Annotated in this window: 53 protein-coding genes (1 of these 53 cut by a window edge); 16 read left to right on the forward strand and 37 right to left on the reverse strand. The window is 69.9% G+C overall.

Annotated features, from left to right (window positions below; genetic code table 11):
* Positions 1–328: 328 nt before the first annotated feature.
* From tyrS to infC, 15 genes are all read right to left on the reverse strand, one after another.
* Complete coding sequence (tyrS, locus tag JOB34_RS14815) at positions 329–1,588, reverse strand: tyrosine--tRNA ligase (RefSeq protein ID WP_208053419.1); 1,260 nt, start codon at positions 1,586–1,588, stop codon at positions 329–331.
* Positions 1,589–1,657: 69 nt separating this feature from the next.
* Positions 1,658–2,302: a DNA-3-methyladenine glycosylase gene (locus JOB34_RS14820; protein WP_208053420.1), complete on the reverse strand. Its 645-nt coding sequence runs from the start codon at positions 2,300–2,302 to the stop codon at positions 1,658–1,660.
* Positions 2,299–3,765, reverse strand: a complete 1,467-nt coding sequence (gene argH / locus JOB34_RS14825) for an argininosuccinate lyase (protein WP_208053421.1) — start codon at positions 3,763–3,765, stop codon at positions 2,299–2,301. The genes JOB34_RS14820 and argH overlap by 4 nt, the downstream gene beginning before the upstream one ends.
* Positions 3,762–4,289: an arginine repressor gene (locus tag JOB34_RS14830; protein WP_208053422.1), complete on the reverse strand. Its 528-nt coding sequence runs from the start codon at positions 4,287–4,289 to the stop codon at positions 3,762–3,764. The genes argH and JOB34_RS14830 overlap by 4 nt, the downstream gene beginning before the upstream one ends.
* Positions 4,286–5,218 (reverse strand): ornithine carbamoyltransferase, encoded by a 933-nt coding sequence (gene argF / locus JOB34_RS14835; RefSeq protein ID WP_208053423.1) that lies wholly within the window; start codon positions 5,216–5,218, stop codon positions 4,286–4,288. The genes JOB34_RS14830 and argF overlap by 4 nt, the downstream gene beginning before the upstream one ends.
* On the reverse strand, positions 5,215–6,402 hold the full coding sequence (locus JOB34_RS14840) for an acetylornithine transaminase (protein WP_208053424.1): 1,188 nt from the start codon (positions 6,400–6,402) through the stop codon (positions 5,215–5,217). Before JOB34_RS14840 ends, argF begins: the two co-directional genes overlap by 4 nt.
* Positions 6,399–7,307, reverse strand: a complete 909-nt coding sequence (argB, locus tag JOB34_RS14845) for an acetylglutamate kinase (protein ID WP_208053425.1) — start codon at positions 7,305–7,307, stop codon at positions 6,399–6,401. Before argB ends, JOB34_RS14840 begins: the two co-directional genes overlap by 4 nt.
* A complete protein-coding gene (argJ, locus tag JOB34_RS14850; protein WP_208053426.1) occupies positions 7,304–8,455 on the reverse strand; it encodes a bifunctional glutamate N-acetyltransferase/amino-acid acetyltransferase ArgJ in 1,152 nt (383 codons plus the stop codon). Before argJ ends, argB begins: the two co-directional genes overlap by 4 nt.
* A gap of 49 nt (positions 8,456–8,504) precedes the next feature.
* Entirely contained in the window at positions 8,505–9,545 is a 1,041-nt protein-coding gene (gene argC / locus JOB34_RS14855; RefSeq protein WP_208053427.1) for an N-acetyl-gamma-glutamyl-phosphate reductase, read from the reverse strand.
* A 27-nt stretch (positions 9,546–9,572) separates the two neighbouring features.
* On the reverse strand, positions 9,573–12,104 hold the full coding sequence (gene pheT / locus JOB34_RS14860) for a phenylalanine--tRNA ligase subunit beta (RefSeq protein WP_208053428.1): 2,532 nt from the start codon (positions 12,102–12,104) through the stop codon (positions 9,573–9,575).
* A complete protein-coding gene (gene pheS / locus JOB34_RS14865; RefSeq protein ID WP_208053429.1) occupies positions 12,104–13,198 on the reverse strand; it encodes a phenylalanine--tRNA ligase subunit alpha in 1,095 nt (364 codons plus the stop codon). The genes pheT and pheS overlap by 1 nt, the downstream gene beginning before the upstream one ends.
* Positions 13,199–13,236: 38 nt before the next feature.
* Positions 13,237–14,064 (reverse strand): RNA methyltransferase, encoded by an 828-nt coding sequence (locus JOB34_RS14870; protein WP_208053430.1) that lies wholly within the window; start codon positions 14,062–14,064, stop codon positions 13,237–13,239.
* 37 nt (positions 14,065–14,101) lie between these two features.
* A complete protein-coding gene (gene rplT / locus JOB34_RS14875) occupies positions 14,102–14,494 on the reverse strand; it encodes a 50S ribosomal protein L20 (protein WP_179480266.1) in 393 nt (130 codons plus the stop codon).
* Positions 14,495–14,554: 60 nt separating this feature from the next.
* Positions 14,555–14,749 carry a 50S ribosomal protein L35 gene (gene rpmI / locus JOB34_RS14880; protein WP_179480264.1) on the reverse strand — a complete coding sequence of 65 codons (195 nt, stop codon included), beginning with the start codon at positions 14,747–14,749 and terminating at the stop codon, positions 14,555–14,557.
* A gap of 94 nt (positions 14,750–14,843) precedes the next feature.
* Positions 14,844–15,485, reverse strand: coding sequence for a translation initiation factor IF-3 (infC, locus tag JOB34_RS14885; RefSeq protein WP_208053431.1), 642 nt, complete (start codon positions 15,483–15,485; stop codon positions 14,844–14,846).
* A 349-nt stretch (positions 15,486–15,834) separates the two neighbouring features.
* Between infC and JOB34_RS14890 the strand changes: the two genes are divergently transcribed.
* Complete coding sequence (locus tag JOB34_RS14890) at positions 15,835–16,188, forward strand: TfoX/Sxy family protein (protein WP_208053432.1); 354 nt, start codon at positions 15,835–15,837, stop codon at positions 16,186–16,188.
* Between the two features lie 13 nt (positions 16,189–16,201).
* Here the strand turns inward: JOB34_RS14890 and JOB34_RS14895 are convergent, their stop codons facing one another.
* Positions 16,202–17,398 carry an MFS transporter gene (locus JOB34_RS14895; RefSeq protein ID WP_208053433.1) on the reverse strand — a complete coding sequence of 399 codons (1,197 nt, stop codon included), beginning with the start codon at positions 17,396–17,398 and terminating at the stop codon, positions 16,202–16,204.
* 171 nt (positions 17,399–17,569) lie between these two features.
* Between JOB34_RS14895 and JOB34_RS14900 the strand changes: the two genes are divergently transcribed.
* The 3 genes from JOB34_RS14900 to JOB34_RS14910 all read left to right on the forward strand — a co-directional run bounded on the left by JOB34_RS14900 (position 17,570) and on the right by JOB34_RS14910 (position 20,253).
* Positions 17,570–18,061 carry a Fur family transcriptional regulator gene (locus JOB34_RS14900; protein WP_208053434.1) on the forward strand — a complete coding sequence of 164 codons (492 nt, stop codon included), beginning with the start codon at positions 17,570–17,572 and terminating at the stop codon, positions 18,059–18,061.
* A gap of 53 nt (positions 18,062–18,114) precedes the next feature.
* The gene (locus JOB34_RS14905) at positions 18,115–19,689 is read left to right on the forward strand and encodes a catalase (RefSeq protein WP_208053435.1); all 1,575 of its coding nucleotides are present in this window, start codon (positions 18,115–18,117) and stop codon (positions 19,687–19,689) included.
* 192 nt (positions 19,690–19,881) lie between these two features.
* Positions 19,882–20,253, forward strand: a complete 372-nt coding sequence (locus JOB34_RS14910) for a VOC family protein (protein WP_347813883.1) — start codon at positions 19,882–19,884, stop codon at positions 20,251–20,253.
* Between the two features lie 3 nt (positions 20,254–20,256).
* On the opposite strand, the gene JOB34_RS14915 is transcribed toward JOB34_RS14910, so the two are convergent.
* The 5 genes from JOB34_RS14915 to JOB34_RS14935 form a co-directional block, all read right to left on the reverse strand.
* On the reverse strand, positions 20,257–21,663 hold the full coding sequence (locus JOB34_RS14915; RefSeq protein WP_208053436.1) for an FGGY family carbohydrate kinase: 1,407 nt from the start codon (positions 21,661–21,663) through the stop codon (positions 20,257–20,259).
* Positions 21,664–21,747: 84 nt separating this feature from the next.
* On the reverse strand, positions 21,748–23,229 hold the full coding sequence (locus JOB34_RS14920; protein WP_208053437.1) for a mannitol dehydrogenase family protein: 1,482 nt from the start codon (positions 23,227–23,229) through the stop codon (positions 21,748–21,750).
* A gap of 2 nt (positions 23,230–23,231) precedes the next feature.
* A complete protein-coding gene (locus tag JOB34_RS14925) occupies positions 23,232–24,077 on the reverse strand; it encodes a carbohydrate ABC transporter permease (protein WP_179480246.1) in 846 nt (281 codons plus the stop codon).
* Entirely contained in the window at positions 24,077–25,048 is a 972-nt protein-coding gene (locus tag JOB34_RS14930; RefSeq protein ID WP_208053438.1) for a sugar ABC transporter permease, read from the reverse strand. The genes JOB34_RS14925 and JOB34_RS14930 overlap by 1 nt, the downstream gene beginning before the upstream one ends.
* Complete coding sequence (locus JOB34_RS14935) at positions 25,048–26,415, reverse strand: sugar ABC transporter substrate-binding protein (protein WP_179480242.1); 1,368 nt, start codon at positions 26,413–26,415, stop codon at positions 25,048–25,050. The genes JOB34_RS14930 and JOB34_RS14935 overlap by 1 nt, the downstream gene beginning before the upstream one ends.
* 127 nt (positions 26,416–26,542) lie before the next feature.
* Between JOB34_RS14935 and JOB34_RS14940 the strand changes: the two genes are divergently transcribed.
* From JOB34_RS14940 to JOB34_RS14970, 7 genes are all read left to right on the forward strand, one after another.
* Positions 26,543–27,523, forward strand: coding sequence for a sugar-binding domain-containing protein (locus JOB34_RS14940; RefSeq protein WP_208053439.1), 981 nt, complete (start codon positions 26,543–26,545; stop codon positions 27,521–27,523).
* Positions 27,524–27,534: 11 nt separating this feature from the next.
* Complete coding sequence (lpdA, locus tag JOB34_RS14945) at positions 27,535–28,944, forward strand: dihydrolipoyl dehydrogenase (RefSeq protein WP_208053440.1); 1,410 nt, start codon at positions 27,535–27,537, stop codon at positions 28,942–28,944.
* A gap of 219 nt (positions 28,945–29,163) precedes the next feature.
* Positions 29,164–30,738: an iron uptake transporter permease EfeU gene (efeU, locus tag JOB34_RS14950; protein WP_208053441.1), complete on the forward strand. Its 1,575-nt coding sequence runs from the start codon at positions 29,164–29,166 to the stop codon at positions 30,736–30,738.
* A gap of 22 nt (positions 30,739–30,760) precedes the next feature.
* The gene (efeO, locus tag JOB34_RS14955) at positions 30,761–31,981 is read left to right on the forward strand and encodes an iron uptake system protein EfeO (RefSeq protein WP_347813884.1); all 1,221 of its coding nucleotides are present in this window, start codon (positions 30,761–30,763) and stop codon (positions 31,979–31,981) included.
* On the forward strand, positions 31,978–33,252 hold the full coding sequence (gene efeB / locus JOB34_RS14960) for an iron uptake transporter deferrochelatase/peroxidase subunit (RefSeq protein ID WP_208053443.1): 1,275 nt from the start codon (positions 31,978–31,980) through the stop codon (positions 33,250–33,252). Before efeO ends, efeB begins: the two co-directional genes overlap by 4 nt.
* Before the next feature lie 75 nt (positions 33,253–33,327).
* Positions 33,328–34,218: a patatin-like phospholipase family protein gene (locus JOB34_RS14965; protein WP_347813885.1), complete on the forward strand. Its 891-nt coding sequence runs from the start codon at positions 33,328–33,330 to the stop codon at positions 34,216–34,218.
* A gap of 1 nt (position 34,219) precedes the next feature.
* Positions 34,220–35,215, forward strand: a complete 996-nt coding sequence (locus JOB34_RS14970; RefSeq protein WP_208053444.1) for a 1-acyl-sn-glycerol-3-phosphate acyltransferase — start codon at positions 34,220–34,222, stop codon at positions 35,213–35,215.
* Positions 35,216–35,318: 103 nt separating this feature from the next.
* Here the strand turns inward: JOB34_RS14970 and JOB34_RS14975 are convergent, their stop codons facing one another.
* The 9 genes from JOB34_RS14975 to JOB34_RS15015 form a co-directional block, all read right to left on the reverse strand.
* Positions 35,319–36,620, reverse strand: a complete 1,302-nt coding sequence (locus JOB34_RS14975; protein WP_208053445.1) for an HNH endonuclease signature motif containing protein — start codon at positions 36,618–36,620, stop codon at positions 35,319–35,321.
* A 299-nt stretch (positions 36,621–36,919) separates the two neighbouring features.
* Positions 36,920–37,642 (reverse strand): SseB family protein, encoded by a 723-nt coding sequence (locus JOB34_RS14980; protein ID WP_347813886.1) that lies wholly within the window; start codon positions 37,640–37,642, stop codon positions 36,920–36,922.
* Positions 37,639–38,388 carry a bifunctional 1-(5-phosphoribosyl)-5-((5-phosphoribosylamino)methylideneamino)imidazole-4-carboxamide isomerase/phosphoribosylanthranilate isomerase PriA gene (gene priA, locus JOB34_RS14985; protein ID WP_347813887.1) on the reverse strand — a complete coding sequence of 250 codons (750 nt, stop codon included), beginning with the start codon at positions 38,386–38,388 and terminating at the stop codon, positions 37,639–37,641. The genes JOB34_RS14980 and priA overlap by 4 nt, the downstream gene beginning before the upstream one ends.
* 36 nt (positions 38,389–38,424) lie before the next feature.
* Positions 38,425–39,060: an imidazole glycerol phosphate synthase subunit HisH gene (hisH, locus tag JOB34_RS14990; protein WP_208053447.1), complete on the reverse strand. Its 636-nt coding sequence runs from the start codon at positions 39,058–39,060 to the stop codon at positions 38,425–38,427.
* Positions 39,057–39,680 carry a hypothetical protein gene (locus JOB34_RS14995; RefSeq protein WP_208053448.1) on the reverse strand — a complete coding sequence of 208 codons (624 nt, stop codon included), beginning with the start codon at positions 39,678–39,680 and terminating at the stop codon, positions 39,057–39,059. The genes hisH and JOB34_RS14995 overlap by 4 nt, the downstream gene beginning before the upstream one ends.
* Before the next feature lie 6 nt (positions 39,681–39,686).
* A complete protein-coding gene (gene hisB, locus JOB34_RS15000; protein WP_208053449.1) occupies positions 39,687–40,322 on the reverse strand; it encodes an imidazoleglycerol-phosphate dehydratase HisB in 636 nt (211 codons plus the stop codon).
* A complete protein-coding gene (locus JOB34_RS15005) occupies positions 40,319–41,437 on the reverse strand; it encodes a histidinol-phosphate transaminase (RefSeq protein WP_208053450.1) in 1,119 nt (372 codons plus the stop codon). Before JOB34_RS15005 ends, hisB begins: the two co-directional genes overlap by 4 nt.
* Positions 41,438–41,447: 10 nt before the next feature.
* Positions 41,448–42,791, reverse strand: coding sequence for a histidinol dehydrogenase (hisD, locus tag JOB34_RS15010; protein WP_208053451.1), 1,344 nt, complete (start codon positions 42,789–42,791; stop codon positions 41,448–41,450).
* Between the two features lie 159 nt (positions 42,792–42,950).
* Entirely contained in the window at positions 42,951–43,298 is a 348-nt protein-coding gene (locus JOB34_RS15015; RefSeq protein WP_208053540.1) for a TraR/DksA C4-type zinc finger protein, read from the reverse strand.
* A 157-nt stretch (positions 43,299–43,455) separates the two neighbouring features.
* Between JOB34_RS15015 and phoA the strand changes: the two genes are divergently transcribed.
* Positions 43,456–44,886, forward strand: coding sequence for an alkaline phosphatase (gene phoA, locus JOB34_RS15020; protein ID WP_243758184.1), 1,431 nt, complete (start codon positions 43,456–43,458; stop codon positions 44,884–44,886).
* A 58-nt stretch (positions 44,887–44,944) separates the two neighbouring features.
* On the opposite strand, the gene JOB34_RS15025 is transcribed toward phoA, so the two are convergent.
* Both JOB34_RS15025 and JOB34_RS15030 read right to left on the reverse strand, forming a co-directional pair.
* Positions 44,945–47,941, reverse strand: a complete 2,997-nt coding sequence (locus JOB34_RS15025) for a bifunctional [glutamine synthetase] adenylyltransferase/[glutamine synthetase]-adenylyl-L-tyrosine phosphorylase (RefSeq protein WP_347813888.1) — start codon at positions 47,939–47,941, stop codon at positions 44,945–44,947.
* Positions 47,938–49,275 (reverse strand): glutamine synthetase family protein, encoded by a 1,338-nt coding sequence (locus tag JOB34_RS15030; RefSeq protein WP_208053454.1) that lies wholly within the window; start codon positions 49,273–49,275, stop codon positions 47,938–47,940. Before JOB34_RS15030 ends, JOB34_RS15025 begins: the two co-directional genes overlap by 4 nt.
* A gap of 124 nt (positions 49,276–49,399) precedes the next feature.
* Here JOB34_RS15030 and panB point away from each other — a divergent pair, with 124 nt between their 5' ends.
* On the forward strand, positions 49,400–50,275 hold the full coding sequence (gene panB / locus JOB34_RS15035) for a 3-methyl-2-oxobutanoate hydroxymethyltransferase (RefSeq protein WP_208053455.1): 876 nt from the start codon (positions 49,400–49,402) through the stop codon (positions 50,273–50,275).
* On the opposite strand, the gene JOB34_RS15040 is transcribed toward panB, so the two are convergent.
* A complete protein-coding gene (locus tag JOB34_RS15040; protein ID WP_208053456.1) occupies positions 50,276–51,574 on the reverse strand; it encodes an MFS transporter in 1,299 nt (432 codons plus the stop codon).
* A gap of 75 nt (positions 51,575–51,649) precedes the next feature.
* Positions 51,650–51,838, reverse strand: coding sequence for a methionine aminopeptidase (locus tag JOB34_RS15045; protein WP_208053457.1), 189 nt, complete (start codon positions 51,836–51,838; stop codon positions 51,650–51,652).
* 59 nt (positions 51,839–51,897) lie between these two features.
* Here JOB34_RS15045 and map point away from each other — a divergent pair, with 59 nt between their 5' ends.
* Together map and ppgK are read left to right on the forward strand one after the other, a co-directional pair.
* On the forward strand, positions 51,898–52,755 hold the full coding sequence (map, locus tag JOB34_RS15050) for a type I methionyl aminopeptidase (protein ID WP_208053458.1): 858 nt from the start codon (positions 51,898–51,900) through the stop codon (positions 52,753–52,755).
* Between the two features lie 57 nt (positions 52,756–52,812).
* The gene (ppgK, locus tag JOB34_RS15055; RefSeq protein WP_179480206.1) at positions 52,813–53,592 is read left to right on the forward strand and encodes a polyphosphate--glucose phosphotransferase; all 780 of its coding nucleotides are present in this window, start codon (positions 52,813–52,815) and stop codon (positions 53,590–53,592) included.
* 9 nt (positions 53,593–53,601) lie between these two features.
* Here ppgK and JOB34_RS15060 read toward each other — a convergent pair whose 3' ends face one another.
* From JOB34_RS15060 to JOB34_RS15070, 3 genes are all read right to left on the reverse strand, one after another.
* Positions 53,602–54,693 (reverse strand): crosslink repair DNA glycosylase YcaQ family protein, encoded by a 1,092-nt coding sequence (locus tag JOB34_RS15060; protein ID WP_208053459.1) that lies wholly within the window; start codon positions 54,691–54,693, stop codon positions 53,602–53,604.
* A 56-nt stretch (positions 54,694–54,749) separates the two neighbouring features.
* On the reverse strand, positions 54,750–55,901 hold the full coding sequence (locus JOB34_RS15065) for a peptidoglycan bridge formation glycyltransferase FemA/FemB family protein (protein ID WP_208053460.1): 1,152 nt from the start codon (positions 55,899–55,901) through the stop codon (positions 54,750–54,752).
* A 72-nt stretch (positions 55,902–55,973) separates the two neighbouring features.
* Entirely contained in the window at positions 55,974–56,618 is a 645-nt protein-coding gene (locus JOB34_RS15070) for an MBL fold metallo-hydrolase (protein WP_208053461.1), read from the reverse strand.
* A gap of 49 nt (positions 56,619–56,667) precedes the next feature.
* Here JOB34_RS15070 and JOB34_RS15075 point away from each other — a divergent pair, with 49 nt between their 5' ends.
* Positions 56,668–57,439 carry the 5' portion of a GuaB1 family IMP dehydrogenase-related protein gene (locus tag JOB34_RS15075; protein ID WP_208053462.1) on the forward strand. Its footprint extends 689 nt past the window's final position, so only the first 772 of its 1,461 coding nucleotides appear in the window; its start codon is at positions 56,668–56,670; the stop codon falls past the right edge of the window.

The following is a 57,439-nucleotide window of genomic DNA, read 5'->3' on the forward strand; positions in this document are numbered from 1 at the left end:
ATGCAAATCCCAGCTGAAATCAACAGAAGATAAAACTTCGTCAACATCAACCAAACAAAAAATCTGGCATCAATCACTCGACACGCTGTTGAGTTATCAAGAAACGATCGCGACCGTTGCATGCAGATCTTGTCCGCATTTCTCCGGGGCAACTTCTGTAACTTAGCACCACTTCCCGGCTGCTTCCAAATCGAGCGAAGCGGGGTATTTCGTTCGTGGTGCTAGGTTTTCACCGACCTGCGGACCGTCCGGCTGCTCGCCGTCCGTGCCTCCGTCAGGCAGTGGGCAAGAGCGTACGACACCGGGTCGGGTGCGACCAAATCGGCGCTCAGGACCGCCGTGCGGCCACCAGATGCTTGCGTCCGCGCTTGATCAGAGCCACCCGTCCGTGCAGGTAATCGGCCTCGGTCAAGGTGGCCTCCGCGGTCGTCACCTTGACGTTGTTGAGCGAGATGCCGCCCTCGTCGATCAGCCGTCGTGCAGCGTTGCGGCTGTCGGCCACGCCCGTCTGCACCAGGGCGTCGACGATCGTGGACCCGGTGTCCACGACACCGCCCGGAAGCTCCGCCGTCGCGTCCTGCAGCGTGCGTTCGTCGAGCGCGCTCACATCCCCCTTGGCGAACAGTGCCTCAGCGGCGGCCTGCGCGGACCTGGTGGCGTCGGCGCCGTGCACGAGGGTGGTCACCAGCTCCGCCAGCGTGCGCTGCGCTGTACGACGGAAGGGCTCGTCACGCACCTGCTGCTCCAGGACCGCGATCTGCTCCCGGTCCAGGTCGGTCAGCACCTTGAGCAGGGTCACCACCTCGGCGTCGTCGACGTTGATCCAGAACTGGTAGAAGGCCCACGGGCTGAACATCTTGGCGTCAAGCCAGACGGCGTTGCCCTCGGACTTGCCGTACTTGCGGCCGCTGGAGTCGGTCAGCAACGGAGTCGTGAGCACGTGCACCGCCGCGCCCTCGGTGGACCGGATCAGGTCGGCGCCGGCCAGGATGTTGCCCCACTGGTCGACCGCGCCGGTCTGCAGCGTGCACCCGAACTCCCGGAAGAGGTGCAGGTAGTCCAGGCCCTGCAGCACCTGGTAGCTGAATTCGGTGTAGCTGATGCCGTGCTCGCTGTTCAGTCGCGCGGCGACGGCGTCCTTCTTGATCATCGTGTTGACCCGGAAGTGCTTACCGATGTCGCGCAGGAAGTCCAGGGCGGTGATGCCCCGCGTCCAGTCGAGATTGTTGACCATGCGGGCGGGGTTGGACCCGTCGAAGTCCAGGAACGGCTGCACCTGCTCCTCGATGCGGCTCACCCATTCCGCGGTCTGCTCAGGCGTCTTCAGCACCCGTTCGGCCGACGGTCGCGGGTCGCCGATCAGGCCGGTCGAGCCGCCCACCAGGCACAGCACGTGGTGCCCGGCACGCTGCAGTCGGCGTAGCAGCACGAGCTGCACCAGGTTGCCGAAGTGCAGCGACGGCGCGGTCGGGTCGAAACCGCAGTAGACCGTCAAGGGGCCGCTCGCGAGTGCCTCGCGCAGGGCGGTCTCGTCGGTGGTCTGGGCCACCATGCCGCGCCACTGCAGCTCCGCGAAGATGTCAGTCACTGGTCTCGGTTCCTTCCGTGGCGCACCGTCCAGGGCGCCGTGTCGTGGGTGCAGGCTGCCGTACAAGTCTCAGGTACGTCGACGGGGTTTCGACGGGCGGTACGTCGAGACGTGCGGGTCGCCGTCGATCCAGAACCGCCACGGGTAGGTCGCGCCGTCCCCGCCGGCACCGCTGACCCCCACCCGCGGGCCGGTCCGGACCGCGGTCAGAGGCACCGGCTCGCCCGCCCGCACGTGCACGGGCGACTCCGGGTCGCTCAGATCGGTGCCGTTGCGTCCCAGGTCGGTGAAACCTAGGGCCAGCGCCAGCCGCGCGGGCCCACGGGCCAGGTCTCGGTCGGGGACCGTGCCTTGTCGGCCTCGAAGTCCACGGCGTTCCCGAGCGAGGCCGACGCCGTGCACGACCTCGCCGGCCCGGAGCAGGAGGCCGGCCGCGTGCCCGACCGGACCGCAGACGACGTTGATGCAGTAGTGCATCCCGTAGGTGAAGTAGACGTACAGGTGCCCCGGAGGCCCGAACATCACCGAGTTGCGCGGCGTCTGCCCGCGGAAGCCGTGCGCTCCCGGGTCGTTCGCGCCGTCGTACGCCTCGACCTCGCAGATCCGCACTCCCACGCCGGCGTGCTCGACGTACGCCCCGAGCATCCTCGGCGCCACGTCGAGCACGTTCACCGAACCGTCGAGCGGGAACGGCAGCGAGGAAGGACCTGTCATTCCGCGGCGTGGTCCCCGGGCACTCGCCGGGTCCAGGTGCGCAGCTCTTCGTTGCGCGCATCGACCTCCTGGAGCTGGTCGCGCACCCGCTCCGGCGCCGTGCCGCCTCGGGAGCTGCGCGAGGCCAGAGAGCCCGGTACGCTCAGCACCTCGCGCACCCCGGGCTGCAGGGCCGGATCGATCTCCTGCAGGTCCTCGTCGGTCAGCTCCCACAGCTCGATGCCGCGCGACTCGCACACCCGCACGCATGCGCCGGCCACCTCGTGCGCGATTCGGAACGCGACCCCCTGACGCACCAGCCAGTCGGCGATGTCGGTGGCAAGGGCGAAACCCTGCGGCGCGAGCGACTCGAGGCGCTCGGTGTCGAAGGTGAGGGTGGCGACCATCCCGGAGAACGCCGGGAGCAGCACCTCGAGCGAGTCGACGGCGTCGAAGATCGGCTCCTTGTCCTCCTGCAGATCACGGTTGTAGGCGAGCGGGAGGCCCTTGAGCGTCGTCATCAGTCCCGCGAGATCACCGACGAGGCGACCCGCCTTACCCCGCGCCAGCTCGGCGACGTCGGGGTTCTTCTTCTGCGGCATGATGCTCGACCCGGTGGAGAACGCGTCGTCCAGCGTCACGAACGAGAACTCCCGGGTTGCCCAGAGGATGACCTCCTCGGCGATGCGGGAGATATCCACCGCGGCCATCGCCGCGACGAACGCGAACTCGGCGACGACGTCCCGACTCGCGGTGCCGTCGATGGAGTTTGGCGACGAGGTGCTGAAGCCCAGCTCATGGGCCACGGCGAGCGGGTCGAGACCGAGCGCCGTACCCGCCAGTGCCCCGGATCCGTAGGGCGACTCGTCCGCGCGCACGTCCCAGTCACGCAGCCGGTCGACGTCCCGCAGCAACGCCCAGGCGTGGGCGAGCAGGTGATGGGACAACAGCACCGGCTGCGCATGCTGCAGGTGGGTGCGGCCCGGCATCGCGACACCGAGGTGCGCGCGGGCGTGCAGGACCAGGGCGTCGACCACGTCGAGCAGCAGTCCCCCGACCTCGCGGGCGTGCTCGCGCAGGTAGACCCGGAAGAGCGTGGCGATCTGGTCGTTGCGCGACCGACCGGCGCGCAACCGGCCGCCCACCTCCGGACCGGCCCGGTCGATCAGTCCCCGTTCGAGCGCGGTGTGCACGTCCTCGTCGTCCGGTGCGGGACCGAACGCGCCGCTCGCGACGTCGTCCGCCAGCCGGTCCAAGGCGTCCAGCATCGCGGCGAGATCCTCCGGCGACAGCAGTCCCGCTCCGTGCAGCACCCTGGCGTGCGCCCGGGAGCCGCGGATGTCGTACGACGCGAGCCGCCAGTCGAAGTGCGTCGACTTGGACAGCGCCGCCAGGGCGTCCGCCGGCCCATCGCTGAACCGGCCGCCCCACAGGCTGACAGCGGCTGTTTGGGTCTCCGGGGTCGCTCGGGTCTCGTCGGTCATTGGGGTGAGTCTCCTTGATCGCGTGCGGCATCGGTGTGCTCCGCTGCGTCGAGCAGCGCGCGTGCCACCGCAGGTGCGGTGGCGGACGAGCTTGCCACCACCATGACGGTGTCGTCCCCGGCGAGGGTGCCCACCACGTCGGCGGCGAAGGAGTGGTCGATCGCGGACGCCAGGTAGTTCGCGGCTCCCGGTGGGGTGCGCAGGATGACCAGGTTCTCCGTGACCGTCGCGGTGACCAGCAGTTCGGCGCACACGCGGCGCAGCCGCTCGTCCACCTCGCCGCCGTCGGCGGGCGGCCGGGGCCGGTCGTCGCCGCCCTCGGCGGGCACGGCGTACACGAGCTGCGAGCCGTCGCGCACCTTGGCGGCGCGCAGCTGCACCAGGTCCCGCGAGAGCGTCGCCTGGGTGACCTCCACCCCGCTGCGGGCCAGGTGGTCGGCCAACTCGGACTGTGAGCGGATCCGCTCGGACGTGATGACCTCCACGATGAGCCGCTGGCGCGCCGTCCGCGTCGCCGGGATCACGACTGCTCCAACAGGAAGGCCAGCAGCGCCTTCTGGGCGTGCAACCTGTTCTCGGCCTCGTCGAAGACCACCGACGCCGGCCCGTCGATCACCTCGGCGCTGATCTCGAACCCGCGGTAGGCAGGGAGGCAGTGCAGGACGATCGCATCGTCGGAGGCGTGGCTCAGCAGGTCGGCGTCGACGGCGTACGGGGCGAACGGGGAGTCGCTGCCCTTGCGGGTCGCGGACTCGCCCTCCTGACCCATCGACACCCAGGTGTCGGTGATGACGACCTGCACGGCGTCGACTGCGGCGCGCGGGTCGTCGGTGAGGGTGATCGATCCCCCTGTCGTGGCGGCGATCTCGTGCGCACGGCGGACGACCTCGGGGTCCGCCTGCGCCACGTTCGGCCCGCCGACCCGAAGGTGCATGCCCGCGGTCGCGAAGCCGAGCAGGTAGGAGTGGGCCATGTTGTTCGCGGCGTCGCCGACGTACGCCGCGGTGAGACCGGCGAGCCTGCCGCGGTGCTCGGTGATGGTCAGCAGGTCGGCCAGGATCTGGCACGGGTGGAACTGGTCGGTGAGCGCATTGACCACCGGCACCCCCGCGTACCTCGCCATCTCCTCGATCCGGGACTGGTCGAACGTGCGCCACACGATCGCGGCCACCTGTCGACCGAGGACCCGGGCGCAGTCGGGGATCGACTCGCGCACTCCGATCTGTGCCATCGACCCGTCGACGACCACGGGGTAACCGCCAAGCTCGGACACCCCTGCGGAGAAGGACAGCTGGGTGCGCAGCGTGGGCTTGTCGAAGACGAGCGCGACGGACCGCGGGCCCTCCAGCGGGCGGGCTGCGAACCGCTCCGCCTTCAGGCGCGCTGCCTCGTCCAGGATCCTGGCCTGCTCCACCGGAGTGACGTCGTCGTCGCGTAGGAAGTGCCGGGTCATGAGGTTGCCTCCTGCAGGATGCCCGGGAGCGCATCCAGGAACTGGTCGAGTTGGGTCGTGCTCAGGATCAACGGCGGTGCAAGCCGAAGTGTCTGCGGCGCGACGGGATTGACGATGAAGCCGGCGTCGCGGGCGGCGACGGCGACGGCGGGCGCGATCGGTTCGGCGAGGGTGATGGCCTGCAGCAGGCCCATCCCCCGCACGCCGCTGACTCCGTCCGGGGCTTCGTCGCGGATGCGTTCGGCCAGCAGACGGCCGAGGTGCTCAGCGTTCGCGAGCAGTCCCTGCTCCTCGATGGTCTGGATCACGGCCAGGCCCGCTGCCGCGGCCAGCGGATTGCCCCCGAAGGTGGATCCGTGCTGACCCGGCTGCAGCAACTGTGACACCTGATCGCCGAACGTCACCAGGGCGCCGACAGGCACTCCCCCACCGAGCCCCTTGGCCACCGTGATGGCGTCCGGCACCACGTCTGTGTGCTGGTGAGCGAACCAGCGGCCGGTGCGTCCCATGCCGGTCTGGATCTCGTCCAGGATCAGCAATGCCCCTGCGGCTGTGGTGATCTCACGGGCCGCCCGCAGGTAGGCCGGGTCGGGCACGATGACGCCCGCCTCACCCTGCACCGGTTCCAGCACGACCGCCCCGGTCTCGGAGGTGACCTGCGACGCCAACGCGTCGACGTCGCCATACGGGACGTGACTGACGCCGGGCATCAGCGGTTCGAACGGCGCGCGGTAGGCCGGTTTGTGGGTCAGTGCGAGCGCGCCGGTGGTGCGCCCGTGGAAGGCGCCCTCCGCGGCAACGATGCCCGGGCGGCCGGTACGCCGCGCCAGCTTGATGGCCGCTTCGATCGCCTCGGCGCCCGAGTTGGCGAAGAAGACCCGCGAGCCGTCCGGCGCGTCGGCGATCCGCAACAGCTGCTCGGCGAGCTCGATCTGCGGGCGGGACGTGAAGAGGTTGGAGACGTGGATGGCCTCGGCCGCCTGCTTGGACACCGCCGCCACGAGGGCCGGGTGCCCGTGGCCGAGCACGTTGACGGCGATGCCGCCGAGCAGGTCGAGGTAGCGCCGGCCGTCGGCGTCCCACACGTAGCAGCCGTCGCCGTGCGTCAGCACGAGCGGGGGCGTGCCGAACACGCCCAGCAGGCTGCCCTCGTAGCGCCGCAGCAGGTCCTGCTGGGCGGTCATGCGTCGTCCTGCGGAAGCACCATGGTGCCGATCCCTTCGTCGGTGAAGACCTCGAGCAGCAGCGAGTGCGCCCGGCGGCCGTCGATCACGTGCGCCTGAGGCACTCCGCCGCGGATCGCCCGGATGCACCCCTCCAGCTTGGGCACCATCCCCGAGTCCACCTCCGCCAGCAGCTCTTCGGCGCGCTGCAGGGACAGGGAGCTGAGCAGGCTGTCGCGGTCGGGCCAGTCGGCGTAGATGCCCTCCACGTCGGTGAGCATGACCAGCTTGTGCGCGCCCAGCGCGACGGCCAGCGCCGACGCCGCGGTGTCGGCGTTGACGTTGAGCACCTGCCCCGGCTCGGCCAGGTCCGGCGCGACGGAGGACACCACGGGCACCCTGCCGGCGTCGAGCAGGTCGCGGACGGCGGCCGGGTTGACGGTGACGACGTCGCCGACGAGCCCGATGTCGACCTCCTCGCCGTCGATCAGCGCGCCGCGGCGACGTGCGCCGAAGAGCGAGCCGTCCTCGCCGGACAACCCCACGGCCAGAGATCCGTGCTGGTTGATCAGGCCGATGAGCTCACGGGAGACCTGGCCGGTCAGCACCATGCGCACGACCTCCATCACCTCCGGGGTGGTGACGCGCAGACCGGCCTTGAACTCCGATTGCAGGCCCAGCCGGTCGAGCATGATCTGGATCTGCGGGCCTCCGCCGTGCACGACGACCGGGCGCAGCCCGGCGTACCGCAGGAAGGCGACGTCCTGGGCGAACGCCAGCTTGAGCGCGTCGTCGGTCATCGCGTTCCCGCCGTACTTGATCACCACGAGCGCGTCGCGAAACCGCTCCAGCCACGGGAGCGCCTCGACCAGCGTGACGGCCTTGTCGGCGGCGGCGATCAGATCGGTGCGCGGGCGAAGGGTCATGTGCTGTACGCCGAGTTCTCGTGCACGTACTCGTGGGTGAGGTCGTTGGTCCAGATCGTCGCCGCCGCCTCCCCCGCGTGGAGGGCCACGACGACCTGCACCTCCCGACCGCTCAGATCAACGCCCGCCCGGTCCTCGCCCACGCCACCGGACCGGCACACCTGCACGCCGTTCATCCAGACGTCCAGCTCGGCCGGGTCGAAGCTGGCGTACGTCGTGCCGACGGCCGCCAGCACTCGACCCCAGTTCGGGTCGTTGCCGAAGACCGCGCACTTGAAGAGGTTGTTACGCGCGATCGCCCGGCCGACCTCGAGCGCCTCGGTCGTGGAGAGGGCGGAACGGACCTCGATGCTGATGTCGTGGTGCGCACCCTCGGCGTCGCCGATGAGCTGGCGGGCCAGGTCGGCGCAGCAGTCGGTCAGAGCATCCGTCAGCTCCGCGCGATCGACGGTGATGCCGGAGGCACCGGAGGCGAGCACCAGGACGGTGTCGTTGGTGGACTGGCACCCGTCGGAGTCGATCCGGTCGAAGGTGATCTCCGTCGCCGCGTGCAGCGCCGGTTCGAGGTCGGTGGGGTCGACCACGGCGTCGGTCGTGATGACCACGAGCATCGTCGCCAGGGCCGGCGCCAGCATCCCGGCGCCCTTGGCCATCCCGCCGACCGACCACCCCGACCGCGCGACCGTCGCCTGTTTGGGGTGGGTGTCGGTGGTCATGATCGCGGTGGCAGCCGCCGTACCGCCCTGTGCGTCGAGGGCCTCGACGCTCCGGGCGACACCCGACAGCAGTCTGTCCATCGGTAGCAGCTCGCCGATCAGACCTGTCGAGCACACCACGACGTCACCTGCGGAGACGCCGATCGCGTCCGCGGTCGCCTCGGCCGTGCGGTGGGTGTCGGCGAATCCCTGCGCACCCGTCAGCGCGTTCGCACCACCGGAATTGAGGATCACGGCATCGGCTCGGCCGTCGGAGACGACCTGCCTGCTCCAAGTGACCGGCGCCGCCTCGATGCGATTGCTGGTGAAGACGGCGGCCGCGTGATGGTCGGGTCCGTCGTTCACCACGAGCGCGACGTCGGAATCGCCGCTGACCTTCAGACCCGCGGTCACGCCGGCTGCCCGGAACCCCTGCGGTGCGGTGACACTCACGGCCTACTCCCTGTCTCTGCGTTGCCGGTCCTGCTGGTGCCGGTCGTCGTCACGGTGCGATTCCCGCTGTCGGCAGGCCGGTCGTCTCGGGGAGCCCGAGCGCCAGATTCATGCACTGCAGCGCAGCGCCCGCCGTGCCCTTGGTGAGGTTGTCTACGGCTGCGACGGCGACCACCCGGCCGACCCGCTCGTCGACCTCGACCTGCAGATGGACCATGTTGGATCCGAGCACGCTCCCGGTCGACGGCCAGGACCCGGGCGGGAGCAGCTCGACGAACGCCTCGTCGGTGTACGCCGCGGCGTACGCCTCCCGGACCTGCCCCGGTCGGACGCCGTCGGCCAGGGGTGCCGTGCAGGTGGCGAGAATCCCCCGCGGCATCGGGGCGAGGGTGGGGGTGAACGACACCCGCACCGGAGCGCCACCGGCCACGGCGAGATTTTGCTCGATCTCGGGGGTGTGCCGGTGGGTGCCCCCGACGCCGTACGGCGACATCGCGCCCATCACCTCGGCCCCCAGCAGATGCGGTTTGAGGCTGCGCCCGGCACCGGAGGTGCCGCTGGCAGCGACGATGACCACGTCGCGCGGCCGCACCAGTCCGGCGGCGAACGCAGGAGCAAGTGCCAGCGTGCACGCGGTGGGATAGCAGCCGGGGACCGCGATACGACGGGCACCACGCAAGGCGTCGCGCTGCCGACCGCCGGCCGTGAGCAGCTCGGGCAGGCCGTAGGGCCAGGTGCCGGCGTGCGGGGTGTCGTAGAAGGTGGTCCAGGCGTCGGCGTCCTGCAGCCGGAAGTCCGCGCCGCAGTCGATGACCACGGTGTCGGGCGCGAGCTGCTCGACGACCGAGGCGGACGCTCCGTGCGGCAGCGCCAGGAACACCACGTCGTGATCGCGCAGGTGCTCGACGGTGGAGTCCAGGAGCACGCGGTCGGCCAGCGGGCTGAGGTGCGGCGCCACCTCGCCGAGCGTCCTACCGGCACTGCTCGCCGCCGTGACGTGCCCGATCTGCACGTCGGGACGGCCCAGCAGCAGGCGCAGGATCTCCCCACCGGCGTACCCGCTCGCTCCGGCGATAGCGATCTTCAGCATTGCATGATCATACACGCCTACGCATACTCATGCGCCGCGCTGGAACGCCCCCGTGTCCTGCTCCGCGCGAGCCACCGCACGGTCGCGGGCCGCGTTCACCTCGGTCGTGGTGAGCGTGCGGTCCGGTGCCCGGAACTGCAGCCGGTAGGCAAGAGACTTCTTGCCCGCACCGACCTGCTCGCCGGAGTAGAGGTCGAAGAGGGCTGCCGCCTCGAGGTCGTCACCGGCACCCGCGCGCAGGGCGGCTTCGACCCGCGCTGCCGGGACGGTCTCGTCGACGACCAGAGCCACGTCGCTGCTGGCCATCGGGTACGTCGAGACCGGTGCCGAGACCGTGTCGCCCTCGCTCGCGGCGAGCAGCACGTCCAGGTCGAGCTCCCCCGCGACTGTGCGTGCGGGCAGTTCCAGGGCCTCGCAGACCTTCGGGTGCACCTCTCCGACCCAGCCGGCGATCCCGCCGCCGGGGACCGTGACCACGGCGCACCGGCCGGGGTGGAACGGTGCCCGCTCGTCGGCGGCTGTGGTGAGCGCGAGGCCGAGGGCCTGGCCCAGGTCGCGCACGATCTCCAGGGCGTCGGTCCAGTCCGCGCCACGTCCGCGACCCCACCAGGCGGTGCGGTCGCGCTCACCGGTCAGGGCGAAAGCGAGCTGTCGCGGCTGCGGCGGTACGGCGGCGCGGATCTGCGCCAGTGTCGCGTCGTCCGGACGCACGCCCGGTGGTTCCGTGGGCGCCTTGCGGCCCTGACCGTCCGGCAGGGCGACGAGCCCGACCTCGAACAGCGCCAGGTCGCGGGCACCGCGGGACACGTTGCGCCGCAGGGTGTCGAGCAGTCCCGGCAGCAGCGTCGTACGGAAGAGGTCGGCTTCCTGGGACAGGGGGTTCGCGATCTTGACGGCCCGGCTGCGGGGGTCGGCGTCGTCGATCCCGAGCCGCTGCAGCACCTGCGGGCTGACGAACGGCGCGCTCCAGGTCTCCTGCAGGCCGCGACCGGCCAGCAGGTCCGCGATCGTGCGCCGGGTCTGCTGACTGCGCGTCAGACCGCGGCCGCCGGGCGGGCGGGGCACCACCGAGGGGATGGCGTCGTACCCGTGGATGCGCGCCACCTCCTCCACGAGGTCGGGGCCGGTGGTCAGGTCGGGGCGCCACGTGGGCGGCACGACGCGGGCGCGATTGCCGGACACTTCGACGGCGCAACCGATCTGGCGCAGGACGTCGACGACCTGCTCCTCGTCGTACGCCACACCGACCAGCCGCGTCGGCAGCGTGAGGTCGAAGTCGATGGTGACGGGAGGGAGCCCGTCACCGACGTCGGTCGCGCCATCGTCGGCGACTCCCCCGGCGTACTCGACGAGCAGGTCGACGATCAGTTGTGCGGCCGCGGGGGCCAGGTCGATGTCCACTCCGCGCTCGAACCGGCGCGCGGCCTCGGACGGCAGCTTGTGCCGGCGGGCCGAGCGGGCGATCGAGACGGGGTCGAAGTTCGCCGCCTCGATCAGCACGTCGGTAGTGGTCCCCGAGATCTCCGTGTCGGCGCCGCCCATCACCCCGGCGATGCCGAGCACGCGGTCACCGCCGTCGGTGATCAGCAGATCCTCGCCGAAGAGCGAACGCTCTTGATCGTCGAGGGTCTTCAAGGTCTCGCCGGCGGCTGCTCGGCGTACGACGATCGGACCGGAGATCGTCGCGAGGTCGAAGGTGTGGGTGGGCTGGCCGAGCGCCAGCATCACGTAGTTGCTGATGTCGACGGTCAGCGAGATGGGCCGCATACCGGCCTCGGTGAGCCGGGTGGCCATCCATGCCGGGGTGGGTGCGCCCTGGTCGATGCCGCGCACCGTGCGGGTGACATAGCGGCGGCAGCCGGCCTGTCCGCGCAGCGGCGAGCGGTCGTCCAGGCGCACCGCGAAGCCGGTGTCTGCGTCGTGCGGGGCGCGCTGCGCGAGGGCGGGCACCGGATCGGTGAAGCCTGCGCCGGTCGCGTGGGAGTACTCCCGGGCGACGCCCCGCAGGCTGAAGCAGTAGCCGCGGTCGGGGGTCACGTTGATCTCGACTGTCTCGCGATCCAGACCCAGAAGCGCGACGGCGTCCTGGCCGGGCACCAGCTCCGCGCCGGGCAGCAGCTCGGCCAGCCGGATGATCCCGCCGGAGCCGTCGTCAGGCAGGCCGAGTTCGTCCGCGGCGCAGATCATCCCGGCGCTGATGTGCCCGTAGGTCTTGCGCGCGGCGATGTGGAAATCGCCGGGCAGCACGCCGCCTGGCAGGACGCAGACGACCCGGTCGCCCGCGGTGAAGTTGTGCGCTCCGCAGACGATGCCCTGCGGCTCACCGGTGCCGTTGGCATCGCCCACGTCGACCTGGCACCAGTTGATCGTCTTGCCGTTCTTCTGCGGCTCGGGGTCGGCGGAGATCACCCGGCCGACCACCAGCGGTCCGGTGATGTCGGCGCCGTGCAGGCCCTCCTCCTCCAGACCGACGCGCACCAGGGCGGCGGCGATGTCCGCGCCGGTCGTCCCGGGTGCGATCTCGACGTACTCGCGCAGCCACTCGACGGGCACCCGCATCAGATCTCCATCCCGAACTGGCTGTTGAAGCGCACGTCGCCCTCGATCATCTCGCGCATGTCGGCGACACCGGTGCGGAACATCAGCGCCCGGTCGATGCCCATGCCGAAGGCGAAGCCGGAGTACCTCGCCGGGTCGACGCCGCACGCGCGGAGCACGTTCTCGTTGACCATCCCGCAGCCGCCCCACTCGATCCAGCCGGTGCCGCCGCAAGTGCGGCAGTCCGGGTCGTCGCCGTGGCACACGAAGCAGCGCAGGTCCATCTCCGCGGACGGCTCGGTGAACGGGAAGTACGACGGGCGCAGCCGGGTGGTGATGTCCGGGCCGAACAACTCGGCGGCCAGCCGGTCGAGGGTGCCCTTGAGGTGGGCCATCGTGAGGCCCTCGTCGACGGCCAGGCCCTCCAGCTGGTGGAAGGCCGGCATGTGGGTGGCATCCAGCTCGTCGGTGCGGAACACCCGTCCCGGCACCGCGATGTAGAGCGGCACGCCGCGTTCGAGCATGGCGCGGGCCTGCACCGGCGAGGTATGCGTACGCAGTACGAGACCGGCGTCCGGGGGCTCGACGTAGAACGTGTCCTGCATCTGCCGGGCCGGGTGGTCCTGGTCGAAGTTCAGGGCGTCGAAGGTGAACCACTCGGCCTCGACCTCGGGCCCCTCGGCGATCTCCCAGCCCATCCCGACCATCACGTCGGCCATCTGCTGCCCCATCAACTCCACGGGGTGGCGGCGGCCGAGGGGGCGCCGGTCGGGCACCAGGGTCATGTCGACGCGCTCGTCGGCGAGGATGCGCTCGTCGCGCTCGGCCTCGAGCACCTGCTGGCGTGCCTTGAGCTCCTGGGCGACGCGACCGCGGGCCTGCCCCACGCGCTTGCCCGCCTCGGCCTTCGCGGTCGGCGGCAGCGCCCCGATCTCGCGGTTGGCGAGGGCCAGCGGGCTCTTGTCCCCCTGGTGCTCGGTGCGTGCGATCTTCAACGCCTCGAGCGAGTCGGCGGCCGCGATCCCCTCGATCGCGGACTGCACCGCCGCATCGATCTGAGCGGGGTCCAGAGCAGCCACCTCGACCGGGTCGTATTGCGTGTTGGGGCCTGACATCGACTGCCTTCGTTGAACGTTGGGAGGACTGGCGGAGTCTATCGACGGGAAGCGGTGCTCTTCACGGGTGTTTGCGCCGCAGCGCTGGCGTAGAGGCAGATGGTCGCGGCCATCGCGAGATTGAGGGATTCGGCGTGACCGTGGATCGGCACCCGGACGACCTCGTCGCATCGATCGCGTACCTCGTGCGGCAACCCCCACGCCTCGTTTCCCATCACCCAGGCGTGCGGTCCGTGCAGGTCGGCGTCCGGTAGCAGCACCTCACCGGCACCGTCCGCCGCGAGCACGGCGATCCCGCGCCGCCGGCAGCCGTCGATGACCGACTCCAGGGACGCGCCGACGACCACCGGCAGGTGCCAGAGGGATCCGGCGGTCGAGCGCACGACCTTCGGGTTGTAGAGGTCGACGCTGGAATCGGTGACGATCACCGCGCGAGCACCGGCGGCGTCCGCGCCTCGCAGCACGGTGCCGGCGTTGCCCGGATCGCGCACTTGGGCGAGCACGACCACGAAGCCTGCGGTCGGCTCCACGACCGCGTCCAGCGCGTCGTCCAGCGGTACGTCGACCGGCCGACAGACGGCCAGGATGCCTTGCGGGTGCTGAGTGTCGGCCAGTTCTGCCAGCACCTGCGCGGTGCAGTCGTGCACAGGTACGTCGGCGGCGCGTGCCTGCTCGAGGAGGTCGGCGTGACGCTGCGCCGTCTCGGCGTCGACGAACACCTCCACGGCGGTGGCGGGAGCGAACCGCAGCACCTCGCGGACGGACTGCGGCCCGTCCGCGACGAACCGGTGGGCCCGCTCACGCGCCGAACGCCGGCCGAGCGCTCGCACTGCCTTCACCCGCGTCGCGCGGGGGTTGGTCAGCACGGCAGGCTCGGCCGGCGTTCGAGGGTGGTGATGTCGTTCAGGCGGCGCTGGTGGCGTCGGACTTCTCCTCGGTCGCCGGCACATTGGCCTTGGCGATCTCGACGAGGGCCGCGAAAGCCGGGGCGTCGTTGACGGCCAGCTCGGCCAGCATGCGGCGGTCGACCTCGATCTCGGCGGCCTTCAGGCCCTGGATGAACCGGTTGTAGGTCATCCCGTTGGCGCGGGCGCCGGCGTTGATGCGCTGGATCCACAGGCGACGGAAGTCACCCTTGCGGGCCCGGCGGTCCCGGTAGGAGTAACCCATACTGTGGGTTACCTGCTCCTTGGCCTTGCGGTACAGGCGCGAACGCTGACCGCGGTAGCCGCTCGCCTGTTCCAGGACGACGCGACGCTTCTTGTGGGCGTTGACTGCCCGCTTCACGCGTGCCACGTGAATCTCCTTCGATTAGTGCTACCGGCGCATGCACCGGTGATGCGAGATGGGCAGTGCTTACTTACCGAGCAGGCGCTTGATCCTGCGGGTGTCGGCGGGTGCAACGACGACGTCGTTCACCAGTCGGCGGGCGTTGCTGGAGCTGCGCTCCTGGAACTTGTGCACGTGACGCGCGCGCTGGCGCATCACCTTGCCGGTCCCGGTGGTGCGGAAGCGCTTCTTGGCCCCGCTGTGGGTCTTCATCTTCGGCATCTGCCGGTCTCCTTCGTGTCGCCGGGCCGCGCAGAACGCGCGGGAGGTCCCGGTGTGGCGTGCAAATCTCTGGGCCCGCTGCGAGGCGGGCCGGTCACTCGGTGGTCGCGAGCTCCGTCTCGGGCTGGTCGGCCGCTTCGGCCTCCCGCTTACGACGTCCCTCGGCGCGGGCCTCGGCCTTCTTCTTGACCGGCCCGATCACCATGACCATGTTGCGACCGTCCTGCTTCGGCGAACTCTCGACGAACCCGATCTCGGACACGTCCTCGGCGAGTCGCTGCAGCAGCTTGAAGCCCATCTCGGGGCGGGACTGCTCGCGACCGCGGAACATGATCGTGACCTTGACCTTGTCGCCCGCGTTCAGGAAGCGCTCGACGTGGCCCTTCTTGGTGCCATAGTCGTGCGGGTCGATCTTCAGGCGGAGTTTGATCTCCTTGATGACCGTGTTGACCTGGTTCTTGCGGGCCTCACGGGCCTTGACGGCGGCCTCGTACTTGAACTTGCCGTAGTCCATGAGCTTGGCGACCGGCGGCTTGGCCATCGGCGCGACCTCGACGAGGTCGAGGTCTGCTTCGCCGGCCAGTCGCAGCGCGTCCTCGACGCGCACGATGCCGACCTGTTCGCCGTTGGGTCCGACCAACCGGACCTCAGGTACCCGGATTCGGTCGTTGATACGTGGTTCAGCGCTGATGTCTGCTCCTTCTTCCGCTGCTCCTTCGAAGCTGCGTGGAGACAAAGAAAGGCTCCTCGTCACCCACGGTGCACGAGGAGCCCACGCTGTAGTTCAGGCGGATCGGTCGATGACCGACGCCGACGTCCGATCGATTCGTCGCCGGTGACGATGCACCGACGAACGATCGAGAGGATCGTCGTACCTGGACCGGAACCCCGCGGCATGCCTGCCGCACAGGGTGGAAGCGTTTGCTTCTCTTGCACACCGGCGATGATGACCCGGGCAGCTGCCCGGACATAACGCCGATCGGTACGCGTAACGGTAACAGCCGCCCTGCCATTCCCACCAATTCGGCGCCATCGGCTCCATCGAACGCGGTGCGAGGACCGGACCACAGCTCGATAATCACCTCATGCCGTACGACAGGGAACTCGCGCAGCGCATCCGCGTCCTGGTGGAGGGCAGCTACGGACTGTCCGAGAAGGCCATGTTCGGTGGGCTCGCGTTCCTCGTCGACGGCCACCTCGCGGTCGCTGCGGGCAGCCGGGGCGCCCTGATGGTCCGGGTGGCACCGGAGCACACGGCGCAGCGGCTCGACCCGCCGCGGGTCGAACGCTTCGTGATGCGGGGCCGGGCGCTGGACGGTTGGCTCGACGTGTCCCCCGAAGCGATCGCCGACGACGAGGCATTGCACCGGTGGGTCGATGAGGGAATGACGTACGCCGCCAGCCTGCCGCCGCGCGACGGCACCGAGCCCGGCGGCTGAGCCGACCGCCGGCTCAGGCAGCGAGCTGGTGCGTGACCTCGACCTTGCGCCCGGAGCGCGGTCGCGCACCGGCAGCAGCCAGCAGGGCGATGAGCACCCCGAGGATCGAGACGGAGACGAAGCCGCCGCCGAAGCCGAAGTGGTCGATCGCGATCCCACCGATGGGCGCACCGAACGCGGCGCCGGCGGTCATCGACGAACCGTGCCAGCCCATGGCCTCGCCGCGTGCCGATGGTGGTACGGCCCGGGAGATCGCGTCGACCGTCGACGTGATCGTCGGTGCGCAGAAGATGCCGGCGAGGAGCGACAGGCCCGCCAGCATCCACGGGGAGGTCGCCAGCGCCATCGGGGCGGTCGTCACGGCGAGCCCGAGGAGCAGCATCGACGGTGGGAGCGGCCGGGAGATCGCGCCGTACACGAGTCCGCCCAGGACGGAGCCCACGCTCCACACCACGAGGACGAGGCCCAGCGACGCGGTGGCCGACCAGTGCTGCATCGCCGCGACGAACGACACGTCGCTGCCCGTGAGCACGATGGTGGAGGCGGCGGCAGCAGAGCAGAACAGCACGAACTTCAACCGGAACCACTCGACGCGTCGGGCCGGAACGGCGACAGCCGACTCGTCGGACGTGTCGCGCAACGGCGGGTTGGACCACCAGAGCAGTACGCCCACGACGACCCCGACCATCTCGATGCCGAACAGCACCCAGACAGTCGAGACGACCGTCGCGAGCCAGACCACCAGCAGAGGCCCGGTCATGAAGGCCAGCTCGACGACGATCCCGTCCAGCGAGAGCGCGGTGCGCCGGTCGACCTCGGTCACTGCGGCGATGACGCCTTGACGGATCACCGAGAAGGTCGGCACCACGAACAGCCCCGCGACCACGGAGAGCACCAGCAGCGCCCAGTAGCCGACGAACGGCGCGATGGACCAGCACACGGCGTTCACCGCGATGGAGGGGGCGACCACCCGGCGCAGGCCGAGACGGTCGAGCAGCCGGCCACGCCATGGGCCCGAGACCGCAATGGCGATGGTGCCGGCGGCGGCCACCAGGCCGGCTTCGGTGTAGGTGCGGTGCAGGTGATTGACGACGTGCAGCGTGAGGATGACCCCGGCCGAGAAGATCGGCAGGCGGAGCAGGAACCCGAGCAGCAGCACGCGACGTGCGTCGCGGACGGCGAGGACGCGTCGGTACGGCGTGATGGACATGCGTCAATACTTCCATATCGAAATTCTTGACGCCAACTCTTGTTGTGTGATGTTGGTCGCCACCCGCCTGATCGGCGGGCCCCGCGGCCCAGCCGACGTACCCGAGAGGACCACGAGGTAAGCCGACCCTGTCTTGAACGGTTCCAGACTGGTGTGGTGGTGTAGGTCACGATGCACCCGTCCGAGACCCCCAAGAAGCTGCGCGCGGCGCAGCTGCGGGTCACCGCGCCTCGCGTCGCGGTCCTGGAGGAGCTCTCGTCTCGGCCGCACGCCGACGCCGACGACCTGGTCATCGCCGTGCGCGAGCGCCTGGGGTCGGTCTCGGTGCAGGCGGTCTACGACGTGCTGCGCGCTCTGACCGCCGCCGGCCTCGTACGTCGCATCGAGCCTGCCGGTCACCCGGCCCGCTACGAGACGCGCACCGGGGACAACCACCACCACGTCGTGTGCCGCTCGTGCGGTGCCGTCGGCGACGTCGACTGCGCCGTCGGGCCCGCACCGTGCCTGGAAGCGAGCAACCCCGACGGGTTCACGATCGACGAGGCCGAGGTCATCTACTGGGGCCACTGCTCCGAGTGCCGCGACGACCTTCCGGGTAACGACGAATCCAGTGACCCGCGATCGTCGCGGCACCCCGGCACCCCGGGCTCGCAGGTCCCCTGATCCCCCAGACCCCCATCGAAGACCGACCACCGAAGAAGGAAAGTGAGAGCCAGATGACCGGCAACGAATCGATCCAGACCGCTCCGTCCAAGGAGGCGCACCTGGGTTCGCGTACCTCGACCGGCGCCCCCGCGCCGAGCGACCGCAACTCCCTCACCAACGGGCCGGACGGTCCGATCTTCCTGCACGACACCCACTTCATCGAGCAGATGGCGCACTTCAACCGCGAGCGCGTGCCGGAGCGCAACGTGCACGCCAAGGGGTCGGGTGCGTTCGGTGTGTTCGAGGCGACCGAGGACGTCTCGGCGTACACCAAGGCGGCCCTCTTCCAGAAGGGCACCACGACCGACATGCTGGCGCGTTTCTCCACCGTCGCCGGTGAGCAGGGCTCGCCCGACACGTGGCGCGACCCGCGCGGTTTCTCGCTGAAGTTCTACACGACCGAGGGCAACTACGACCTGGTCGGCAACAACACCCCGGTGTTCTTCATCCGCGACACGATGAAGTTCCCGCACTTCATCCGCAGCCAGAAGCGTCGCGGCGGCACCGGCCTGCGCGACAACAACATGCAGTGGGACTTCTGGAGCCTCAACCCCGAGTCGGCGCACCAGGTGACCTACCTGATGGGCGACCGCGGGATCCCGCACACCTGGCGGCACATGAACGGCTACGGCAGCCACACCTTCATGTGGATCAACGAAGCCGGTGAGAAGCACTGGGTGAAGTACCACTTCCACAGCAACCAGGGTGTCGAGGGTCTGACCGGCGAGGCCGCGACCCGGATCGCCGGCGAGGACGCGGACTTCCACCGCCGCGACCTGCACGAGGCCATCGAGGGCGGCGACTTCCCGAGCTGGGATCTGTCGGTGCAGCTCATGCCGTACGAGGACGCCAAGACCTATCACCTCAACCCCTTCGACCTCACGAAGGTGTGGCCGCACAGCGACTACCCGCTGGTCAAGGTCGGCACGATGACCTTGAACCGCAACCCGGAGAACTTCTTCGCCCAGATCGAGCAGGCGGCGTTCGAGCCGTCCGCGACCGTGCCGGGCATCGGCTTCTCCCCCGACAAGATGCTGCTGGGGCGCACCTTCGCCTACAGCGACACGCACCGCTACCGGATCGGCCCGAACTACCTGCAGTTGCCGGTCAACCGGCCGCGGGTGCAGGACCACAACACCTATGCGTTCGACGGCCCGATGGCCTTCGAGCACACCGGTGACGACCCGGTCTACGCGCCGAACAGCTTCGGTCGCGGCTACGCCGACAACGTCGGCGAGGTCGAGGAGAGCTGGGAGTCCGACGGCGAGATGGTGCGCCAGGCCTACACCCTGCGCGCCGACGACGACGACTTCAGCCAGGCCGGTGACCTGGTCCGCAACGTGTGGACCCAGGACCAGCGTGACCGGTTCGTCGACACCGTGGCGGGCCACCTGCTCGGCGGCGTCAAGGGCGAGGTCCTCGAGCGCGCCTTCCAGTACTGGAACAACGTCGACCCGACGACCGGCGCCAAGATCGAGGAGCAGGTCCGTGCCGAGGTCGGCGGGGAGAACCCCGGCGGTGAGGACGACGACGCCAAGGCGAACGTCGACCTGATCGTGGAGAAGCGCACCCAGGCTGCCCACTGACCTGGGTGACCTGACGCATCGCTGAGGGCGTACGCCGACCGCACCGGTCGGCGTACGCCCTTCGCGTTGGCGGGCCCCGCGCCGTCGACGAGCGGCTGTCGGTGGGCGGTGTCACCGTGGCGGGATGACGGCGGACATCCAGATCACGTTCGACTGCACCGACCGGACCGGCTCGCACGGTTCTGGGCGGCCGTGCTCGGATATCAGCTGCAGCCACCGCCGCAGGGATTCGACTCCTGGGACGCGGCCCTGGAGGCGTTCGGCGTGCCACCCCAGGAGCGCAATGCCCGGTCGGCCATCCTGCCGCTGGAGGGGTCCGGACCACGGATCTTCTCCCAACGGGTGCCAGAGAGCAAAGCGGTGAAGAACCGGGTGCACCTGGACGTGCGCGCCGCGCCGGGCGCGGAGGGCGACGCCCGGATGACCGCCCTGGAGGCCGAGGCGACCCGGGTGCAGGCTCTGGGCGCCGTCCGGCTCCACCGGGTGGAGCCGGACCCGGCCACCATGGAGACGGGCTTCATCACCATGGGCGACCCGGAGGGCAACGAGTTCTGCCTCGACTGAGGCTCAGCCGTGCACGGTGTGCCGGAACGCGTCGTACCTGTCCCGGATCCGCGCACCGTCGTCCCCGCTCGGCAGGTCGATCGTCGTATGCGTGTCCACCGACCACGGCGGCAGGTCTCCGCCCCCGGAAAGCACCCAGGCGGCCTGCCGGGCTGCGCCGAGCGCGACGTACTCCGCGCTGTCGGGCACGCTCACCGGCACGCCGAGCACCATCGGCGCGATCGCCCGGACCGCTGCCGACGCCGCCGCACCACCGATGAGCAGTGCGCGCTCGACGGGCACGCCGACCGCGCGCAGGTCGGTGATGCCGGCGGCCAGATTGGCGAGCATCCCCTCCACGCAGGCCCGCGCGAGATTCTCCGGGGTCGCGTTGGAGCGAGTGAGACCGCCGAGGCTGCCGGTCGCCTCCGGGAGGTTGGGCGTGCGTTCACCGTCGAGGTAGGGCAACAGGACCAGTCCCTCCGCGCCCGGCGACGCGGCGAGGGCCAACCGGTCCAGACCGGCAAGGTCGGTCCCGAGCATGGCCGCCGCGGCGCTGAGCACCCGCGCGGCATTGAGCGTGCACATGAGCGGCAGGTGGCCACCTGTCGCGTCGGCGAATCCGGCGACCGCGCCGGTGGGATCGCCGGAGGGCCGCTCATGGGCGGCGTAGACCGTCCCACTGGTCCCGAGCGACACCACGGCATCGCCCGCCTCCAGTCCCAGGGACAGTGCGGCGGCCATGTTGTCGCCGGTTCCCGGCGCGACGAGGATGCCGGAGTCCGTGCGACCCGCGGCGGCGTCGGGCGCGAGCACCTCGGGCAGATCGAGCGCCTTCCCGGCGGCCAACCGCACCAGCTCGTCCTGGTAGGTCCCGGTGACCGGCGACCAGTACCCGGTGCCCGACGCGTCACCGCGATCGGTGGTCCAGCGCTCGAAACCGTTGCCGGACTGCAGGATCCGGCCGGTCAACCAGTCGTGCGGCAGGACGACCCGCTCGGTGCGCGCAGCATGCTCCGGTTCGTGCTCGGCCAGCCAGCGCACCTTGGCCACGGTGAACGCCGCGAGCGGGACGACGTCGACACGGTCGACCCACGCCTGCGGCCCTCCGAGCTCCCGTACGAGGTCAGCGGCCGCCTCGGCGGAGCGTACGTCGTTCCACAGCAACGCATCCCGCACCAGCTTGTCGTCACCGTCGAGCGTGACCATCCCGTGCTGCTGACCGCCGACCGCCAGCGCGGAGACGCCCTCGAGCATCCCGTCGGAGGCGGCCTCCTCATATGCGGTCCACCAGTGGTCGGCGGACACCTCGGTCCCGTCGGGGTGGGCTGCCCGTGACTCCCGGGCCACCTCTCCGGTGTCGGCGTCACAGACGACGATCTTGCAGGACTGGGTCGAGGAGTCGACTCCGGCGACGAGGGTGCGGGGCATCGGTGTCCTTGGGTCGGTGGGGCGAAGGGCGGGCGTCAGATAGGTGCCGGACCGGAGTCGACGGCACGCTGCACCTGTCTACGCCTACCGGACCCGATCGACAAGCTCTTGCAGTGTCTGGCGGGCACCCTTGTCGTGCAACGACTTCAGCGACGCGAGGTAGGGCTCGGTGAATCCCTTCTGCTCGGCCAGGTCGCCGAAGAGCGCTTTGTCGCGGACGAACGCCAGCGGATCGGAGGTGTCGGCGGCGGCGCGCATCACGGCCTCCTTGCGGTGGTCGACGATGTCGATCGGCTCGCCCTCCTCGTCGGTGCCCTCGGCGTAGCGGGCCCACGCGGCGACGACCAGTGCGGAGCGGTCGACGCGGCGTCCCGCCTCCAGGTCGGCCTTGATCACCGGCACCAGCCACTTCGGGATCCGGTCCGAGCTCTCGGCGCACAACCGTGCCAGCGTGTCGCGCACCTCCGGGTTGGCGAAGCGGGACACCAGCTCCTCGCGATAGGCCGCGAGGTCCACGCCGGGCACCTCGGGCAGCGTCGGCGTCCCTTCGAACTCGATGTACCCGAGCAGGAACTCGGCGAAGAGCGGGTCGGAGGCGACCTCGTGGGCGTAGCGGTACCCGGACAGGTAACCGAGGTAGCACAACGCCTGGTGGCTGGCGTTGAGCAGCCGCAGCTTCATCAGCTCGTACGGGACGACGTCGTCCACGACCTGCACGCCGACCTTCTCCCACGCGGGTCGACCGTCGGTGAAGCGGTCCTCCAGCACCCACTGGGTAAAGGGTTCGCAGACCACCGGCCAGCCGTCCCGCACTCCGAAACGCTCCTGCAGCGCCGCGATGTCCTCAGGGGCGGTGACCGGGGTGATGCGGTCGACCATGCAGTTGGGGAAGGGCACGTGCTCTTCCATCCAGTCGGCCAGCTCGGCGTCCTTCAGCCGGGCGAAGGCACCGATCGAGTGGTGCGCGGTGTCGCCGTTCCCTGGCAGGTTGTCGCAGGACATGACGGTGAACGGCGGTGTGCCGGCCGCGCGGCGACGACGCAGTGCCTCGACGATGAAACCGAACGCCGTCGAGGGAGTGGCTCCCTCCTTCAGGTCACCCTGGATCGAGGGGTGGTCGGCCTCGAACTCCCCCGTCACCTGGTCGACCAGATAGCCGCCCTCGGTGATGGTGAGGGAGACGATCCGGGTGCTCGGATCGGTCATCGCCGACAGCACGCCGTCGGGGTCGCTCGGTGCGTGCAGCATCCGCAGGAGCGAGCCGATCACCCGCGGCTCCAGACTGCCGTCCGGATGCTTCTGCACCAGGGTGTAGAGCCCGTCCTGCCCGTTGAGGATCTCCACGATGCGCTCGTCCTGCGGCAGCACGCCCACCCCGACGATGCCGAAATCCATGGCAGCGCCGTCGTTCATCAGCGCGTCCGTGTACATCGCCTGGTGGGCCCGGTGGAATCCGCCGACCCCCAGATGGACCATCCCCGGGGTGACCTTCGACCGGTCGTACGACGGGCGGGCGACCTCCGGACCCAGTTCAGCCAGCGTGGACTGCGACAGAGCGACGGTCATCGTCACTTGACTGCGCCGAGCGACAATCCCTGGACCAGCTTGTCCTGGGCCGCGAACCCTGCGGCCAGCACAGGCAGGGAGATGGCGACTGCCGCGGCGCACACCTTCGCCAGGAACAGACCCTGACTGGTCACGAAGCCCGTGAGGAAGACCGGAGCCGTCTGAGCCGTGTTGCCGCCGAGCGTGTTGGCGAGCAAGAGCTCGTTCCAGCTGAAGATGAAGCAGATCAACGCCGCCGACGCCAGACCCGGCATCACCAACGGGATGACGATCTTGTACATCTGCGTGAAGAACCCCGCACCGTCCACCTGGGAGGCCTCGAGGATCTCGATCGGCATCTCCGCGAGGAACGAACGCAGCATCCAGACGGCGATCGGCAGGTTCATCGAGGTGTAGATGAGAACGAGCGACCACACGTTTCCGAGGAGTCCGGTGTTCTTCGCCACCAGGTAGAGCGGCAGCAGCCCCGCCACGATCGGCATGAACTTCGTGGAGAGGAAGAAGAACATGACATCGGTCCACTTACGCACCGGTTTGATGGACAGCGCGTACGCCGCCGGAAGCGCCAGACACAGCACGAACAGCGTCGACACCAGGGAGGCCGTCAACGAGTTCAGCATGGGCGGGATGGGCTTGGCAGCCCAGAAGTCGCTGAACCCGGAGGTCGACAGGGGCGCGAAGAAGGCCGGGGGGTTCTTCGCAGCGTCGTTCTCCTGGTGGAAGGCGGTGAGCACCATCCAGAGGATCGGGATGATGAACAGCACCGCGATCACCCATGCGGCCGCGCTCAGCAGACCGCCGGCGCGCTTGTTCTGGCCCGCCGACCGGTTGACGACTGCAGCTGCCATCAGCTCTCCTCCTTGAGCACCGAGAGCACGGTGCGTAGCGCGAATGTCGCGATGATGATGGTGCCGATGACCACGACGACACCGGCGGCCGACGCGACGCCGTACTCACCCGTCCCGGCGAAGAAGGTCTGCTGGATGTAGTAGGGCAGGTTGGCGGTGTTCTGACCGCCCGAGGTGATCGTGTAGACGTACTCGAAGTTCTGCACGATGTAGATCGCCCCGAGCAGTCCTGCCAGCTCGATGTAGCGCCGCATGTGCGGCAACGTCATCTTGGTGAAGATCTGCCAGGTGTTCGCGCCGTCCACCTGCGCCGCCTCGATGATGTCCATCGGTCGGCCCTGCAGCCCGGCAAGCATGATCAGCATCATGAACGGCGTCCACTGCCAGACCAGGGCCGTGACGATGGTGCCCAACGGGTGGCTGGTGATCCAGTCCGGTTGCGGCGGGTTCTTCAGGCCGAACCAGTTGTAGAACTGCGTGATCAGACCGTTGAACAAACCGGACTGCACGTTGAACAGCGCGTGCTTCCAGACCAGTGCGGCCGCCTCCGGGACGATCAGGAACGGCGCGATCATCATCGTCCGGACGACGCCGCGCCCCCTGAACGTCCGGTCGAGCAGCAGCGCGATACCGATGCCGAACACGAGGCTGATCAGCACCACGAGCACGGTCAGCTCGATGGTGGTGATCACCGCCGAGCGGGCGTCGGAGTCCTGGAAGACCGTCTTGAAGTTGTCCAGTCCCGCGAACCCCTTGTTACCGCTGAACGCGGTCCAGTTGCTGAAGGAGATGAAGATGGTCGCGAGGAACGGCAGCTGCGTCATGATGACGACGAAGATGAACGCCGGCATCAGCGGCAGACGGCGCTTCCATCCCTCCCGGCGTGCCCGACGCTTGGTCTCGGGGTCCGCTCCCGGCGGCGCCGTGGGGGCCGCCACGGCGCCGCTGGGGTCAAGACTGGCGGTAGTCATTACTTCTTGTACGCCTTCACGCCGTCCTGCGCGATCGACTGACTCGCGTTCAGCGCGCTGGAGACGGACGTGCTACCGGCGATCGCATTCGAGATCTCTTGGCTCACCTTCTGGCCGAAATCGGTGAACTCGGCCACGTCGACGAACTGGATCCCCGGAACCGGCGGGTGGTTGGTGCGGCCCGTGTTGTTCGGGTCGGCGGAGTTGATGGCCGCCAGGGTGGGCTGCGCGAAGCTGCTCGCGACCTTCAGGTAGTTCGGGTTGCTGTAGAGCGAGGTCCGAGCGCCGGCAGGGACGTTGGCCCAGCCCATCCCGGTACCGGTGCGGCCACCGACGGTGCTGAGGTAGTCCTTACCACTCGCCCACGAGATGAACTTCCACGCCGCGTCCTTCTTCTTGGACGCCGACTCCACGCCCCAGGCCCAGGTGTAAAGCCATCCGGAGCTCTTCGTCTGGTCGACGGGTGCGGGCGCGTACCCGATGTCCGAGCCGTACTTGGAGCTGACGAGCGTGCCGGCGGCCGACGTCGCGTCGTACCACATGGCGGCCTGACCCTGGATCATCGCGTTGTCGCACTCGGTGAAGCCGGCCTGGGCCGCACCCGGCTCGCCGTACTTCTTCACCAGGTCGACGTAGAAGTTCGTGGCCTTGGCGAAGCCCCCGGTGTTCACCTGGGCGTTCCAGTCCTTGTCGAACCAGGTGCCTCCGAAGGTGTTGACCACCGTAGTGAGCGGGGCCATGACCTCACCCCAGCCGACCGCCCCGCGCAAGCAGATGCCGGCGGTGCTGCCCTTCTTCAGTTTCGCCGCGAACCCGGCGACCTGCTGCCAGGTCGGATTGGCCGGCATGGTCAGCCCGGCGGCCTTGAAGAGGTCCTTGCGGTACATGAGGAAGGAGGACTCGCCGTAGAACGGTTCGCCGTAGATCTTGTTGTTGACCGTCAGCGACTCCGCCATCGGCTTCAGGATGTCGCTCTGGTCGAAGCTCTGGCCGTTCCACGTCGACTTGGCGTCGGTCGTGTCCTTCGTCAGGTCCGCGACCCACCCCTTCTTGGCGTAGATGGGGATCTCGAAGTTGGACAGGGTGGCCAGGTCGTACTGACCGGCCTGCTGAGCGAACTCGGTCGCTGCCGTGGACCGCAGGTCGTTCTCCGGCAGGTCCTTGAAGTTCACCTTGATGCCGGTCGCCTTCGTGAACTCAGGCGTGACCTTCTTCAACGCTTCCATCTGGGGGTTGTTGACCATCAGGACGTTGAGGGTCTTGCTACCTCCGCTCGACCCTCCACTACTCGCGGAACAGGAGGACAGTCCGGCCGTGACCAGCCCGACGACCGCAACGCTGATGGCGACTCGTTGTGTGGATCGCATATGAACTCATTCTCCTCGAGAGCGCTCATATGAGCGCTCTCCGCTCATATGCATGTAGTGTCGCAGATCACAATCTTGATGGCGAGCACTCCAGGTCGCGTTTTGGTAACGACGGGGAAGAGGATCGATGAGCGACGGCAGCGACGACGGTCACCCGGCGGTCAGGCCCCACCCTTCGGCGGTGCGTGCCCTGCAGATCGAGGCCGCCCGGCGGTTCTATCTCGAGGACGCCAGCAAGATCGAGATCGGCCGTGAACTTGGCATCTCCCGTTTCCAGGTGGCGCGACTCCTGCAGTCCGCGCGCGCGTCCGGCGTCGTTCGGATCCACATCGACGAGGTGTACGCCACCCGCGACGACTTGGCGCAGGACCTTTCCCGGGCCTTCAACCTGCAGATGACCGCGGTCCTGGAGAGCGCTCCGGAGGAGACGGTGGACCAGCGGCGGGGCAGCCTCGGAGCATTGGCCGCACAGCAGTTGCAGTCGTTGCTCTCCCCTGACGACGTCCTCGGCCTGCCCTGGTCACGGTCGGTGTCGGCGACCGTGACGGCCCTCTCCGGCCTGCCTCCGGTGGACGTGGTCCAGCTGAGTGGTGCGCGATGGGAACCGGACCACAGCTCGGCGCCGGCCGATGTGGTGCGCGATGCGGCGTCCCTCGGCAGGGGGCGGCCCTACCGGTTCCACGCCCCGTTCGTGGCCTCCGACGCCGCCGCGGCCGTCTCCCTGCGGCGCGACCCCGCGTTCCTGGCGGCGCAGGCCCGCGTGCCGGCCATCACGGTCGCCGTGGTCGGGGTCGGCGCCTTCGACCCCGAGTTCTCGACGCTGTACACGGCTGCGACGGCCGCCGAGATCGACGAACTGCGCGTTGCCGGCGCCGTCGGGGAGGTGAGCGGAGTGTTCATCGACGTCGACGGATACCCGCTGTCGGGGTCCTTCGCGCGCCGACTGATCACGGTGAGCGCGCAGCAGCTGCGCGGCATACCGGATGTGATCGGCGTCTGCATGGGCGACGAGCGCGCCGGAGCCGTCGCGGCGGCGTGCCGGGGCGGACTGCTGAACTCCCTGGTGGTGGACGTCCCGCTCGCACAGGCCCTGCTGCGGGGGGACTAAAGTTCCCCGTCGTGGCTGATCACTTTGACGTCGTTGTTCTCGGTGCCGGTCCCGGTGGGTACGTCGCGGCGATCCGCGCCAGCCAGCTGGGCCTGAAGACCGCGGTGGTGGAGAAGAAGTACTGGGGCGGTGTCTGCCTCAACGTCGGGTGCATCCCATCCAAGGCGTTGCTGCGCAACGCCGAGCTCGCCCACGTGATCACCAAGGAGAAGGCCGTCTTCGGCATCACCGGTGACGCGACCATGGCGTACGACGTGACGCACGCCCGCAGCCGCAAGGTGTCCGAGGGCATCGTCAAGGGCGTGCACTTCCTGATGAAGAAGAACAAGATCACCGAGATCGACGGCTGGGGCACCCTCAAGGACGGCACGACGCTGTCGGTGGAGCTGAACGACGGAGGCACGCAGGAGGTCACCTGCGACAACCTCATCATCGCGACGGGCGCGACGACCCGACTCGTCCCCGGCACTGCACTGTCTAAGCGCGTCGTTACCTACGAGGAGCAGATCCTCGACCCCGAGCTGCCCGACTCGATCGTGATCGCCGGGTCCGGCGCCATCGGTGTCGAGTTCGCCTACGTGATGAGCAACTTCGGCGTCGACGTGACGATCGTGGAGTTCCTGGACCGGATGGTGCCCACCGAGGACGCGGCGGTGTCCAAGGAGCTGCTGAAGCAGTACAAGAAACTCGGTGTGAAGGTCATGCTGTCGACGAAGGTCGACAGCATCGAGGACCCCGACGACCCGAACCAGAAGGTCAAGGTCACCGTCTCCCCTGCCGCCGGCGGCGACTCGCAGGTCATCGAGACCGACAAGGTGCTGCAGGCCATCGGCTTCGCGCCGCGCACCCAGGGCTACGGCCTGGAGGAGATCGGCGTCGAGCTCACCGAGCGCGGCGCCATCGCGATCGACGGCCGCGGGCGCACCAACCTCGACGGCGTCTACGCGATCGGCGACGTCACCGGCAAGCTGATGCTCGCCCACACCGCCGAGGCCATGGGCGTCGTGGCCGCGGAGACGATCGCCGGCGCCGAGACGGTCGAGATCGACTACGACATGATCCCGCGGGCGACGTTCTGCCAGCCGCAGATCGCCTCCTTCGGCTACACGGAGGAGCAGGCGAAGGACAAGGGCTACGACGTCAAGGTCGCCCAGTTCCCCTACTCCGCCAACGGCAAGGCCCAGGGCCTCGGCGAGGCCGTCGGCTTCGTGAAGGTCGTCGCCGACTCCGAGCACAACGAGATCATCGGCGCCCACCTGATCGGCCCCGATGTCACCGAGCTGCTGCCCGTGCTGACGCTGGCCCAGAAGTGGGACCTGACAGCCGACGAGGTCGCACGGAACGTGTTCGCCCACCCGACGCTGGGCGAGGCCGTCAAGGAGGCCGTCGAAGGCCTCGCCGGCCACATGATCAACCTCTGACACCGGACGCCTGAACGGCTAGTGACCGTCTCGGTCACCTAGCCGTTCGACGTACGTCGGTGTGCGGACGCCCATCGAGGGGCTTGCTGGAAACACAGGCCGCACAACGCAACCGGCGGCGTGAGCCACCTCATAGGGCGGCAATTCGAGATACCCGGTGCAGGCAAGCTAAGGTAAGCCTCACCTTCTCTCTACGCCCCCTCAAGGAAGTTCATCCACGTGCTCGCGACATTCGTGATCGGCCTGCGTGAGGGCCTCGAAGCGGCGTTGATCGTCGGCATCATCGCGGCGTTCCTGCGGCAGAACGGTCGATCGCTCCGCCCCCTGTGGATCGGCGTGACCCTGGCCCTCCTGCTCAGCGCGGCGGTCGGGATCGTCCTCAAGGTCGTCGAGTCCAGCCTGCCGCAGGCCGCCCAGGAGGGCATGGAGACCGTCATCGGCGCCGTCGCCGTGGTCTTCGTGACGGGGATGGTGCTGTGGATGATGACCCACGCCCGCGGTCTGAAGAAGGAGCTGGAGAGCTCGGCACGCGAGGCCCTGGGGTCTGGCTCCAGCCGCGCGCTGGCCGTGATGGCCTTCCTCGCAGTGCTCAAGGAGGGCTTCGAGACCTCCGTCTTCCTGCTCGCGACGTTCCAGGCGTCCACGAACCCCGCGCTGGCGGCGACGGGGGCCGTGCTGGGCGTCCTGGCTGCGGTCGCGGTCGGCATCGGCATCTACCGCGGCGGCGTCCGGCTCAATCTCGCGAAGTTCTTCAAGTTCACCGGCGCGTTCCTGCTCCTGGTGGCCGCCGGCCTGGTCGTGACCGCGCTGCGCACCGCCCACGAGGCAGGTTGGCTGAACGCCGGCCAGCAGCGCACGCTCGATCTCACCTGGCTGGCTCCGGCGGGATCGGTGCGCGGTGCGCTGCTCACCGGTGTGCTGGGCATCCCGACCGGGCCACGCCTGATCGAGGTCCTCGGGTGGTGCGCCTACCTGGTGCCGATGGCCCTGCGCGTCTACTGGCCCGTGAAGCACCGCGCCGGTGCCGTCGCAGCCGGCCGTATCCGGCTCGGTGCCGCCGCGGGGCTGGTGCTGGCGGCGGCCGTCCTCGCCACGGCCTACCCCGCAGCCGGCGTCGACGCGTCGCGTAGCGCGCCCCTGACCAGCGACGGCAGCTCGGCAGGCACCGCCCGGCTGGCGGGCGACACGCTCGTCCGGACCACCGCGGGCACCCGCTCGACGTACTCGCTCGGAGCGTCCCGGCCGTCCGAGCACCAGGGCATCTCGACCGCCCAGCACACGTCCTCCCTCACCGGGCCGCTTCCCGGTCGACCGTCCTCCCTCACGTCGACACAGTTGCTCAGCCTGAACGGCGGCCGGATGCCGGTCGGCGTCAATGCCTCACAGAGCCCCGGCCCGTACACCGCGCAATGGACCCGGGCCGGCGAGCGCGACGTGTGGGTCAGCAACGGGGTGCTGGTCGATGCGACGCAGAGCGTGCGCACGGTGCTGAGCCTCCGCGGAGGCGGGCTCGCCGGCAGCCGCACCCTGACCCTGAACGACCCGGGTACCGCTTCGGAGAGCTGGTCGGTGCGACCGGCGTACGCGTCGAAGGTCGCCTCCTCGATCCGCGCGCTCGACGCTCGCAGCACCGAAGCCCGCTTCTGGTCGCGCACCCTCCCCCTCGCTCTGGTCGTCGCCGCCGCGCTGGTGTTGCTCACCTGGTGGCGCCGACGCCCGCACCCCCTCGAATCCTCCGACCAGACCCCGACCACCACCGCACCCCGATCCAGGAGCTCCGTCGATGTCCGTTAGGCACCCTGCAATCCTCAGCGCCGTGGCCGGCGTCGCAACGCTCGCGTTGGCCGCATGCGGCACCAACGGTGGGGGCACCGGCTCCGCAGGCACCGGCGCCGGTGGCACCGGGTCGGCGAACGCCGCTCCCGTGAGCAACGGCGCCGCGCAGGTGCACATCACCCTGGCGAACGGCCCCTCCGGCGACTCGTGCACGATCGACCACCCGCAGGCGAAGGCCGGACCGGTCACGTTCACCGTCGTCAACACCAGCGCCACCGCGATCACCGAGCTGGAGCTGCAGAGCAACCAGCGCATCATCGGCGAGAAGGAGAACCTCGCGCCCGGCCTCGGCGCCGTGAAGTTCACCACGACCCTCGGCGGCGGCAGCTACCAGATCTACTGCCCGGGCGCGACGAAGGAGATGCAGAACTTCACCGTCACGGGCAAGGCGGCGACCTCGACCGGCGGCAGCGCGTCGGCCCTGCTGGCGAGCGGCACCGCCGGCTACGCCACCTTCGTCGACACCCAGCTGTCCGCGATGAAGACGGCCACCGGCCAGCTGCGCACGGCGGTGGACTCCGGGAACGTGGCGCAGGCGAAGGCGAAGTACGCCGCCGCTCGCCCCTACTACGAGAAGATCGAGTCCGACGTCGACGGGTTCGTGCTGCCCGGACACTCGCCCACCGACAACGCGGGCAACCTGGACTACCTGATCGACATGCGCGCCTCCAACCTCGATCCGAAGGTCGGGTGGCACGGCTTCCACGCGGTCGAGCGCGACCTGTGGCAGAGCGGCAGGATCACCGCCAACACCAAGAAGCTGGCCGCAGAGCTGGACAGCAACGTCGGCAAACTGGTGACGCTGGCCAAGACGCTGAAGTACAAGCCGGAGGACCTGGCGAACGGCGCTGCGGGATTGCTGGAGGAGGTGCAGTCCAACAAGATCAAGGGCGAGGAGGAGTACTACAGCCACCTGGACCTGATGGACTTCAACGGCAACCTCGAGGGCGCTCAGCAGGCGTTCGCCTACCTCAAGCCCGGGCTGACCGTGCTCGACCCGGCCCTGACCGCGCAGATCAGCGCTGAGTTCTCGAAGGTGAGCGGCCAGCTGAACACCTTCCGCAGCGCCAAGGACCTCGGCGGGTTCGTGCCGTGGACACCGGCGCAGCGCACCAAGAGCGCGGCCAACCTGAGCCAGACCGTGCAGGGCCTGCAGGACCCGCTGTCCCGCATCGCGGAGAAGGTCGCCACCCAGGGATGACCGACGCAGATCAGCCACGTCACCGCGTCGGCCGCCGGCGCCTCGTCCAGGGTGCCGCCGGCGGGTTGGCCGCGGGTGCCGCCATCGGGCTGGGCGCCGGCTGGGGTGCCGGTTCGGCGTCCGCCGCGGGAGCGCCCGACGACCACGACACCGTCGATCTCAGCACCCAGCACCCGTTCTACGACGAAGCGCGGCCCGCGGGGATCAAGACCCCCCAGCAGCGGTACGCGGTCTACATGACCTTCGATCTCGCTCAGGGTGCCCTGCGTTCGGACCTGCAGGTGCTGCTCGCCCGCTGGACCGCGGCGATCGCGCAGCTGATGAAGGGCGCACCCATCGGACAGGTCGACTCCGTGCGCCCCGGCGCCATCGGCCAGGACACCGGTGAGGCGGCCGGTCTCGATGCCGCCAGTCTCACCGTCACGGTCGGTCTGGGGCCCGGCCTGTTCGACGAACGGTTCGGCCTCTCTTCGAAGAAGCCTGCACTGCTCGCGGACCTGCCCGCTCTCCCGAGCGACAACCTGGTCGCCGCGTCCTCCGGAGGCGACCTGTCACTGCAGGCCTGCGCCGACGATCCCCAGGTCGCCTACCACGCGGTGCGCAACCTCGCCCGGATGGTGCGCGGGACCGCCACGACCCGCTGGGCCGTCCTCGGCTTCGGGCGCGCGTCCGCCGGGAAGGGGCAGGAGACCCCGCGCAACCTGCTGGGCTTCAAGGACGGCACCCGCAACCTGAGATCCGACGCCGACTACGACGAGTTCGTGTGGGTCGACGACGCGTCCGAGCAGGCCTGGCTGCGCGGTGGCACCTACCAGGTCGTGCGCAAGATCTCGATGAACATCGAGGTGTGGGACGCCGATCCGATCAACGACCAGCAGTCGATCTTCGGGCGCACCAAGAACGTTGGAGCCCCGCTGACGGGCCACGGAGAGTTCGACACCCCGAACTTCCACAGCAGGACCGCGACCGGCAAGACCGTCATACCCGCCGACTCCCACGTGGCACTCGCCGCGCACGAGAACAACGGCGGGGTGAAGATCATGCGCCGCGGCTACAACTACACCGAGGGCATCAACGGTTTCGGTCAGTTGGATGCCGGTCTGCTGTTCATCGCGTACATGAGTACCCCGCAGGATTTCGTCACACTTCAGTCGAAGCTCGGCGCATCCGACCGGTTGAACGAATACATCTCCCACATCGGGTCCGGCCTCTTCGCGGTGCCGCCCGCACCGAAGTCGGGGCACTACATCGGTGAGCAGCTCTTCGCCTGACGTCGAGGTGACTGCGCCACGCTGGTGACCGTCGTACTCCCCTGACGCGACGCGACACGTAGGTAGTGTCGGCACGTGAATCCCTCTGGTGCTTCGCCCACCTGCGCCTTCGTGCTCGGCGGCGGCGGCGTGCTCGGCGCCACGCAGATCGGCATGCTGCGCGCCCTCCTGGAGCGCGACATCCGGCCCGACCTCGTGGTCGGCACGAGCATCGGCGCGGTCAACGGCGCGGCGATCGCCGCCGACCCCGGAGAAGCGGCTCTGGAGCGGCTGACGGAGCTCTGGTCGTCGATGTCGGTGCTGCCGAGCCTGCAGGACGCGCTGCCCCGCCCGCGACTGCGGGTGCCGGGCCGTCGGGCCGACTCCGACTCGTCGGAGTCCAGGTCGCGCCGCCGGGTGCCGCGCACGCACCTGTCACCCGCCGGGCCCTTCCTGCGGCTGATCCGGGACAACCTGCCGGTCGCGAACATCGAGGACATGCAGGTGCCGTTCCAGTGCGTGGCGGCGAATCTCGAGCGTTCGGTGGCTCATTGGTTCAGCGAGGGTCCGGCGGCGCCGGCGATCATGGCGTCCTGCGCCGTGCCCGGACTCTTCCCGCCCATCGAGATCGACGGGAAGCACTACTGGGACGGCGGCCTGGTCCACTCGATCCCCGTCTCCCGGGCGATCGCCCTCGGCGCCACCCGCATCTACGTGATGCACGTCGGGCGCGTTGAGCAGCAGCTGCGGCTGCCTCGCTGGCCGTGGGAGGTGGCGTCGGTGACGTTCGAGATCGCCCGCCGCCACCGGTACGTGGAGGAGATGGCCAACATCCCGCCGGGCATCGAGGTGCACGAGCTTCCGAGCGGCGCGGAGGACGCGCCGATGGTCTCGCTGCTGCACCGGAACCCGGCCTACATCACCGGCCGGATCGCGGCGGCGTACACCTCGTCCAGCGCGTACCTGGCGTCCGTGGACGCGGGCTGAGGTGGAGCTTCCGGTCCTGCCTCTGCCGCTGCGCCGGGTGGTGCGCGATCCGATCTACGTCGTCGCGGTGCCTGTACTGCTGGTCGTCCTGGCGATCCTCGCAGTACCCGCATGGTTGCTAGGGCTGATCGCGCGTCGACGAAGGCCGTTGCGGTTCGTCGTGATCGGCATGGCTGCGGTGGTGCTGGACTTCTCGATCTTCGCGCGCTGCACCGGCCTGTGGGTGGCCCACCGCGCCGGGCGTCGGCGGCCGGAGGATTGGAAGACCGACCACATCGAGGTCGTGGCGCACGCTTTGGACGTCTTCGTGGGCCGGGCCCGTCGCGTGGTCGGTTTCGAGGTGCACATCACCGGTGGAACGGACCTGGACCACGGTCTTCCCACGGTGCTCCTGGCTCGGCACGCCGGCGTCGGCGACTCGCTGATGATGGTCTGGGTGATGACTCGGCATCTGGGGTGCGTGCCGCGAGTAGTGCTCAAGCGGATGCTGCTGTGGGATCCGGCGATGGATCTCGCCTTGCGCCGCCTCGGAGCGTTCTTCCTACCGCCACCGCGCGTGCCGGACGATAAAAGAGACTCCCAACTGGCCGCTTTCGCGAAGTCTGCCGGACCCGGTGAGGTGATTCTGCTCTTCCCGGAAGGGCGCAACTGGACGCCGGGCCGCTGGGAGGCCGAGGTCGAGCAGGCGCGGGATGACGGTGATCTGGTCGCGCTCGATTGGATGGAGTCGCACCCGACCGTGCTGGACCCGCACACCGGCGCGATGCGCACCATCCTGGCCGCGGTGCCGGACCCGCAGGTGCTGGTCGGCGCCCACCGCGGCGTCGAGCGACTGTCCTCGATCGCCGCGATCTGGGCTGCCGTGCCTCTCACCCACCGCGTCGACGTCTCCCTGCGACGCACGAGGGTGAGACCGGACGATCTGGTCGGATGGTTGCGCGATGAGTGGGCCGCGATCGACGACTGGACACCGCCCGAGAACGAGACGGTCGGCTGAGGCCGTCGTTCTTCCCCTCCGCTCCTGTCGGAACCCGCCCTGACGGCGTTCGCGTCGGTTGACGGTCTTCGAACGCCGTCAACGAGCGTGAACGCCGTCAGGGTCATGCCGCGTGTCCGGTGCCGGGTCGCTGGGGCATGAGTCCGGGGGTGGGGTCCCAGGTGACGCCGGTGGTGGTGACGGTGGCGGTGAGCAGGTCGCGGTGGACGATGGTGTGGTGGCGTGAGCAGAGCAGTGCGGCGTTGGTCAGGGTGGTTTCGCCGCCGGCCCACCAGGGGGTGATGTGGTGGGCGTCGCACCAGTCGGGTGGTCGGTCGCAGCCGGGGAAGGTGCAACCTCGGTCGCGGTGGATGATCGCGGTGCGCAGGCCGCCGGTGAACAGGCGTTTGGTGCGGCCGACATCGAGTGGTTCGGACTCGGTGCCCAGGACGGCGGGGATGAGGTCGGCGTCGCAGGCGAGCCGTCGCAGGGTGCCCGCGTCGAGCAGGTCGCCGTTGATGCTGCGCCCGATCCCGGGTAGGTGACGGGGTGGATCATCACCGCTGCCGGATTCGAGTTTCCCCGCCGCGTGCAGCTGGTCGATGAGGGTCTGGTGGTCCAGGGTGATCACGATCTTGGCCGATCCGCCGACGGTGCCGCTGTGGTGGGAGCGGTCCCCGTCCAACAGGCGGGCCGCGGTGTCTGCCAGTTCCATCAGCGCGTCGGCGCGCCGCTTGCCGGGCGTGCAAGCGTCGCGCTCGGCCACCGGCGAGTCGGACTCGGTCGCGCAGGGTGCGGGTGCGGCGAGGGCCTGGATGGCATGTTTGATGACCGCGGCGTGACCGGTAGACAGGTCCGCGGTCGGCCGGGTCAGCCCGTTGGGCAGATCGGCCCAGGTCAGGGACTCGCAGGCCTGCTGGTGCTCTTCCTGCGCGACCAACACCTCGGGGGCGAACCGGCCGATGATCCGCGCCGACAGGTCCCGCAACGTGCGGGTCCCGGTGTGCGACAACGCCAAATACCAGCACAGCACCTCCTCCCGGTCCGCGCCGGGCATCACCGGCAACACCTTCGGCACCTCCCGCAACGCCACCCGCGCGCAGTGCACCGTGACGACACCGGCGGCCAACGCATCGGCGACGACCCGGTTGCGCGGGTCGGCGCACCCGGTGGCGACCACCCCGATGCGGCGGGCGACGGCCGGCTCCGCGGCACCTTCGCTCTCGGCGACACACGCACCGACCCAGCCGCCCGCGTCGGTCGCGGTGGAGCTGGCCACGACCCCGCGGGTGACCGCCTCGGTCGTAGCGACCGCCGCCAGCGACTCCGCCCGGGAGCCCAACCCCACCATCGTCGCAACGAACCCACCCAACTCCGCCTCGCTGAGTTGGGACAACGCGCCGGGCCACCCCTGCAGATCCGTCACCAACTCCGCCAACCGAGCCAGCAACCCAGCCGCAGCACCCGGCCCGGCCGGCGCCACCGCTGGAGCAGCACAAAGCGGTGCATCAGGCACCCGGGAGATCCCCTCAATACTCATCCGCGCCCACCCCCTCCCCGGTTGTCTGGCGAGCCTGCGGTATACGTCTTATCGTACTCGCGTTCGAAGTTAGACGCAAGGGCTAGTGAGACGAATACTCATATTTCTCAACATGATTCGCCCAGAAGTTATCCACATCCCCCGACGGATCCCGGCGCTATCCACACTGGGGATGGGTCTGCTGGTCAGCTCGCGGTCAGCACCCGGAACGAGAGCGCGTCGATGCGCGCGCGGGTCTCGCCATCGGTCGCGATCTGCTCACCGATCCGCGCGCACAGCCCCTGCACCTCACCGGAAGCGAGGCCGGGAATCAGCCTCAGCACCACCCGCAGCTGACCGTCGTCATCGCTCTCGCAGTCGGCCGACACCACCGCCGGCTCATCCCGGGAGGCGCGGGCGATGGCATCGCGGACGAACGGGTCGGCGTACGCCGGGAGCCACGCACGCTGAGTGGCTAATGCCCACACCATGCTGGGGCGCACGATGCGCAGGTGCTCCGAGCCGAGGTCGAGCACCAGGACATCGCACCCTTCGGCCACCGCTGCCTGGGCGGCTTGCGCGGACGGGACCGGACGGGGCCGTGCGTCGGCATTCCAGGCGTGCAGTGCCTGCACCCCGGAGAACACCGGCAGCGCCCGTTCGCCGTCCGGGGCCGTCAGCGTCACGACGGCCATCTGCGTCGACTTCTCGACGGTGAGCCCGCCGTCGGTGTCCTCCGTGTCGTCCGCCGTCGCGACGATCGGCACCAACAACCGGGCTGCCGACAGTGCCGACATGAACGTCGTGTCGTCGGCATCGATGGCGGCCATCAGCGCCGCGTCGGCCTGGCCGGTGTCCTGCTCGAAGCCGGTCGCAGGAAGCTGCCTGCCCTCCCACGGCTGATCGGCGGAGTCGTGGTGGTCGCTCACGGCCGCCCCGCCGCGTCGAGCGCCTGACCGAGCGTGAAAGCCCCTCGGTAGAGCGCGGATCCGACGATCGCGCCCTCAACACCGTCGGGCACCAGGGCCCGGAGAGCTTCGATGTCGGCGACGGTCGACACCCCGCCGGACGCGACGACCGGGCGGTCGGTCCGCGCACAGACGTCGTGCAGCAGAGGCACGTTCGGCCCCTGCAGCATCCCGTCCTTGGCGACATCGGTCACGACATACCGAGCGCACCCCTCGGAGTCGAGTCTCGCCAGCGTCTCCCAGAGGTCACCACCCTCGCGGGTCCACCCGCGAGCCGCCAGCGTCGTGCCGCGAACGTCGAGCCCGACCGCGATCCGATCGCCATGCTCGGCAATGGCTTTCGCAGTCCATTCCGGATTCTCCAGCGCAGCTGTGCCGAGATTGACCCGACGGCACCCACTAGACAATGCGGCAGTCAGTGTCGCCTCGTCACGAATCCCGCCAGACAGTTCGACCTTCATGTCGAGGCGACCGACGATCGAGGCCAGCAACTCGCGGTTGTCACCCCGCCCGAACGCGGCATCGAGGTCGACCAGGTGCAACCATTCGGCGCCCTGCTCCTGCCACGCCAGCGCCGCCTGCCACGGATCGCCGAACTCCCCTCCCGAGCCGGCCACTCCCTGCACGAGCTGCACGGCCCTGCCGTCGACGACGTCGACCGCAGGCAGCAACTCCAGCCGCGGACTGGTGCCTCGCTCGGAAACCACTGTCATTCCTTTCGATTCGTTCTTGCACGGGCTCGGTCAGAACGACGCGAGCCAGTTCTCGATGAGTGCCGCTCCGGCGTCCCCGGACTTCTCGGGGTGGAACTGGGTGCCCCAGAGCGCGCCGTCCTCCACAGCTGCCACGAAGACCTCACCGTGCTCAGCGGTGCTTACACGGGGCGCCCGATCGGGACCCGCGAAGCCGGAGGCGGGAGGCTGAGATGCGGCGTAGGAGTGCACGAAGTAGAACCATTCGTCCTCGATGCCGCGGAACAGCGCCGAACCCGATGCTGTCCGCACCTGGGACCATCCCATGTGCGGTACGACGGGAGCCTCCAGGCGGGTGATCGTGCCGGGCCACACACCGATACCGTCGAGACCGTCGGTGGCGTAGTGCTCCGTCGACCCCTCGAAGAGCACCTGGAAACCGACGCACACCCCCAGCACCGGGAGACGCGCGGCGAGCCGCTCCCCGATCAGTTCCGGGCCGCCCACCTGACGCAGTCCCGCGACGCACGCGTGGAAGTTGCCCACGCCCGGCACGTAGAGACCGTCCGCACGGCGTACCGACTCGGGATCGGCGGTGAGTTCCACCTGTGCACCCACCCGCTCGAGCATCCGCACGACCGAGCGGATATTGCCGCTGCCGTAGTCGAGGACGACGACCTGCTTCACGACGACCCGGTGACCGTGTCGCGAATCTCCATGCGTTCCAGCACTAGCCGCTCATACTGGCGAACCGACCGCTCCTCGGGCTCGACAAGCGTCGAGCCCTCCGCGCTCTTGACCCCTCGGCCGAACACCAGCCGTTCGCCCGGTAGCGCGAGCAGCTCGACGAGGTCGCCGAGTACGTCGGTCACGGCGGCCGATCGTTCGGCCAGGACGGCGCGCACCTCCCGCTCGACCTCGGGCGCCACACCGGCGGCTCGTACGAGGTCCATGGGCGACGCGGCGGGCAGCGACGGCACCCGCGCGGTGCCTCGGCCGGACTCCCAGACGAGCCACCGGGGCACGGCTCGCCAACCCGCGGGATGCACGGTCACCACGGCGCGGCCGTCGATGTCGAAGAGCCCGAGCGCACTGCGAAGGTTGGACGGCACACCGCGGGAGGCGAGGACGAGGTGCCCGGCGTCGTACGGCGCGGGAGCGGGTGCGGCGCCGGCGGGCACGACCGCGGTCCACCCCGAGAGCGGCACGACGAAACAGGGGGCCTGCCCGCGGCGCACCCAGGTGTCGACACGCTGGCGGTCACCGTGCAGGTAGAGCACCCCGGTCGCGGGTCGCGTGACCGTCATGGCGGGTTAGAGCGCACCCTTGGCGCTCGGGATGCCGACCACCCGCGGGTCGCGCGCGACCGCGGCTCGCAGCGCCCGCGCCACCGCCTTGAACTGGGCCTCGACGATGTGGTGCGGGTCGCGGCCGGACAGCACGCGCACGTGCAGGGCGATGCCGGCGTGGAAGGCGAAGGACTCCAGCACGTGGCGGGTGAGCGCGCCGGTGTACGTGCCGCCGATGATCGCGTAGACCTGACCCTCCGGCTCTCCCTCGTGCACGACGTACGGGCGGCCCGCGACATCGACGACGGCCTGCGCGAGCGCCTCGTCCAACGGCACCATCGCGTCGCCGAAGCGGGAGATGCCGGACTTGTCGCCCAGCGCCTCACGCAGAGCGTCGCCGAGCACGATCGCGGTGTCCTCGACCGTGTGGTGCGCGTCCACGTCGATGTCACCGGTCGCGGCGACGGTCAGGTCGATCAGGCTGTGCTTGGCGAAGCTCTCGAGCATGTGGTCGTAGAACCGCACGCCCGTGCTGACCTGCGCCTCGCCGGTGCCGTCGAGGTCGAGGAAGAGGTCGACGCTGCTCTCCTTGGTGGCGCGCTGGACATGAGCCGTGCGGTGTCCCGCGCGTGCAACCGTGCCTTCGTCGTACGCCGTCATGCGGTGCCCTTCCCGTCCTGATCGAGCGTGAGTGCCAGCGCGTCGAGCACCGACTGCGTCTCCTGCATCGTGCCCGCGGTGATGCGCAGATGGTGCGGCAGACCGACGTCGCGCACGAGCACACCACGGTCGAGCAGGTGCTGCCAGGAGGCTCGCGCGTCGGCGAATCCTCCCACGAGGACGAAATTGGCATCGCTGGGCACGGGATCGAGGCCGAGCCGGGTGCAGCCCTGCACCAGCGCGTCCCGCGAGGCCTTGATCTGCTCGACCATCGACAGCATCGTGCGCGCGTGCGTCAGCGCCGCCAGCGCGACCGCCTGCGTCACCGACGAGATGTGGTAGGGCAGGCGGACCAGCCGCAGCAGCTCGGTCAGCTGGGGGTCGGCCGCCAGGTAGCCGAGCCGCACGCCGGCGAAGGCGAACGCCTTGGACATGGTGCGGGTGACCACGAGCCGATCGCGGCCGGGCAGCGACGTGAGTGCGCTGGGGGTGCCCGGGCGGGCGAATTCGGCGTACGCCTCGTCCACCACCACGATGGCCCGCGGTGCGGCGTCGTACACCGCGGTCACGGTCTCCAGCCGCAGCGCGGTGCCCGTCGGGTTGTTGGGCGAGCACAGGAAGACCACGTGCGGGTCGTGCTCGCGCACCTGGGCGACCGCGAGGTCGGTGTCGATGTCGAAGCGGTCCGGCGAGGCGTCGCGCAGTCCGTCGACCCAGGTCGTGCCGACGCCACGGCTGATGATGGGGTGCATGGAGTACGACGGGGTGAAGCCCAGCGCGATACGGCCCGGCCCGCCGAACGCCTGCACCAGATGCTGCAGCACCTCGTTCGAGCCGTTGCCCGCCCAGACCTGCTCACGGTCGATCTCGCAGCCGGTGGTCACCGACAGGTAGCCGGCCAATGCCGTCCGCAGCTCGACGAATTCGCGATCTGGATACCTGTTGAGACCGGGGGCGACGCGAGTGACGGCGGCCGCGATCGCCTCCACCACGTCGTGCGGCACCGGGTGGGAGGACTCGTTGGTGTTGACGGCGACCGGTACGTCGAGCTGCGGCGCGCCGTACGGGCTGCCGCCGCGCAGGTCCGCGCGCAGCATCGCCTGAAAATCGGTCACGACGAGGCGCTCACGCGTCCGGGAAGCGCGCGGTGACGGCCTCACCGTGCGCGGGCAGGTCCTCGGCGTTCGCCAGCGTCACCACCTGCGCCGCGACCTCCTGCAGTGCCTCCCGGGAGTAGTCGACGACGTGGATGCCGCGCAGGAACGACTGCACCGACAACCCGCTGCTGTGGCAGGCGCAGCCACCGGTCGGCAGGACGTGGTTGGAGCCGGCGCAGTAGTCGCCCAGGCTGACCGGGGCGTACGCGCCCACGAAGATGGCCCCCGCGTTGCGGATCCGCGCGGCCACCGCCGCGGCGTCACGGGTCTGGATCTCCAGGTGCTCGGCCGCGTAGGCGTCGATGACCCGGATGCCGTCGTCGAGCGAGTCGACCAGCACGATCCCGGACTGCCGCCCGCCGAGGGCGGTTTTGACGCGCACGGCGTGCCGAGTCGCGCCCGCACGGGTGTCGAGCGCCCGCTCCACCTGCTCGGCCAGTTCCGGGCTGTCGGTGACGAGCACGGCGGCCGCCAGCTCGTCGTGCTCGGCCTGGCTGATCATGTCGGCGGCGACCAGGTCGGCGTCGGCGGCGTCGTCGGCCAGGATCGCGATCTCGGTGGGACCGGCCTCGGCGTCGATGCCGATCAGACCCTTGAGCAGGCGTTTTGCGGCTGCCACGTAGATGTTGCCCGGGCCGGTGACCAGCGTGACCGGCTCGCAGACCATGGTGCCGTCCTGGTCCGACGCGCCGTACGCGAACATCGCCACGGCCTGGGCCCCACCGACCGCGTAGACCTCGTCGACGCCGAGCAACTCGCACGCCGCCAGGATCGTCGGGTGCGGGTACCCGTGGAAGACACCGGTGTTGGTGGACTGCGGCGGGCTGGCCACCGCCAGCGACGGCACCTCGGCAGCCTGCGCCGGCACGACGTTCATCACGACGCTGCTGGGGTAGACCGCGATGCCGCCGGGCACGTAGAGACCCACGCGATCCACGGGCACCCAGCGCTCGGTCACCACACCGCCGTCGGTGACCGTGGTGGAGGTGTCGGTGCGGCGCTGGTCGGCGTGCACCAGGCGGGCGCGCCGGATCGACTCCAGCAGAGCGTCGCGGATCGCGGGGTCGAGCTGCTCGGCCGCGGCCCGCAGCACCTCGCGAGGCACCCGCAGCGAGGTCGGCCGCACCCTGTCGAAGCGCTCGCCCAGCTCGAGCAGCGCCTGCACGCCTCGCGCCTGCACGTCGGCGCAGATGGGACGTACGACATCAAGTGCCGCGTCGACGTCGAACTCGGCACGCGGCAGCGCGTCACGCAGGCCGCGGGCGTCCAACGACGACAGAGCGGTACCGCGCAGGTCCAGACGGGATATCACGAGACCAGTTTAGTAGCCGGTCCCGGGGCGCTCCGTGCTCGTCCACGACCCGGGCGCCGTCGTACAACGCGCTTCGTCGGAGGCGGCCCGCGACCCCGACACAGGTCGGTCCGAGAGCCACAGGCCCACCTGTGGCTCTCGGTCCTGGCTGTGCCACCGTCAGCTGAGGTGCGAGACGGCACAGGCGATGCAGGTACGCGCGAACGGCCGGGCCTCCAGCCGTTCCGGTGCGATCGGGCCGCCACAGACCTCGCACACGAAGTAGGTCCCCTCGCGCACCCGATCCAGCGCGGCATCCAACGCCACCAGCCGGCGCCCGACCTGGTCGATGAGCGCCGACATCTGCGAGCGCTCGTAGGCGATCGTCGCGCCCTCGGGGTCGTGCTCGTCGTCGGCGTTGGTGTCGCGCGACGCCTCCACCGTGCGCGCGAACTGACCCCTCAGATCGGCCAGCCTGCGCATCGACTCGACGCGATCCGCCGCCAGCCTCTCCTCCACCCCCGTCATCGAGCTCACCGGGCCAGCATGTCGCGGACCGGCTGATCTCACCATCCGCTCGCCGCCCGTCAACCTCAGCGTGATGTCCAGCACACCTGCAGTTCATGTGCAGCAGTTTCTCTGGTTTCTCACAGGCTGGGTATCAGCCATCATCCGAGGAGACGCATTGATCACAACACGCAGTCGTTCCGCTCGCCGTTCCACCTGGGGCATCGGGCTGGCAGCCGTCGCCGCCCTCTCGACGGTCGGCATCGCCGCCGCCGCGACACAGGTCGATCTCACCCAGCACGGTGGCGCGCGCCGACTCAGCGGCGACGACAGCCGCACCGTCGCCCGGGCCGTCGATGGGCACAAGGCGCGCAACGTCATCCTGCTGATCGGCGACGGCATGGGCGATTCCGAGATCACCTCGGCGCGCAACTACCGGTACGGCGCGGCCGGACGCCTGCCCGGCATCGACGCGTTGCCGCTGACCGGGCAGTACACGACCTACTCCCTCACCAAGGACGGAAAGCCGGACTACGTGACCGACTCCGCAGCCTCGGGGTCGGGCTGGTCGACCGGCACCAAGACCTACAACGGCGCCATCTCGGTGGACGTGCACGGGGCCCCGCAGAAGACCCTCCTGGAGCTGGCCAAGGCCCGCGGGCTCAAGACCGGGGACGTGTCCACGGCCGAGATCCAGGACGCGACTCCCGCGGTGCAGGTCAGCCACGTGACCGCGCGCTCCTGCTACGGACCGGTCGCCACGACGAAGATCTGCCCGAGCAACGCCAAGGAGAACGGCGGCCGCGGCTCGATCACCGAGCAGCTGCTCGACACGCGCCCCGATGTCACCCTCGGTGGTGGCGCGACCACCTTCGGCGAGAAGGCGACGACCGGCCGGTACACCGGGCAGACCCTGCTCAGCCAGGCGCAACGTCGCGGCTTCCGGGTCGTGACGGATGACGATTCGCTGTCCGGCGTCCGGACAGCCGACCAGCGCACACCGGTGCTCGGACTCTTCGCTCCGGGCAACATGCCGGTGCGCTGGGTCGGCCCGAAGGCCACTCCGACCGGCGGCGCACAGCCCGCAGCCCGGTGCACCGAGAACCCTGCGCGCACCACTTCGACGCCCAAGCTGGCATCGATGACCACGAAGGCGATCTCGTTGCTGTCCAAGGGAAACAAGCAGGGCTTCTTCCTGCAGGTCGAGGGAGCGAGCATCGACAAGCAGGATCACGCCGCCGACGCCTGCGGACAGATCGGGGAGGCCATCGACCTCGACGAGGCGGTGCAGGCAGCCCTGGCCTATGCCAAGAAGGACGGCAACACGTCGGTCTTCGTGACGGCCGATCACGCCCACACCAGTCAGATCGTCGAGGCGGGTTCGACCACGCCCGGACTGACGGTCAACCTGCTCACTGCCGACAACGCCCCGATGACGCTGAACTACGCGACAGCGGCCGCTGGCGCCTCCCAGCAGCACACCGGGACCCAGCTGCGCATCGCAGGCTACGGTCCGCAGGCCGCGAACGTGGTCGGGCTGACCGATCAGACCGACCTGTTCTTCACCATCTCCCGGGCACTCGAACTGGATCGGCCCGGACGCCACTGACCCCTCCAGGAGGGCGACTGCTCGCGACGGCCTCGGCCGTCGCGAGCAGTCGCCCCGGTCAGCGGGGCGTGGGGAACGCGTCGCGGCCCTCGGTGAGGTCGCTCTCGTAGAACCGGTGCTCGATGATCGCTCGGGCGAGCCGCGTCTGCCTGAGGTAGTCCTCCTGCAGCCCGTAGCTGCGCGTCAGGGGCCACCCAAGCAGGCTGGCGATGCCGCGTACATCGGCCAGACTGCTCGGCAGCGACTCCATCGCCCGCCCGCGCCACAGCACACCCGCGTTGCGCATCCGCGTCGCGAGCGACCACGTCGCGCCCAGCGTGTCGGCCTCTTCCTCGGTCAGGAGGTCGTGCTGCGCCATCACGGCGAGCAGCGAGTAGGTGCCGGTGTGCCGCAATGCCGGGATCTCGTGTGCGTGCTCGAGCTGGGCGAGCTGCACGGTCCACTCCACGTCGGACATCCCGCCGCGGCCGAGTTTGAAATGGGTTCGCCGGTCACCGCCGCGCGGGATCCGCTCGGCCTCCATCCGCGCCTTCAGCCGGCGGATCTGGCGCACGGCGGCGTCGTCGATGCCGCCTTCGGGATACCGCAGCGGGTCGATGAGCCGCACGAACCGCTCTCCCAGGTCGACGTCGCCGGCGATCGGCGCCGCGCGCAGCAGTGCCTGGGCCTCCCAGCCGGCCGACCACCGCTCGTAGTACGCGGCGTACGACGCGAGGGTGCGCACGATCGGACCGGACTTGCCCTCCGGGCGAAGGTCCGCGTCGACGGTGAGCGAGGGGTCGGGGCCGCTCGCGCCGAGTGAGTCGCGCAACCGGTTGACCACCTGGGTGGCCTGGGTCTGCGCAAGACCGGACTCGGCGCCCTCGTGCGGGTCGTGCACGAAGAGCACGTCGGCGTCGCTGGAGTAACCCGTCTCGCGCCCGCCCAGGCGACCCATGCCGATCACCGCGATCCGGGTCGCCAACGGCCCGCCGGTCGTGCGCTCCACCTGCCGGATCGCGACGTCCAGCGCCGACTGGATGGTGGCCGCGGCGATGTCGGTGAGGGCCTGCTCGAGCGTGTCCAGGTCGAGCGTGCCGGCGATGTCTGCCACCGCCACCCGGATCAGCTCGGTGCGCCGGGTCTCCCGGATGGCCCGCACGGCGTCGTCGGGGTCGTCGTGGCGGTCGATGGCAGCTCGCAGAGCGTCGACGATCTGGGCGCGCCGCAACGGGATCCGTGCGCCCGCCGACCCGAAGACGGCGACCGAGGAGGGTGCGCCCTCGATCAGCTGACCGGCGTACCGGCTGCTGGCGAGCACCCGCGCCATCAGCTGCGCGGCGCCGCCCTCGTCGCGCAGCATCTTCAGATACCAGTGGGTGCCGCCGAGTCGGTCGCTGATCCGGCGGAAGGCGAGCAGCCCGAGGTCGGGGTCGGCCTCCTGGGCGAACCAGTGCAGCATCACCGGCAGCAGCGTCCGCTGGATCGCGGCGCGGCGGCTGACCCCGCCGGTGAGCGCCTGGATGTGCCCGATGGCGCCCTTGGGGTCGGCGTACCCGAGCGCGGCGAACCGGTCCTGGGCACTGTCGAGAGAGAGGCACGCGTCGTCGTCGCTCAGCCGCGCCACCGCGGACAGCAGGGGCCGGAAGAAGAGGCGCTCGTAGAGGCGGCGCACGTCGCGGGCGGTGTCGCGCCACAACTTCACCACCCCCTCGGCCGGGTCGCGGGTGATGCCGAGCGCGCGTCCAAGCGGCCGCAGCTGCTCCGGGTCGGTCGGCATCAGGTGGGTGCGGCGCATCCGCGACAGCTGGATGCGGTGCTCCAGCACCCGCAGGATGCGGTAGCAGCGGTCGAGCTCGTGCGCGTCCGTGCGCCCGACGTACCCGCCGCGCATCAGCGACTCGATGCCGACGAGGGTGGCGCGATTGCGCAGGTGCTCGTCGCTGCGCCCGTGAACCAGCTGCAGCAGCTGCACGCTGAACTCCACGTCGCGCAGCCCGCCCGGCCCGAGTTTGAGCTGCCGCTCGGACTCGCTCGCCGGCACGTACTGCTCGACCCGGGCGCGCATCGCCTGCACGTCCTGGACGAAGTTCTCGCGGGTCGAGGCCTGCCACACCATCGGCAGCATCGCGTCGAGGTACGCCGCGCCGACCTCGGCGTCGCCCGCCACGTGCCGCGCCTTGAGCAGGGCCTGGAACTCCCAGGTCTTGGCCCACCGCTCGTAGTACGCCGCATGCCCGGCGACCGTGCGCACGAGCGGTCCCTGCTTGCCTTCCGGACGCAGGGCGGTGTCGACCTCCCAGAGGGTGCCCTCGGCGGTATGCGCCGAACACGCCTGGATGGTGGCCACCGCGAGCTTGCCGGCGATCTCGCGCGCGCCGGTCTCGTCGTCGTCCCCCTCCGCGGGCTCGGCCGCGAAGATCACGTCGACGTCGCTGACGTAGTTGAGCTCCCGGCCGCCGCACTTGCCCATCCCGATCACGGCGAGGCGGGCCCGCTCGGCGCCGTCGACCTCACGGCGCGCGATGCCGAGCGCGGCCTCGAGACAGGCACCGGCGAGATCGGCCAGCGACTCCCCCACGATCGGCAGCGCCTCGATCGGATCGCTGGTGACGTCGTACGCCGCGATGCGCACCAGTTGCCGGCGGTAGGCGACCCGGAGCGCGTCGTACGCGGGGGTGCCGGTGGCGTCCCCGACGTCACGCGCCACCTGCTCGTAGACCGTCGCGGCGTCCCGCAGCTGCGCATCCGCGACCTCGCGCCAGTGCGCGGGATGGCGCACCAGGTGGTCGGTCAGCCCACTGGAACTGCCGAGCAGCTGGATCAGGCGTCGTCGGCCGGGGCCATGCTGGGATCGGTCGGTCAGCAGCGCACCCAGCTGCTCCCGGTGCTCGCCGTCGACCGCCTCGCTCAGCCGGACCAGGCCCAGCACGGCCTGGTCGGGGTCGGGCGAGGCGGCGAGCAGCGCAACGACCTCGTCGGACGCCCAATCGGCCAGGTCCTCCAGGCACCGACCGGAGCGGTCGGCGTCCAGGAACCCAGCGCGGACCAGCGCACCGCGGGTCGGAGCAGTCACGGGCGGTGCAGGTACTGGTCGAGCTCGAACTGGGTGACCTGGTCGCGGTAAGCGGCCCATTCGGCCTTCTTGTTGCGCAGGAAGAAGTCGAAGACGTGCTCCCCCAGCGTCTCGGCCACCAGCTCGCTGTTCTCCATCAGGTGGATCGCGTGGTCGAGGGACGCGGGCAACGGGTCGATCCCGAGGCTGCGGCGTTCGCGATCGGTGAGGTTCCAGACGTCGTCCTCGGCCTCCGGCGGCAGCTCGTACTCCTCCTCGATGCCCTTCATCCCGGCCGCGAGCATCACGGCGTACGCGAGATAGGGGTTCGCGGCGGCGTCCAGCGACCGGACCTCGATGCGCGTGCTCTGGTCCTTGCCCGGCTTGTGCATCGGCACGCGCACCATGGCGCTGCGGTTGTTGTGGCCCCAGCAGACGTGCGCCGGGGCCTCGGCCCCGCCCCACATCCGCTTGTACGAATTGACCCACTGGTTGGTGACGGCCGAGATCTCGCAGGCGTGCCGCAGGATGCCCGCGATGAAGTGCTTGCCGGTGCGCGACAGCTGGTAAGGCGCGCCCGCCTCGTGGAAGGCGTTGCGGTCACCCTCGAAGAGCGAGACGTGGGTGTGCATGCCGCTGCCCGGGTGGTTCGCGAGGGGCTTGGGCATGAACGAGGCGAAGATGCCCTGCTCCAGCGCGACCTCCTTGATGACCGTGCGGAAGGTCATGATGTTGTCCGCGGTCGAGAGCGCGTCGGCGTACCTCAGGTCGATCTCGTTCTGGCCCGGGCCCGCCTCGTGGTGGCTGAACTCCACCGAGATGCCCATGCTCTCCAGCATCGTGATGGCCGCGCGGCGGAAGTCGTGGGCCGTGCCGTGCGGCACGTGGTCGAAGAATCCGGCGTTGTCGACCGGCACCGGCGGGGTGTCGGTGCTCGTACGCTGCTCGAAGAGGTAGAACTCGATCTCTGGGTGCGTGTAGAACGTCAGGCCCTTGTCCGCGGCCTTGGTGAGCGCCCGTTGCAGGACGAAGCGGGGATCGGCGGCGCTGGCGGTGTTGTCGGGCAGCCGGATGTCGGCGAAGAGCCGTGCCGTGCCCGGGCTCTCACCGCGCCAGGGCAGGATCTGGAACGTCGAGGCATCGGGCCGCACGAGCATGTCCGCCTCGAAGACGCGCGCCAGCCCCTCGATCGAGCTGCCGTCGAAGCCGATGCCCTCGGCGAACGCCCCCTCCAGCTCGGCCGGGGCCACAGCCACCGACTTGAGCATGCCGAGCACGTCGGTGAACCACAGTCGCACGAAACGGATGTCGCGCTCCTCGATGGTCCGGAGCACGAATTCCTGCTGACGATCCATGCCGTGATCCTAGGTGTACGCCCCCGCCGGGGCGGGCCGCACCGGTTGTCAGCGGATCTGTGACGCCGCCGCCACGGATCGGCTGACAACCGGGCGGCACGAGCCGATCGCTAGGGTCGGGCGCATGACCGAGGAAGCCCCGCCCTACGGCACCGGCAACGCGCCCGCCACCCCCTCCGACGGCTCGGCCGCCGCGCCGGTACGCCGCGTGCGCACCCACCACCTGCTCACCCTCAAGGAGGAGGGCACCCGGTGGTCGATGCTCACGACGTACGACCAGTACACCGCCGCCATCTTCGACGAGGCCGGCATCGAGGTGCTGCTCATCGGCGACTCGGCCGCCAACAACGTCCTCGGCTACGAGACGACCCTTCCGGTCACCGTCGATGAGCTTCTCCCCCTCGTACGCGCGGTCTCCGGTGCCGCTCGACGCTCCCTGGTGATCGCGGACCTGCCCTTCGGCAGCTACCAGCGCGACCCGGGCCAGGCGTTCGACACCGCGGTGCGCTTCATGAAGGAGGGCCGCGCCCACGGCGTGAAGCTGGAGGGCGGCGCCGCGATGGCGCCGACCATCGCGCACCTGACGGCGGCCGGCATCCCCGTGATGGCACACATCGGCTTCACCCCGCAGAGCGAGCACGCGCTCGGCGGTTACCGGGTGCAGGGCCGCACCGACGCCGGCGACGAGCTGGTCGCTGCGGCGAAGGCGCTGCAGGACGCGGGAGCCTTCGCGATCGTGATGGAGATGGTGCCCGCGCCGGTCGCGGCCCGGGTGACGCAGGTGCTGCAGATCCCCACGGTCGGCATCGGCGCCGGGCCGGACTGCGACGCGCAGGTGCTGGTCTGGCAGGACTTCGCCGGCCTGCGCGGCGGGAAGATGGCGCGCTTCGTCAAGCAGTACGCCGACCTGCGCAGCGCCCTGCTGGAAGCCGCGCGCGACTATCGCTCGGACGTGGTGTCGGGCACCTTCCCCGGGCCCGAGCACAGCTTCGAGAAGTAGCTACCTCTTCACCGGACGGAGGGGTTCCTCCTCGAGCGGAGGGGTCACGTCTCCTCCGGTCGGCGGCGTACCGCTCCGCCCGGTGAGGTCGTCCGAGCGCTCGGGGGCCTTCCCGCGGGTGGGCACCGAGCGCCACATCACCGCGGCAGCGCCCAGGCCTGTCGCGCCCGACACGATGACCCCCGCGCCGAGGCTGAGCACCGCGGTCACCCCTGCGAGGACACCGGGGCCGATCGTCGAGCCGGCATCGGACAGTTCGCGCCAGATCCCGAGGAACGGCGCGCGCCCGCGCTCGGGTGAGAAGTCCGCGCCCAGGGTCATCACCATCCCGGCGCCGATCCCGTTGCCGAAGCCGAGCACGCAGGTCACCAGGCACAGCGTCACGGCGCCGTGGGTGAGCGGAATCGCCATCATCGACACGGCCATCACCAGCATCGACGGCACGGTCACCCAGCGTCGCCCGTAGACGTCCATCACCTTGCCGGCCGGATAGAAGACCAGCATGTCGATGCCCCCGCTGATGCCGTAGATCAGCGATGCCGTCGTCGGCGAGAGCGACAGGTGCTCTGCCCAAAGCGGGATCACGGCCTGCCGGGTCGCGCGGATGGCCGACACCAGGAGGACGCCCATACCGACGGTCAGGAACACCCGGCGGTAGTCGTGCAGCGTGCTCCGCACGGTCACGTCGGCCAGCTCACCGGCAGCCTTGCGTCGCGACTCGGCCTCGTGCGGCAGCTCTTTCAAGGTCGCCCCGAGCACACCGGCGAGCGCGAGCGCGGCGGTGCTGACGACGTACGCGCCGGCGAGGTGCCACAGGCTCATCGCCGCGGCCCCGATGAACGGCCCGACGAAGACCCCGATCCGCATGACGCCGCCGAGCGTGGACAGCGCGCGGGCGCGGTGGGTCGCGGGCACGGCCTCGGTCAGATAGCTCTGCCGGGCGAGCATGAAGACGGAGGCGCTGATGCCGTAGAGGACGGCGCCCGTTGCATAAATCCAGACCTCGTGGCCGACGAGGAAGAGCAGCGAGGCGAGCACGCCGACGATCGACGCCCCGATGATCGCGTGCCGCTCGCCGTAGCGGTCGGTGATGATCGAGGAAGGCACGTTGAAGATCAACGAGCCGACGTTGATGAGCATGACCATGGTCGCGGCGATCGCGACGCTGGCGCCGACGTCGCGCGCGGACAGGGGCAGTACCGGGAGCATCGCGCCCTCGCCGAGCCCGAAGAGCAGGGATGGTCCGTACGCCGGGATCGCCAGGGCTCCGAAGCCGAAGCCGTCGTCGGTGGAAGTCATCTCGACGTCAAGATTAGAGCCTGCCTATGGAAGCCGCTGCCCACCCCGGCCGAGACGACATCGGTCAGCCCGGACTCAGTCGGAGGAGCCCTGGGAGTTCCAGTCGCGGTCCTCGGCATCCCACTTGTCGGTGTTCTCCCGAGCCTTTGCCAGAGCGTTCGCGGCATCGTCCCGGCTCTGGTACGGACCCATCAGGTGGTCGGCCGCGCTCTTGTGCTCGTCGTCCTCGACCCGACCGCTGTCGACGTTGTACCAGTAGGTCATCGCGTGCTCCTGTCCACGGGAGGAATGTGCCTGTTCGCCGCCCCTACACTGGCACACCTATGCCCACGTCGACTGTCACCGCAGGCCGGGTCGGCCCGCGTCGCGCCGTGCCCGCGGGCATCGCCCGGCCGGAGTACGTCGACCGCCCGGCACCCGCTCCGTTCACGGGTTCGGAGGTCAAGGACGCCGCGACCATCGAGGCCATGCGGGTGGCGGGCCGGATCGCCGCGGGCGCGCTGCAGGCGGCCGGCGCCGCGGCCGCGCCGGGCGTCACCACCGACGAACTGGACCGCATCGGTCACGAGTACGTCCTCGACCACGGTGCCTACCCCTCGACGCTCGGCTACCGCGGCTTCCCCAAGTCGCTGTGCACCAGCGTCAACGAGGTCGTCTGTCACGGGATCCCCGACGACCGTCCGCTGGACGACGGCGACCTGGTCAAGATCGACGTCACGGCGTACATCGACGGCGTCCACGGCGACAACTGCGCCTCGTTCCTGGTCGGCGACGCCGACGAGGAGTCGCGACTGCTGCTCGAGCGCACCCGGGAGGCGATGATGCGCGGCATCCGCGCGGCGCTCCCCGGTCGCCAGGTCAACGTCATCGGTCGGGTCATCGAGAAGTACGCGGCCCGATTCGGCTACGGGGTGGTGCACGAGTACACCGGCCACGGCGTCGGCCAGACCTTCCACTCCGGCCTGGTCATCCCGCACTACGACGCGGCGCCGGCGTACGACGACGTGATCGAGGCGGGCATGACGTTCACCGTCGAGCCGATGATCAACCTGGGCGGGTCGGCGACGCAGCTGTGGGACGACGGCTGGACCGTCGTCACCGCGGACCGGTCGCGCTCGGCGCAGTTCGAGCAGACCATCCTCATCACGCCCACCGGACCCGAGATACTCACCACCGTCTGAACATCCTGCGCATCCCCCGCTTCCGGCACCCGCCGGCCGCCCTTCGAAGGAGAGTCCATGTCGACAACTCACCCCCTCGGTATCGACGTCGGCGGCACCGGCATCAAGGGCGCGCCGGTCGACCTGCGCACCGGTGAGTTCGCGGCGGACCGCCTACGGATCGACACCCCGAAGGAGTCGACGCCGGACGCCGTCGCCGACGTGATCGAGAAGATCGTCGACCACTTCAAGGACCTGGTCGGCGAGCAGCCGATCGGCGTCACGCTCCCGTCGGTCGTCACCCACGGCGTCGTACGCAGCGCCGCCAACATCGACCAGTCGTGGATCGGCACGAACGTCGAGGAACTGCTGCAGGGCCGCCTCGGCCGACCGGCAACGGTGCTCAACGATGCCGACGCCGCGGGTGTCGGCGAGCTGCGCTTCGGCGCCGCGCGCAACACCGAGGGACTGGTGCTGGTCTCGACGCTCGGCACCGGTATCGGGTCCGCGCTGCTGAACAAGGGGCAGCTGGTGCCCAACTCCGAGCTGGGCCACCTGGAGATCGACGGGCACGACGCCGAGAGCAAGGCGTCCAGCGCCGCGAAGGATCGCGAGGAGCTGTCGTGGGAGGACTGGGCCGCGCGGCTGCAGCGCTACTACAGCCACGTCGAGGACCTGCTCTGGCCGGACCTGATCGTGGTCGGCGGAGGGGTCTCCAAGAAGGCCGACAAGTTCCTGCCGCTGCTGCACCTGCGCGCACCGATCGTGGCTGCCCAGCTGCGCAACGCCGCCGGCATCGTCGGAGCGGCGTACGAGGCCGTTGAGTCCGCGAAGGCCGAGGGCACCCACCGCGAGTAGACTCTCCGGTCAGCTACGCGAGACGCGCAGGCCGAGGAACTGCGCGAGGCTCTCGATCTCGCGGTCGACCGAGCGCGTCATGGCCGCGGTGAAGTCGACGTCCTCGTGCACCGCGTTGACGCGCAACAGTCCCGCGTCGAGATCCGAGGCGGCGTCGAGCTTTCCCACGAAGCTGTCGCCGTAGAGGATCGGCAGCGCGAAGTAGCCCCACCGTCGCTTGGCGACCGGCTTGTACATCTCCAACTGGTAGTCGAACTGGAAGATCTCGGTGAGCCGTTTGCGGTCCACCACCAACCGGTCCAGCGGTGACAACAGCGCGGCCCGGCCGCGGAACGGCAGGCCGAGCTGCGCCGGGTCGACCCGCCAGGTGCCCCGCACCCCCTCCATGACCGCCTCCTCGCCGGCATCGCCCACGTCCCAGGGCTCGCCGGGGGGCTTGGTCATCGACGCCCGCGCGATCCCGAGGGAGGTCAGCCGCCGACGGTCACGCTCAGGGTCGGCGGACTCGGCGTCGACCACGTCGGTGGTGGGGTAGACCCGCTCCGCCAGGTCCCACAACCGCTCCCGACCCTCCCGCGAGGCCACCGCGATCTCGCCGCGGGCCTCCATCAGGTCGAGCATGCGCGGCACGTTGCGGTTGTTGTTCCACCCCGACGACCGCCACGGCACCACGCAGGTGTCGGGCAGATCACGAGCCACGGTCGGGCCGTCCGACCGCAGGATGGCCAGGATGTCGTCGTGACAGGCCTGATTGGCCGTCAGCCACCGGGCGAGCCCGGTGCGCCATGTGACCTCCTCGCCCGGCCAGGCCGTCATCTGCGCCCGGAAGAGCGCGATGTCCTCGCCCGGCCGCAGCAGCCCGGCGTACTCCACGACCCGCCCGGAGTCGAGCAGGTCGTCGAGTTCGGCCGGCTCGTACGCCGCGCCGAGCCGGCTCCAGCAGACGAGGTCCACGTTGGGCGCCACCGCGGCCGTCAGGTCGACCTGGATCAGGCACAGATGCCGGATGACCGATAGCAGGTCGGTGGGCCGGGAGGCGTCGAGCAGCTGCGCCCGCACCGCGATCCGGCGGGCATCGCGTCGCGTCAGGCGGTGCACCATCGCCTCACCGTAGGGCGAGGGAGTGACATCCGGTGGCGGTCCCGCTCAGCCGTGCGTCAGGCGGTGGTGCTCTGCGGCTTTCCCGACCGCGCCGCACGGACCGCGGCCTCGACGGCTCCCCGAGGGTCGCGCAGGACGCCCCGGACGGCCGGCACGCCCCGCTTGAGCCCGCGGCGTACGACGGGCAGGGCACGCTCGAAGGTCGAGTAGAGCGGCGACAGCGGCGCGTCCCAGGTGCCGAGCAGCAGGTCCTCGTGCCCGGCGAACTGTCGTTTGAAGTCGGAGATCCCGTCGTTCAGCAGCCCGTTGAAGTCGTAGCGCGACACCCCTGCCTCTCGCATCTGCGTCATCGCGTGGAACTTCAACCCGTAGTTGAGGCGCAGCTTCATCCCGCGCGGATTCACCCCGCCGTACAGCTCGAACGCCGTCGTGCCGGAGACAACCAGCCATATGAAGGCGACCAGCTCCTCTCCCTCCCACGCCGCGAGCAGCCGGGACCGATCGCCCAGCAGGTCGCGGATGCCGCGGTGGTAGGCGTCGTCGTGCACCGCGAAGTCGGCGCGCTCCGCCGTCGCCCGGTTGATGGCCAGCACGGCATCGAGGTCGGAGTCCGTGGTGACCTCGCCGAATCGGACGCCCTCCGCGCGAAAGGACTTGCGCACGTTCTGACGGGTGGAGGAGGTCAGCCCCTTCATCAGGGTCTCGTCGTCGGCGCGCACGTCGACGATGAGCGTGCGCGGGATCAGGCCCGTGTTGGTGCTCCGCCGGAAGCCCGCGGCCTCCACTTCGGCGAGCCAGCCCACCGGTGCCCTCTCCTGCAACACGGCGATCTGGTTCTCGTCGGCGCCCTTCTCCAGCGGCGCGCCCGGCTGCTCCCAGTCCGGCTCGATGCTCAGCGCGATCGGGCGGTGGGTGGTGCGGACGTACTCGGTCAGCGCGGCCAGCACCGGCCCGCGGTCCTCCTCGGCGGCCTGGGGTCCGCGCGGGATATAGGCGAGGCTGCGGAACGGGCGGGGCAGCGTGCGCAGCAGCACCTGGGCGCTGCCGATCGTGCGGTCGCCGTCGCGCACGACCAGACGGTCGGCGCTCCACTCGTACCGCGACTTGAGCTCGCCCCACCCCCACAGCTGCAGCGGGTGACCGCCGGCCTCGTCGACAAGCGCGTCCCACTCGGTCTGATCGCGGCAGGGGGTCACCGTGAGCGTCATGGACGGCAGGCTATCCGGCGCCGTACCGATCGCCGCCATCCGTCGACAGCGCGGGTCGCTGTGGCGGGTGGGTCAGAACTGTGCAGGGTTCCCGTCGGCGAGATCGCGCAGCTGGACGCCACCGTCGGCCCCGAACCGCTGCACGTGCCCGACGTACATGCCTCGCCCGACCTCGGTCAGCAGCGCGTCGTGGATCGGGACGATCGAGTTGGGCGCCACCCGGCGGACGAACGCGATGACCTCCTTGAGGGCCGACCACGGTGCGCAGATGGGCACGGCCAGGACGTCGACCGGTCCCGGCTCGGCGTCGAGCGCGTCGCCGGGGTGGAAGAGGCTGGGCTCGCCCTCGGAGGTGAGCTTGACGCCCACGTTCTCGATGCGCGGCAGCTGCTCGTAGATGACGGCGTGTTGCACGCCGAACGGCTCGACCGTGACCTCGCCGATCGTGAACGGCTCGCCCTGCCGGGTCACGGACACCTCGAGGTCGTCCAGTTTCGCAGCCGTGCCGGGGTCGGTGTGCACGGCCACGCCCGGGTTGGCGGCCACCAGCGCGGCCAGCTTGTCCGGCTGTACGTGGTCGGCGTGCTGGTGGGTGACCAGGATCGCGTCGAGACCGGTCAGACCGTCGTACCTGGAGAAGCTTCCCGGGTCGATCAGCACTCGGGCGGAGGGGTATTCGACCAGCAGGCAGGCGTGTCCCAGGTGTGTGATCTGCATGCTCCGCACGGTACGCCGCGGCGCAAGCTGCCGCCCGTAGGATCTCGGGGTGCGTTTCATCGGCGAACCCCCTGCCCACGACCTGACCTACAACGACGTCTTCATGGTGCCCTCGCGGTCCTCGGTCACCAGTCGGCTGGAGGTCGACCTGCGGACGCCGGACGGTGTCGGGACGACGCTGCCGCTGGTCGTGGCCAACATGACCGCGGTGTCCGGGCGCAGGATGTCGGAGACGGTCGCCCGCCGCGGCGGGATCGCGGTGCTGCCGCAGGACATCCCGGTGCACGCCGTGCAGGAGACGATCGACGCGGTCAAGGCGAGCCACACCGTCTTCGAGTCGCCCGTGACCATCGGGCCCGACGAACCGGTCGGCGCGGTCCTGGCGCTGATGGGCAAGCGCGCGCACCGGGCGGCCGTCGCCGTCGACGGGGCCGGGCGACCTGTCGGCATCGTCAAGGAGTCGCAGTGCCTGCGGGTGGATCGCTTCACCACGATCGGGCAGGTGATGAGCGAGGACCTGGTGACGGTCCCCGCCGACGCCGACCTGCGCGAGACCTTCGACGTGCTCGTGAAGGCGCACCTCGAGTTCGCGCCCGTGCTCGGCGCGGACGGCGTGCTGGCCGGCGTGATCACCCGCAAGGGCATCCTGCGCTCGACCATCTACTCCCCCGCCCTCGACGGCGACGGTCGCCTGGCGCTCGGCGTGGCCATCGGCATCAACGGCGACGTCGGCGACAAGGCCAAGACCATGCTCGCCGCGGGCGCCGACGTGCTCGTGGTCGACACCGCCCACGGGCACCAGGACAAGATGATCGACGCGC

The sequence above is a fragment of the Allobranchiibius sp. GilTou38 genome, from assembly GCF_017565325.1.
Lineage (GTDB): Bacteria > Actinomycetota > Actinomycetes > Actinomycetales > Dermatophilaceae > Allobranchiibius > Allobranchiibius huperziae.

What these genes read in the sequence shown, in the direction of transcription:
- JOB34_RS14820 (WP_208053420.1), bottom strand. Translation starts at nt 2,302, where the DNA reads ATGACAGGTCCTTCCTCGCTGCCGTTCCCGCTCGACGGTTCGGTGAAC.
- argH (WP_208053421.1), bottom strand. Translation starts at nt 3,765, where the DNA reads ATGACCGACGAGACCCGAGCGACCCCGGAGACCCAAACAGCCGCTGTC.
- argF (WP_208053423.1), bottom strand. Translation starts at nt 5,218, where the DNA reads ATGACCCGGCACTTCCTACGCGACGACGACGTCACTCCGGTGGAGCAG.
- JOB34_RS14840 (WP_208053424.1), bottom strand. Translation starts at nt 6,402, where the DNA reads ATGACCGCCCAGCAGGACCTGCTGCGGCGCTACGAGGGCAGCCTGCTG.
- argB (WP_208053425.1), bottom strand. Translation starts at nt 7,307, where the DNA reads ATGACCCTTCGCCCGCGCACCGATCTGATCGCCGCCGCCGACAAGGCC.
- argC (WP_208053427.1), bottom strand. Translation starts at nt 9,545, where the DNA reads ATGCTGAAGATCGCTATCGCCGGAGCGAGCGGGTACGCCGGTGGGGAG.
- pheT (WP_208053428.1), bottom strand. Translation starts at nt 12,104, where the DNA reads ATGCGGGTGCCCGTCGAGTGGCTGCGCGAGTACGTCGAGATCGCACCC.
- pheS (WP_208053429.1), bottom strand. Translation starts at nt 13,198, where the DNA reads ATGTCAGGCCCCAACACGCAATACGACCCGGTCGAGGTGGCTGCTCTG.
- rpmI (WP_179480264.1), bottom strand. Translation starts at nt 14,749, where the DNA reads ATGCCGAAGATGAAGACCCACAGCGGGGCCAAGAAGCGCTTCCGCACC.
- JOB34_RS14890 (WP_208053432.1), top strand. Translation starts at nt 15,835, where the DNA reads ATGCCGTACGACAGGGAACTCGCGCAGCGCATCCGCGTCCTGGTGGAG.
- JOB34_RS14895 (WP_208053433.1), bottom strand. Translation starts at nt 17,398, where the DNA reads ATGTCCATCACGCCGTACCGACGCGTCCTCGCCGTCCGCGACGCACGT.
- JOB34_RS14900 (WP_208053434.1), top strand. Translation starts at nt 17,570, where the DNA reads ATGCACCCGTCCGAGACCCCCAAGAAGCTGCGCGCGGCGCAGCTGCGG.
- JOB34_RS14905 (WP_208053435.1), top strand. Translation starts at nt 18,115, where the DNA reads ATGACCGGCAACGAATCGATCCAGACCGCTCCGTCCAAGGAGGCGCAC.
- JOB34_RS14915 (WP_208053436.1), bottom strand. Translation starts at nt 21,663, where the DNA reads ATGCCCCGCACCCTCGTCGCCGGAGTCGACTCCTCGACCCAGTCCTGC.
- JOB34_RS14920 (WP_208053437.1), bottom strand. Translation starts at nt 23,229, where the DNA reads ATGACCGTCGCTCTGTCGCAGTCCACGCTGGCTGAACTGGGTCCGGAG.
- JOB34_RS14925 (WP_179480246.1), bottom strand. Translation starts at nt 24,077, where the DNA reads ATGGCAGCTGCAGTCGTCAACCGGTCGGCGGGCCAGAACAAGCGCGCC.
- JOB34_RS14930 (WP_208053438.1), bottom strand. Translation starts at nt 25,048, where the DNA reads ATGACTACCGCCAGTCTTGACCCCAGCGGCGCCGTGGCGGCCCCCACG.
- JOB34_RS14935 (WP_179480242.1), bottom strand. Translation starts at nt 26,415, where the DNA reads ATGCGATCCACACAACGAGTCGCCATCAGCGTTGCGGTCGTCGGGCTG.
- JOB34_RS14940 (WP_208053439.1), top strand. Translation starts at nt 26,543, where the DNA reads ATGAGCGACGGCAGCGACGACGGTCACCCGGCGGTCAGGCCCCACCCT.
- efeB (WP_208053443.1), top strand. Translation starts at nt 31,978, where the DNA reads ATGACCGACGCAGATCAGCCACGTCACCGCGTCGGCCGCCGGCGCCTC.
- JOB34_RS14995 (WP_208053448.1), bottom strand. Translation starts at nt 39,680, where the DNA reads ATGACGGTCACGCGACCCGCGACCGGGGTGCTCTACCTGCACGGTGAC.
- hisB (WP_208053449.1), bottom strand. Translation starts at nt 40,322, where the DNA reads ATGACGGCGTACGACGAAGGCACGGTTGCACGCGCGGGACACCGCACG.
- JOB34_RS15015 (WP_208053540.1), bottom strand. Translation starts at nt 43,298, where the DNA reads ATGACGGGGGTGGAGGAGAGGCTGGCGGCGGATCGCGTCGAGTCGATG.
- JOB34_RS15030 (WP_208053454.1), bottom strand. Translation starts at nt 49,275, where the DNA reads ATGGATCGTCAGCAGGAATTCGTGCTCCGGACCATCGAGGAGCGCGAC.
- panB (WP_208053455.1), top strand. Translation starts at nt 49,400, where the DNA reads ATGACCGAGGAAGCCCCGCCCTACGGCACCGGCAACGCGCCCGCCACC.
- JOB34_RS15040 (WP_208053456.1), bottom strand. Translation starts at nt 51,574, where the DNA reads ATGACTTCCACCGACGACGGCTTCGGCTTCGGAGCCCTGGCGATCCCG.
- JOB34_RS15045 (WP_208053457.1), bottom strand. Translation starts at nt 51,838, where the DNA reads ATGACCTACTGGTACAACGTCGACAGCGGTCGGGTCGAGGACGACGAG.
- map (WP_208053458.1), top strand. Translation starts at nt 51,898, where the DNA reads ATGCCCACGTCGACTGTCACCGCAGGCCGGGTCGGCCCGCGTCGCGCC.
- ppgK (WP_179480206.1), top strand. Translation starts at nt 52,813, where the DNA reads ATGTCGACAACTCACCCCCTCGGTATCGACGTCGGCGGCACCGGCATC.
- JOB34_RS15060 (WP_208053459.1), bottom strand. Translation starts at nt 54,693, where the DNA reads ATGGTGCACCGCCTGACGCGACGCGATGCCCGCCGGATCGCGGTGCGG.
- JOB34_RS15065 (WP_208053460.1), bottom strand. Translation starts at nt 55,901, where the DNA reads ATGACGCTCACGGTGACCCCCTGCCGCGATCAGACCGAGTGGGACGCG.
- JOB34_RS15070 (WP_208053461.1), bottom strand. Translation starts at nt 56,618, where the DNA reads ATGCAGATCACACACCTGGGACACGCCTGCCTGCTGGTCGAATACCCC.